Origin of the sequence: Thermocatellispora tengchongensis (genome assembly GCF_014202315.1) — a bacterium.
GTDB classification, from domain to species: domain Bacteria; phylum Actinomycetota; class Actinomycetes; order Streptosporangiales; family Streptosporangiaceae; genus Thermocatellispora; species Thermocatellispora tengchongensis.
Genome location: NZ_JACHGN010000017.1, coordinates 115,343 through 170,638, shown reverse-complemented (window position 1 = coordinate 170,638; position 55,296 = coordinate 115,343). Strand labels below are relative to the sequence as shown.

57 protein-coding genes and 1 pseudogene (2 of these 58 only partly in view) are annotated in these 55,296 nt (G+C 70.7%); 27 read left to right on the top strand and 31 right to left on the bottom strand.

Annotated elements, in window-relative coordinates:
* The 4 genes in view from mftD to mftF are tightly spaced (at most 1 nt apart) and all read left to right on the top strand, a layout consistent with a single transcriptional unit that may run on beyond the window.
* Positions 1-794 carry the 3' portion of a pre-mycofactocin synthase MftD gene (gene mftD, locus HNP84_RS34610; RefSeq protein ID WP_185054263.1) on the top strand. It extends 382 nt beyond the left edge of the window, so 794 of the gene's 1,176 nt are visible here — the last part of the coding sequence; the start codon falls outside the window, past its left edge; the stop codon is at positions 792-794.
* Position 795: 1 nt separating this feature from the next.
* Positions 796-1,551 carry a mycofactocin biosynthesis peptidyl-dipeptidase MftE gene (gene mftE, locus HNP84_RS34605; RefSeq protein ID WP_185054262.1) on the top strand — a complete coding sequence of 252 codons (756 nt, stop codon included), beginning with the start codon at positions 796-798 and terminating at the stop codon, positions 1,549-1,551.
* Positions 1,539-2,348, top strand: coding sequence for a mycofactocin-coupled SDR family oxidoreductase (locus tag HNP84_RS34600; RefSeq protein WP_221337142.1), 810 nt, complete (start codon positions 1,539-1,541; stop codon positions 2,346-2,348). The genes mftE and HNP84_RS34600 overlap by 13 nt, the downstream gene beginning before the upstream one ends.
* On the top strand, positions 2,345-3,775 hold the full coding sequence (gene mftF / locus HNP84_RS34595; RefSeq protein ID WP_185054260.1) for a mycofactocin biosynthesis glycosyltransferase MftF: 1,431 nt from the start codon (positions 2,345-2,347) through the stop codon (positions 3,773-3,775). The genes HNP84_RS34600 and mftF overlap by 4 nt, the downstream gene beginning before the upstream one ends.
* Before the next feature lie 41 nt (positions 3,776-3,816).
* On the opposite strand, the gene HNP84_RS34590 is transcribed toward mftF, so the two are convergent.
* The 9 genes from HNP84_RS34590 to HNP84_RS34550 form a co-directional block, all read right to left on the bottom strand.
* Entirely contained in the window at positions 3,817-4,485 is a 669-nt protein-coding gene (locus HNP84_RS34590) for a GNAT family N-acetyltransferase (RefSeq protein ID WP_312926439.1), read from the bottom strand.
* Positions 4,486-4,694: 209 nt separating this feature from the next.
* Complete coding sequence (locus tag HNP84_RS34585) at positions 4,695-5,720, bottom strand: LacI family DNA-binding transcriptional regulator (RefSeq protein ID WP_185054258.1); 1,026 nt, start codon at positions 5,718-5,720, stop codon at positions 4,695-4,697.
* 157 nt (positions 5,721-5,877) lie between these two features.
* On the bottom strand, positions 5,878-7,203 hold the full coding sequence (locus HNP84_RS34580; protein ID WP_185054257.1) for a NosD domain-containing protein: 1,326 nt from the start codon (positions 7,201-7,203) through the stop codon (positions 5,878-5,880).
* A 176-nt stretch (positions 7,204-7,379) separates the two neighbouring features.
* The gene (locus tag HNP84_RS34575) at positions 7,380-8,339 is read right to left on the bottom strand and encodes a glycoside hydrolase family protein (protein ID WP_185054256.1); all 960 of its coding nucleotides are present in this window, start codon (positions 8,337-8,339) and stop codon (positions 7,380-7,382) included.
* Positions 8,340-8,373: 34 nt separating this feature from the next.
* The gene (locus tag HNP84_RS34570; protein ID WP_185054255.1) at positions 8,374-9,405 is read right to left on the bottom strand and encodes a LacI family DNA-binding transcriptional regulator; all 1,032 of its coding nucleotides are present in this window, start codon (positions 9,403-9,405) and stop codon (positions 8,374-8,376) included.
* A 60-nt stretch (positions 9,406-9,465) separates the two neighbouring features.
* Positions 9,466-10,587, bottom strand: a complete 1,122-nt coding sequence (locus tag HNP84_RS34565; protein ID WP_185054254.1) for a glycoside hydrolase family 172 protein — start codon at positions 10,585-10,587, stop codon at positions 9,466-9,468.
* A gap of 27 nt (positions 10,588-10,614) precedes the next feature.
* Entirely contained in the window at positions 10,615-11,442 is an 828-nt protein-coding gene (locus tag HNP84_RS34560; RefSeq protein ID WP_185054253.1) for a carbohydrate ABC transporter permease, read from the bottom strand.
* A complete protein-coding gene (locus HNP84_RS34555) occupies positions 11,439-12,434 on the bottom strand; it encodes a carbohydrate ABC transporter permease (protein ID WP_221337141.1) in 996 nt (331 codons plus the stop codon). Before HNP84_RS34555 ends, HNP84_RS34560 begins: the two co-directional genes overlap by 4 nt.
* Positions 12,424-13,728 carry an ABC transporter substrate-binding protein gene (locus HNP84_RS34550; protein ID WP_185054252.1) on the bottom strand — a complete coding sequence of 435 codons (1,305 nt, stop codon included), beginning with the start codon at positions 13,726-13,728 and terminating at the stop codon, positions 12,424-12,426. Before HNP84_RS34550 ends, HNP84_RS34555 begins: the two co-directional genes overlap by 11 nt.
* A 203-nt stretch (positions 13,729-13,931) precedes the next feature.
* Here HNP84_RS34550 and HNP84_RS34545 point away from each other — a divergent pair, with 203 nt between their 5' ends.
* Positions 13,932-14,840, top strand: coding sequence for a carbohydrate kinase family protein (locus HNP84_RS34545; RefSeq protein ID WP_185054251.1), 909 nt, complete (start codon positions 13,932-13,934; stop codon positions 14,838-14,840).
* Positions 14,841-14,962: 122 nt separating this feature from the next.
* Here HNP84_RS34545 and HNP84_RS34540 read toward each other — a convergent pair whose 3' ends face one another.
* Positions 14,963-15,565 carry a TetR/AcrR family transcriptional regulator gene (locus tag HNP84_RS34540; protein ID WP_185054250.1) on the bottom strand — a complete coding sequence of 201 codons (603 nt, stop codon included), beginning with the start codon at positions 15,563-15,565 and terminating at the stop codon, positions 14,963-14,965.
* A gap of 93 nt (positions 15,566-15,658) precedes the next feature.
* On the opposite strand from HNP84_RS34540, the gene HNP84_RS34535 reads away from it, so the two are divergent.
* Positions 15,659-16,618, top strand: a complete 960-nt coding sequence (locus tag HNP84_RS34535) for an NADP-dependent oxidoreductase (protein ID WP_185054366.1) — start codon at positions 15,659-15,661, stop codon at positions 16,616-16,618.
* A 324-nt stretch (positions 16,619-16,942) separates the two neighbouring features.
* Here the strand turns inward: HNP84_RS34535 and HNP84_RS34530 are convergent, their stop codons facing one another.
* Positions 16,943-17,704 (bottom strand): ABC transporter permease, encoded by a 762-nt coding sequence (locus HNP84_RS34530; RefSeq protein WP_185054249.1) that lies wholly within the window; start codon positions 17,702-17,704, stop codon positions 16,943-16,945.
* A gap of 9 nt (positions 17,705-17,713) precedes the next feature.
* A complete protein-coding gene (locus HNP84_RS34525; protein ID WP_312926435.1) occupies positions 17,714-18,466 on the bottom strand; it encodes an ABC transporter ATP-binding protein in 753 nt (250 codons plus the stop codon).
* Between the two features lie 266 nt (positions 18,467-18,732).
* On the opposite strand from HNP84_RS34525, the gene HNP84_RS34520 reads away from it, so the two are divergent.
* The gene (locus tag HNP84_RS34520; protein WP_185054247.1) at positions 18,733-19,053 is read left to right on the top strand and encodes a hypothetical protein; all 321 of its coding nucleotides are present in this window, start codon (positions 18,733-18,735) and stop codon (positions 19,051-19,053) included.
* Positions 19,054-19,059: 6 nt separating this feature from the next.
* Here the strand turns inward: HNP84_RS34520 and HNP84_RS34515 are convergent, their stop codons facing one another.
* From HNP84_RS34515 to HNP84_RS34505, 3 genes are read right to left on the bottom strand one after another with little or no spacing between them, the layout of a single operon-like run.
* Entirely contained in the window at positions 19,060-19,386 is a 327-nt protein-coding gene (locus HNP84_RS34515) for a DUF1048 domain-containing protein (RefSeq protein ID WP_185054246.1), read from the bottom strand.
* A gap of 1 nt (position 19,387) precedes the next feature.
* Positions 19,388-19,744 carry a DUF1048 domain-containing protein gene (locus tag HNP84_RS34510; RefSeq protein WP_185054245.1) on the bottom strand — a complete coding sequence of 119 codons (357 nt, stop codon included), beginning with the start codon at positions 19,742-19,744 and terminating at the stop codon, positions 19,388-19,390.
* Positions 19,741-20,067 carry a PadR family transcriptional regulator gene (locus HNP84_RS34505; protein WP_185054244.1) on the bottom strand — a complete coding sequence of 109 codons (327 nt, stop codon included), beginning with the start codon at positions 20,065-20,067 and terminating at the stop codon, positions 19,741-19,743. The genes HNP84_RS34510 and HNP84_RS34505 overlap by 4 nt, the downstream gene beginning before the upstream one ends.
* A gap of 611 nt (positions 20,068-20,678) precedes the next feature.
* Here HNP84_RS34505 and HNP84_RS34500 point away from each other — a divergent pair.
* Entirely contained in the window at positions 20,679-22,049 is a 1,371-nt protein-coding gene (locus HNP84_RS34500) for an NAD(P)/FAD-dependent oxidoreductase (protein ID WP_221337139.1), read from the top strand.
* Between the two features lie 406 nt (positions 22,050-22,455).
* On the opposite strand, the gene HNP84_RS34495 is transcribed toward HNP84_RS34500, so the two are convergent.
* From HNP84_RS34495 to HNP84_RS34480, 4 genes are all read right to left on the bottom strand, one after another.
* Complete coding sequence (locus HNP84_RS34495; protein WP_185054243.1) at positions 22,456-22,881, bottom strand: hypothetical protein; 426 nt, start codon at positions 22,879-22,881, stop codon at positions 22,456-22,458.
* Positions 22,882-22,937: 56 nt separating this feature from the next.
* Positions 22,938-24,131: a cytochrome P450 gene (locus HNP84_RS34490; protein WP_185054242.1), complete on the bottom strand. Its 1,194-nt coding sequence runs from the start codon at positions 24,129-24,131 to the stop codon at positions 22,938-22,940.
* Between the two features lie 155 nt (positions 24,132-24,286).
* Entirely contained in the window at positions 24,287-25,039 is a 753-nt protein-coding gene (locus HNP84_RS34485; RefSeq protein WP_185054241.1) for an SDR family oxidoreductase, read from the bottom strand.
* A 14-nt stretch (positions 25,040-25,053) separates the two neighbouring features.
* Positions 25,054-25,551, bottom strand: coding sequence for a carboxymuconolactone decarboxylase family protein (locus tag HNP84_RS34480; RefSeq protein WP_185054240.1), 498 nt, complete (start codon positions 25,549-25,551; stop codon positions 25,054-25,056).
* A 198-nt stretch (positions 25,552-25,749) separates the two neighbouring features.
* Between HNP84_RS34480 and HNP84_RS34475 the strand changes: the two genes are divergently transcribed.
* Positions 25,750-26,742, top strand: coding sequence for an RNA polymerase sigma-70 factor (locus HNP84_RS34475; RefSeq protein ID WP_185054239.1), 993 nt, complete (start codon positions 25,750-25,752; stop codon positions 26,740-26,742).
* Between the two features lie 77 nt (positions 26,743-26,819).
* Here HNP84_RS34475 and HNP84_RS34470 read toward each other — a convergent pair whose 3' ends face one another.
* Both HNP84_RS34470 and HNP84_RS34465 read right to left on the bottom strand, forming a co-directional pair.
* A complete protein-coding gene (locus HNP84_RS34470; RefSeq protein ID WP_185054238.1) occupies positions 26,820-28,478 on the bottom strand; it encodes an ABC transporter ATP-binding protein in 1,659 nt (552 codons plus the stop codon).
* Positions 28,475-30,103: an ABC transporter ATP-binding protein/permease gene (locus HNP84_RS34465; protein ID WP_185054237.1), complete on the bottom strand. Its 1,629-nt coding sequence runs from the start codon at positions 30,101-30,103 to the stop codon at positions 28,475-28,477. Before HNP84_RS34465 ends, HNP84_RS34470 begins: the two co-directional genes overlap by 4 nt.
* Before the next feature lie 115 nt (positions 30,104-30,218).
* On the opposite strand from HNP84_RS34465, the gene HNP84_RS34460 reads away from it, so the two are divergent.
* The 4 genes from HNP84_RS34460 to HNP84_RS34445 are packed head-to-tail and all read left to right on the top strand — an operon-like array spanning position 30,219 to position 34,016.
* Complete coding sequence (locus tag HNP84_RS34460) at positions 30,219-31,238, top strand: ABC transporter substrate-binding protein (protein ID WP_185054236.1); 1,020 nt, start codon at positions 30,219-30,221, stop codon at positions 31,236-31,238.
* Positions 31,235-32,248 carry a FecCD family ABC transporter permease gene (locus HNP84_RS34455; RefSeq protein WP_185054235.1) on the top strand — a complete coding sequence of 338 codons (1,014 nt, stop codon included), beginning with the start codon at positions 31,235-31,237 and terminating at the stop codon, positions 32,246-32,248. The genes HNP84_RS34460 and HNP84_RS34455 overlap by 4 nt, the downstream gene beginning before the upstream one ends.
* Positions 32,245-33,246: a FecCD family ABC transporter permease gene (locus tag HNP84_RS34450; RefSeq protein ID WP_185054234.1), complete on the top strand. Its 1,002-nt coding sequence runs from the start codon at positions 32,245-32,247 to the stop codon at positions 33,244-33,246. Before HNP84_RS34455 ends, HNP84_RS34450 begins: the two co-directional genes overlap by 4 nt.
* Positions 33,243-34,016, top strand: coding sequence for an ABC transporter ATP-binding protein (locus HNP84_RS34445; RefSeq protein WP_185054233.1), 774 nt, complete (start codon positions 33,243-33,245; stop codon positions 34,014-34,016). The genes HNP84_RS34450 and HNP84_RS34445 overlap by 4 nt, the downstream gene beginning before the upstream one ends.
* 13 nt (positions 34,017-34,029) lie before the next feature.
* Here HNP84_RS34445 and HNP84_RS34440 read toward each other — a convergent pair whose 3' ends face one another.
* Entirely contained in the window at positions 34,030-34,731 is a 702-nt protein-coding gene (locus HNP84_RS34440; protein ID WP_185054232.1) for a TetR/AcrR family transcriptional regulator, read from the bottom strand.
* A gap of 93 nt (positions 34,732-34,824) precedes the next feature.
* Here HNP84_RS34440 and HNP84_RS34435 point away from each other — a divergent pair, with 93 nt between their 5' ends.
* Genes HNP84_RS34435 through HNP84_RS34425 form a run of 3 tightly spaced genes read left to right on the top strand, consistent with a single transcriptional unit; the run spans position 34,825 to position 37,843 of the window.
* Positions 34,825-36,054, top strand: a complete 1,230-nt coding sequence (locus HNP84_RS34435; protein WP_185054231.1) for a HupE/UreJ family protein — start codon at positions 34,825-34,827, stop codon at positions 36,052-36,054.
* Positions 36,051-37,115, top strand: a complete 1,065-nt coding sequence (locus tag HNP84_RS34430; RefSeq protein WP_185054230.1) for a DUF3500 domain-containing protein — start codon at positions 36,051-36,053, stop codon at positions 37,113-37,115. The genes HNP84_RS34435 and HNP84_RS34430 overlap by 4 nt, the downstream gene beginning before the upstream one ends.
* Positions 37,112-37,843 carry an SDR family oxidoreductase gene (locus HNP84_RS34425; protein ID WP_185054229.1) on the top strand — a complete coding sequence of 244 codons (732 nt, stop codon included), beginning with the start codon at positions 37,112-37,114 and terminating at the stop codon, positions 37,841-37,843. The genes HNP84_RS34430 and HNP84_RS34425 overlap by 4 nt, the downstream gene beginning before the upstream one ends.
* A 100-nt stretch (positions 37,844-37,943) precedes the next feature.
* Here HNP84_RS34425 and HNP84_RS34420 read toward each other — a convergent pair whose 3' ends face one another.
* Positions 37,944-38,840 carry a LysR family transcriptional regulator gene (locus HNP84_RS34420; protein WP_185054228.1) on the bottom strand — a complete coding sequence of 299 codons (897 nt, stop codon included), beginning with the start codon at positions 38,838-38,840 and terminating at the stop codon, positions 37,944-37,946.
* 65 nt (positions 38,841-38,905) lie between these two features.
* On the opposite strand from HNP84_RS34420, the gene HNP84_RS34415 reads away from it, so the two are divergent.
* From HNP84_RS34415 to HNP84_RS34405, 3 genes are read left to right on the top strand one after another with little or no spacing between them, the layout of a single operon-like run.
* A complete protein-coding gene (locus HNP84_RS34415; RefSeq protein ID WP_185054227.1) occupies positions 38,906-39,472 on the top strand; it encodes a (2Fe-2S)-binding protein in 567 nt (188 codons plus the stop codon).
* A complete protein-coding gene (locus tag HNP84_RS34410) occupies positions 39,469-40,416 on the top strand; it encodes an FAD binding domain-containing protein (RefSeq protein WP_185054226.1) in 948 nt (315 codons plus the stop codon). Before HNP84_RS34415 ends, HNP84_RS34410 begins: the two co-directional genes overlap by 4 nt.
* Positions 40,413-42,584 (top strand): xanthine dehydrogenase family protein molybdopterin-binding subunit, encoded by a 2,172-nt coding sequence (locus HNP84_RS34405; RefSeq protein WP_221337138.1) that lies wholly within the window; start codon positions 40,413-40,415, stop codon positions 42,582-42,584. The genes HNP84_RS34410 and HNP84_RS34405 overlap by 4 nt, the downstream gene beginning before the upstream one ends.
* A gap of 553 nt (positions 42,585-43,137) precedes the next feature.
* Here the strand turns inward: HNP84_RS34405 and HNP84_RS55450 are convergent.
* The 4 genes and pseudogenes from HNP84_RS55450 to HNP84_RS34395 form a co-directional block, all read right to left on the bottom strand.
* Positions 43,138-43,260, bottom strand: a complete 123-nt coding sequence (locus tag HNP84_RS55450) for a hypothetical protein (RefSeq protein ID WP_281396386.1) — start codon at positions 43,258-43,260, stop codon at positions 43,138-43,140.
* Positions 43,261-43,304: 44 nt separating this feature from the next.
* Positions 43,305-43,523 (bottom strand): annotated as a pseudogene (locus tag HNP84_RS53880) (ISL3 family transposase); the annotation flags it as partial.
* A 55-nt stretch (positions 43,524-43,578) separates the two neighbouring features.
* Positions 43,579-44,070 (bottom strand): nuclear transport factor 2 family protein, encoded by a 492-nt coding sequence (locus HNP84_RS34400; RefSeq protein WP_185054225.1) that lies wholly within the window; start codon positions 44,068-44,070, stop codon positions 43,579-43,581.
* Between the two features lie 74 nt (positions 44,071-44,144).
* The gene (locus HNP84_RS34395; RefSeq protein WP_185054224.1) at positions 44,145-45,665 is read right to left on the bottom strand and encodes an FAD-dependent monooxygenase; all 1,521 of its coding nucleotides are present in this window, start codon (positions 45,663-45,665) and stop codon (positions 44,145-44,147) included.
* A gap of 156 nt (positions 45,666-45,821) precedes the next feature.
* On the opposite strand from HNP84_RS34395, the gene HNP84_RS34390 reads away from it, so the two are divergent.
* Positions 45,822-46,580, top strand: coding sequence for a TetR/AcrR family transcriptional regulator (locus tag HNP84_RS34390; protein WP_185054223.1), 759 nt, complete (start codon positions 45,822-45,824; stop codon positions 46,578-46,580).
* Between the two features lie 279 nt (positions 46,581-46,859).
* Here HNP84_RS34390 and HNP84_RS34385 read toward each other — a convergent pair whose 3' ends face one another.
* On the bottom strand, positions 46,860-47,504 hold the full coding sequence (locus HNP84_RS34385; protein WP_185054222.1) for an IclR family transcriptional regulator: 645 nt from the start codon (positions 47,502-47,504) through the stop codon (positions 46,860-46,862).
* Positions 47,505-47,507: 3 nt separating this feature from the next.
* Here HNP84_RS34385 and HNP84_RS34380 point away from each other — a divergent pair, with 3 nt between their 5' ends.
* The 6 genes from HNP84_RS34380 to HNP84_RS55445 all read left to right on the top strand — a co-directional run bounded on the left by HNP84_RS34380 (position 47,508) and on the right by HNP84_RS55445 (position 50,948).
* Positions 47,508-48,470, top strand: coding sequence for a VOC family protein (locus tag HNP84_RS34380; RefSeq protein ID WP_185054221.1), 963 nt, complete (start codon positions 47,508-47,510; stop codon positions 48,468-48,470).
* A complete protein-coding gene (locus tag HNP84_RS57140; protein WP_512700965.1) occupies positions 48,365-48,583 on the top strand; it encodes a hypothetical protein in 219 nt (72 codons plus the stop codon). Before HNP84_RS34380 ends, HNP84_RS57140 begins: the two co-directional genes overlap by 106 nt.
* Before the next feature lie 16 nt (positions 48,584-48,599).
* Complete coding sequence (locus tag HNP84_RS34375) at positions 48,600-48,782, top strand: hypothetical protein (RefSeq protein ID WP_185054220.1); 183 nt, start codon at positions 48,600-48,602, stop codon at positions 48,780-48,782.
* Positions 48,783-48,870: 88 nt separating this feature from the next.
* Positions 48,871-50,142 (top strand): MFS transporter, encoded by a 1,272-nt coding sequence (locus tag HNP84_RS34370; protein WP_185054219.1) that lies wholly within the window; start codon positions 48,871-48,873, stop codon positions 50,140-50,142.
* Between the two features lie 104 nt (positions 50,143-50,246).
* Positions 50,247-50,657: a hypothetical protein gene (locus tag HNP84_RS34365; protein WP_185054218.1), complete on the top strand. Its 411-nt coding sequence runs from the start codon at positions 50,247-50,249 to the stop codon at positions 50,655-50,657.
* 156 nt (positions 50,658-50,813) lie between these two features.
* Entirely contained in the window at positions 50,814-50,948 is a 135-nt protein-coding gene (locus tag HNP84_RS55445) for a hypothetical protein (protein WP_281396371.1), read from the top strand.
* Between the two features lie 36 nt (positions 50,949-50,984).
* Here HNP84_RS55445 and HNP84_RS34360 read toward each other — a convergent pair whose 3' ends face one another.
* Entirely contained in the window at positions 50,985-52,109 is a 1,125-nt protein-coding gene (locus HNP84_RS34360) for a serine hydrolase domain-containing protein (protein ID WP_185054217.1), read from the bottom strand.
* Between the two features lie 172 nt (positions 52,110-52,281).
* On the opposite strand from HNP84_RS34360, the gene HNP84_RS34355 reads away from it, so the two are divergent.
* On the top strand, positions 52,282-53,466 hold the full coding sequence (locus HNP84_RS34355) for an ArsR/SmtB family transcription factor (protein WP_185054216.1): 1,185 nt from the start codon (positions 52,282-52,284) through the stop codon (positions 53,464-53,466).
* Positions 53,467-53,913: 447 nt separating this feature from the next.
* Here the strand turns inward: HNP84_RS34355 and HNP84_RS34350 are convergent, their stop codons facing one another.
* Together HNP84_RS34350 and HNP84_RS34345 are read right to left on the bottom strand one after the other, a co-directional pair.
* Positions 53,914-54,282: a hypothetical protein gene (locus HNP84_RS34350; protein ID WP_185054215.1), complete on the bottom strand. Its 369-nt coding sequence runs from the start codon at positions 54,280-54,282 to the stop codon at positions 53,914-53,916.
* 623 nt (positions 54,283-54,905) lie between these two features.
* Positions 54,906-55,296 carry the 3' portion of a hypothetical protein gene (locus HNP84_RS34345; protein WP_185054214.1) on the bottom strand. It continues 41 nt past the right edge of the window, so only the last 391 of its 432 coding nucleotides appear in the window; its start codon lies beyond the right edge, outside the window; the stop codon is at positions 54,906-54,908.

Here is a 55,296-nt window from a genome sequence, read left to right as displayed (position 1 = left end):
TCCAGATGTACTGGATGGGCACCAAGGACCAGATGGCCGCGCAGATGGAGCGCGCCCGCGCGGCCGGGGCCAAGGGCCTGATCGTCACGCTGGACTGGACGTTCTCCCACGGCCGCGACTGGGGCTCCCCGTGGATTCCCGAACGGCTCGACCTGAAGGCGATCGCCCGGTTCGCACCGCAGGGCCTGGCCAGGCCGCAGTGGCTGCTCACGTACGCCAGAACCGGCCGCCTGCCCGACCTGACCGTGCCGAACGTGGTCCCGGCCGGACAGCGGCCGCCCACGTTCTTCGGCGCGTACGGCGAGTGGATGCAGACCCCGCCCCCCACCTGGGAGGACGTGCGGTGGATGCGGGAGCGATGGGACGGCCCGTTCATGCTCAAGGGCATCTCGCGCATCGACGACGCCCGCCGCGCGGTGGACGCCGGCGCCACGGCGATATCGGTGTCCAATCACGGCGGCAACAACCTGGACGGCACACCGGCCACGATCCGGCTGCTGCCGGGCATCGCCGCCGCGGTCGGCGACCAGGTGGAGGTGCTGCTCGACGGCGGCGTACGGCGCGGCGGCGACGTCGTCAAGGCGCTCGCGCTCGGCGCGCGGGCGGTGATGATCGGGCGCGCCTACCTGTGGGGCCTGGCGGCCAACGGCCAGGCCGGGGTGGAGAACGTGCTGGACATCATGCGCAACGGCATCGACTCGGCACTGCTGGGCCTGGGCCGCGCCTCCGTCCACGACCTGGGGCCCGGGGACGTGGTGATCCCGCCGGGGTTCACCCGCGAGATCGGCGCGTAGCATGGCGTCCCGGCCCGGCCTCGCGGACCACTCCTGGACGGCGCTGCCGCCCTCGCCGTGCGTGCTGGTGCCGCTCGGCTCCACCGAGCAGCACGGGCCGCACCTGCCGCTGCACACCGACACCACGATCGCCACGGCGGTGGCCGAGGCCGCGGCGGCACGCCTGCGCCGGGCGCGGCCGGATCTGAACGTCCTGGTGGCGCCGGCCGTCGCCTACGGCGCCAGCGGCGAGCACCAGGGCTTCCCCGGCACCGCGTCGATCGGCGCCGAGGCGCTGCGGTTCCTGCTGGTGGAGCTGGTCCGCTCGCTGTCGGGGTGGGCGGGCCGCACGGTGATCGTGAACGGGCACGGCGGCAACCTGCGCCCCCTCGCCGCCGCGGTCGCGCATCTGCGGCAGGAGGGGCACGACGTGGCGTGGACGCCGTGCGAGACCGGTGACGCCGCGGGCACCGACTCCCACGCCGGGCACGCCGAGACCTCGCTCATGCTGCACCTCGCCCCGGAGCTGGTGAACATGTCCCGCGCCGAGCCGGGCGTTTCGGCCCCGCTCGCCGAGCTGATGCCCGGCCTGGTGGCCCGGGGCGTCGCGGGCGTGTCGCCGTCCGGCGTGCTGGGCGACCCGACCGCGGCTTCCGCCGAGTACGGGCGGCACCTGCTGGACCGCATGGCCGCGGACGTGGCCGGGCGGGCCGGGCACGGGCGGGCGGACGGCAGCGGATGCCTGCTGCGCGCGGAGGAGGCGGCGTGGCGGACGTGAGCGGGCGGGTCGCGCTGGTGACCGGGGCGGCCCGCGGGATCGGGGCCGCCACCGTGCGCGCCCTGTGCGCCCAGGGCTACCGGGTGGTCGCCGTGGACTCCTGCGCCGGCGACGGTCCGGACCGGCCGCCGGGCGTCGCCTACCCGCTCGCGACCGTCGCCGACCTGAAGTCGCTGGCCGCGGAGCACCCGGACACGATCGTGCCGTACGTCGCCGACGTGCGCGACCGCGAGGCCCTGGCCGAGGCCGCCGCCGCCGCGGTGGACCGGTTCGGCCGGCTCGACGCGGCCGTGGCCGCCGCGGCGGTCATCGCCGGCGGGCTGCCGCTGTGGGAGACCCCGCCCGAGCACCTGGACACCCTGTGGCAGGTGGACGTCGCCGGGGTGTGGCACACGGCGGCGGTGTGCGTGCCGCACATGCTGGCCGGGCCCGAGCCGGGCGGGTGCCGGTTCGTCGCGGTCGCCTCGGCCGCCGCGACGCACGGGCTGTTCCGGCTGGCGGCGTACAACGCGGCCAAGCACGCCGTGGCCGGGCTGGTGCGCGGGCTCGCGGCCGACCTGGTGGGCACCGGCGTCACCGCCGCCGCGGTCTCCCCCGGCTCGACCCGCACCGACATGCTCACCGCCACCGCCGGGGTCTACGGCCTGGACGACACCGAGGAGTTCGCCGGCTCGCAGTTGCTGCGCCGCCTGATCGAGCCCGCCGAGATCGCCGAGGTGATCGCCTTTTGCTGCTCCCCGGCCGGGGCCGTGGTCAACGGCTCGGTGGTCTCGGCCGACGGGGGGTTCACCCCGTGACCGGCCCGCTGCCCGAGGGGTTCGCGGTGCGGCTGAACCGGCGCGTACGCGTGCGCGACGGCGGCCGGACCCTGGTCGGCGGCGCGCCCACCCGTGTGGTCCACCTGAGCAGGACGGCCAGGAAACTGCTCACCGGCCGCACGATCCGGGTCCGCGACCGCGCCTCGGCCCTGCTGGCCGACCGGCTGCTGGAGATCGGCATGGCCGACCCGATCGTGGCCGAGTTGCCCGACGGCGACCCGTCGCAGGTGACGGTGGTGATCCCGGTCCGCGACCGCCCGCACGCGCTGGACCGGCTGCTGGCCAACCTGGGCGGCCGGCACCGGGTGATCGTGGTGGACGACGCCTCGGCCCGCCCGGAGGCCGTCGCGCGGGTGGCGGCGGCGCACGGGGCCGGCCTCGTCCCGCTGGCCGAGAACCTGGGGCCGGCCGGAGCCCGCAACGCGGGGCTGCGCCGGGTGACCACCCCGTACGTGCTGTTCGCCGACTCCGACGTGGTGCTGGAACCCGGCGCGCTGGAGGCCCTGCTGCGGCACTTCGCCGACCCGCGCGTGGCGGTGGCCGCGCCGCGGGTGCTGGGCCTGCGCCTGCCGGGCGGGGATCGGTGGATCCGCCGCTACGAGGACGCGCGCTCCTCGCTGGACCTGGGGATCGAGCCCGGGATCGTCCGCCCCCGCGCGCCCGTCTCCTGGGTGCCCAGCGCCTGCCTCCTGGCCCGAGTGGACGCGCTCGGGGCGGGGTTCAGCGCGGAGATGCGGGTGGGCGAGGACGTGGACCTGGTGTGGCGGCTCGCGGGCGCGGGATGGCGGGTGCGCTACGAGCCGGCCGCGACCGTGCGGCACGAGCACCGTACGGACGTCGCCGACTGGCTGGGCCGCAAGGCGTTCTACGGCACCGGCGCCGACCTGCTGGCCCGGCGGCACGGCCGGGACGTGGCCCCCGCCGTGCTCACCCCGTGGAGCGCGGCCTTCGCCCTGGCGCTGCTGGCCCAGCGGCGCTGGTCCGCCCCGGTCGCCGCGCTGATCTTCGCCGTGGCGGCGGCGCGGATGTCGGCCAAGCTCGCCCGCAGCGACCACCCGGTACGGCTGGCGCTGGTCCTGACCGCCGACGGCGCCGTGGCCTCGGCCTGGCAGGTCACCGCGCTCCTGCTGCGCCACTGGTGGCCCCTGGCCGCGCTCGGCTGCCTGTTCTCCCGCCGGACGCGCCGGGCCGTGGCCGCGGCGGCGCTGCTCGACACGGTGTCCGACCTGCGCCGGACCGGGGCCCACCTCGACCCGTTCCGGTTCGCCCTCGCCCGCCGCCTCGACGACGCCGCGTACGGGGCCGGCCTGTGGTACGGCGCGATCAAGGGCCGCTCCCTCAGAGCGCTGCTGCCGGACATCCGGTGGTCGTTGACGCCGCCATCGCCACCGGTGCCGCCGTCCTGAGCCGCACGCTTCCCCGCTGACCAGCGTTTCCCGCACAGCCGTCACGGAGTGCGGAAGCCCCGGAAGGTCACGGGCTTGCGGGTCTCGAAGCCGAGCCCTTCGTAAAGGGCGATCGCGCCGGTGTTCGCCTCGGCCACGTGCAGAAAGGGACGTTCGCCGCGCGCCACGATCCGCGCGACGAGCGCGCTCACCAGACGGGCGGCGTAGCCGCGCCCGCGTGCCTCCGGGGCGGTGCAGACGGCGCTGATCTCGGTCCACCCCGGCGGCCGGAGCCGCTCGCCCGCCATCGCCACCAACGTGCCGTTGTCGCGCACGCCGAGATAGGTGCCGAGCTCGCGCGTGCGCGGCCAGAACGGCCCCGGCTGCGCCCGCGCGACGAGGTCGAGCATCTCGGGCACGCTGTCCGCGCCCAGTTCGACCACCCCGGTGCCGGTCCCGCCAGGCAGGTGATCGGGGCGGCTGCCGCCGGGCCAGATCATCTGACGGCCTTCGAGGACGAAGACCGGCTCCCAGTCCGGCGGCGGCGTCGCCGGGCAACCGAACATGTCGGCGAGCTCGCCCCGGCCGAGCAGCCGGGCGAGGTCGGCCCACTCCTGCGGACCCGGATCGGCGGTCACCGCGGAGAAGGTCGCGACTCCCGGCTGGTAGGTGACGGCCTCGCCGAACCGGCGGGCAAGGTGCGCATGGTGACCGCGCAGTGATGCGCCCACCGGGTCATCGAGTGCGGTGGCGTCGCGGATGACCATTCGTGCTGTGCCTCTCGTGTCGTACGGGATCGGCGGTGGCCCTGCTGGACGAGCGATCAGATCCAGCCGGCCATCCTACGGGCACAAGCCTCGTCAATGAGGTGCCGGCCGCCGCCGATGACGGGAGATGCGAAGCGGACGCGCCATAGGAGCCCCCTGTCCGCCGCCGCGTCTCACCGCGGCGGCGGCCCCACCGAGTCCCGCCTGACCAGCGGGCACGGCATGAGATGTCCCTGCGCACTCTGCTCGGGGTCGTCCCGGATGAGCTCCAGCAGCCGGCGGACCGCCCACGTCCCCATCTCGTAGTGAGGCAGGGCGACGGTCGTGAGTGCCGGGGACAGTTCGGGTGCGATCAGGTCCTGATCGTCGTACCCGACGACGGACAGGTCGTAGGGGATGCGCAGGCCGCGTTCGGCCGCGGCGCGGTAGCACCCCATCGCCATCCGGTCGTTGTAGCAGAAGATCGCGGTCGGCCGTTCGCCGAGATCGAAAAGGCGCGTCGCCGCCCGGTAACCTCCGGTCGTGTCGCCGTGCTCGGCCACGACGAGCTCCGGGTCGGCGGGGATCCTGGCCGCGGCCAGCGTTTCGTGGTAGCCGGCCAGGCGTCCGGATGCCGCCGGAACCTCCAGCGACTCGGTGGCGAACCCGATCCGCCGGTGACCCGCGCGGAGAAGTTCGCCCACCGCCGCAGCCGCGCCGCCGCGTTCGTCGGGCACGACGTACGGCACAGAGCCGTTGGTGGGGCAGGCGTCCAGTACGACGGTGCTCACGTCGCCCAGCATCTCGGGGATCTCGACGTGCCGGTGGTACATGGTGGCGTAGATGACACCGTCGACCCGCCGGTCGAGCAGCGCCCGGACGGCGTGGCGCTCAAGCGCGTGCTCGCCTCCGGTGTTCACCAGGAACAGCAGGTAGCCGGCCTGCCAGGCCGCGTCCTGAGCTCCCTGGATCATCCGCCCGGCGAACGGGGTGGTCGCTATGTCATCGCCGACGAAGCCGATCGTTTGGGTCCTGCGTGTGCGAAGGCTGCGGGCGATCGGGTTGGAGGTGTAGCCGAGGGCGCGGGCGGCGGACAGGATGCGCTCCCGGGTCTCGGGGCTGACGCGCGCGCCCTCGACGTTGTTCAGGACCACGGACACTGTGGAGACGCCCACGCCCGCTCGTGCTGCGACGTCCTTGATCCGTGGCTTTTGCATCATTCTCCTTGAAGAAACGATTCAGCAAATCGATTCTTCATCCCGGCGCGGACATGTGGCAAGGGTCCGTTTCCGACGTGTCACATGTCGCGGGCACCGGCCCGGGACCTCGGGGCATGCTCTGCCGCGGCCGGCGGAGGCGCCCCTGCCCTGCTGCGGCTCAGGGGGTGGCGCGGAAGGTGTAGTCCGCGGCGTAGGTGACGAACTGTGAGGCGGTGGCGCTGTCGATCACCTTGGTGCCGTGCGTGCTCTCATCGAGCACCACGGCGTTCACCGCGACGTTGCTGACCACGCTGTTGTTGGACACATGGTTGCCGGATCCGGTGGCGACCAGGATCATGGTAGGTTCCGCGCCGGAAGGTTTGATCTTGGCGGGGGCGACGTCGTAGGCGAAGAGGTTGCCGGTGACCATGTTGCCGTCACCGCGCAGGTGGATCAGCCCGTACAGGTCGTCCTTGCCGTTGTCGTACGGCTGCATCGGCCCCCAGGGTTCCGGTTCCCTCCGGAAGTGGTTGCCGCTGATGAGGTTCTCCTTGTTGATCCCATCCGAATCGAGCATTCCGGGGTAGAAGCCGTGCAGCCGGTTGCCTGTGATGGACGATCGGTTGGTGTTGCGGAGGTGAACCAGGCTCTTGCCGCGGGGGAAGATGTTGTTCCCGGCGATCAGCAGCCCCTGGTGCTGTTCGGCGAAGATCGAGTAGCCGATGTAGCCCGCGCCGATATGGTTGTCGGTGACCTTCGACGCCTGCCCGGAGCCGATCAGCTCCACGCAGCTCCCGCATTCGGCGATGAAGTTGCCGCGCACGCTCAGCGCGTCCGCGTCCCGCACGATCAGCGCGCGCTCAAGGTAGACGAACCCCATCCGTTCGATGCGGAAGGCGTCGTTGGCCGTGTCGACCCGGATCCCCACCTTGCCGTTGGCGTAGGAGTTCTGGTTCGGCGTGAAGGAGATCCCGTCGAGGCAGAAGTTGTCGAAGACGACCGAGCTCAGCCGTGGATCCCCGCTGCGGGAGACGAGGAATGCCTCGCTTTCGCCGTCGGTGTTCTCGACCCGGATCCGGCTGCCGCCCGGCCAGATCTCGTGCCAGGCCGAGGTGTCTCCGGCGTTGTATCGGATGCTGGAGGAGGCGAAGCCGTGGCCGTCGCCCCTGATGGTGAGGTAGCTGACGTCGACGGTGACCCTGGTCTTGAGCGGGTAGTCGCCCGGCGGGATGTAGATCACCGCGCCGGGCTTCGAGGATTGGCTGGGCTGGCGGGTCTTGATGTCGGCGATGATGTCGTTGATCAGCGCGCCGATGTCGGTGTAGCAGGTGATGGCCGGGTTGGTGGAGTGGCGCCAGGTCGTGACGTCGTACCCCCTGGACGGCCCGGCCTCGGCGGATGCGGCGGACGGGGCCGATAACACGGCCATGCCGGCCGCCGCCGCGCCGACGGTAGACGCTCTGAGCAGCACGCGCCGGTTGAGGTCGGAATCCTTCTGGGTCATGCGGTTCCTCCTGGGGGTGAGAAGCGAAACCCGGTGGAAGGGGACAGGTGGAGTTCGCCGGGCTGAGGTCCGGCCCTGGAGCATGCCGGTACCTGCCGGCCGGCGGTACCGGCATGCGCAGGTCGCGCCTCGCCGGCTTTGCCGAAGGCCGTCAGACGGTCTGCTGAGTGTGACCGTCACATCGGGAGCGGTTGGGTGCCGCGCAGGCCGTGAGCCGGATCGCGGCACACGAAGATCGGGTCGGTGATCTCGCCGATGAAGCCGCCGTCGTCGGTGTGGCGGAAGGCGAGCAGGACCCAGGCGCCCGCGCGATCCCGGACGATGCGGCCGCTGTAGAGGGACTCCTCGGTGAGGCGCCGCGCCTTGCTCGGGTCGTACGGCCCGAGCAGGTCGCCCGGTTCGACGACCCAGACGCCGCCGCGTTCCCCGGCCAGGCGCCGTTCCCGCGCCAGCTCGGTGCGCAGACACGAGAACAGCAGCACGGGGCTGCCGTCGACGATCTCCACCTGGGGGACCTCCAGGTGGCCGAAGCCGGTGCCGGGTGCGCTGAGCGGGGGTTGTGCCTCCCAATCGAGCAGGTCGTGGGAGCGGGCGTGGCCGATCACACCGCGCTGGTCGGGGTCGCCGACCGGGGAGCGGGCGGTGATGAGCATGTGCCAGCCGTCGCCGCCCGGGTCGCGGAAGACCCAGGGGTCGCGCCATGCCTCGTCGGGCCACTCCCCCGTGTGGAGTCGCTCGTACCAGCGCTGATCGCTTTCCAGGATCGCTGCCGTGCCATGCTTGCGCCAGGTGTGCAGGTCATCCGAGGTGGCCAGGCCGATGCGTTGCTTCAGGCCGCGTTCTGCGTGGCTGGTGCCGGTGTAGAACATGTGCCAGGTGCCGTCGTCGGCCCGGACGACCGAGCCGGTCCAGGTGGTGTAGTCGTCGAAGGCGGGACGAACGCTGGGGGCCAGGGCGTCCGGGAGTACGGTCCAGTCGGTGAGGTCGGCGGATACGGCGTGGCCGATCGAGACGTTCCAGTGGCGCTGGTCGGGGTCGCCGATCGCCTTGGGCGCCTTGAGGAAGTACAGATGGTAGGTCTCGCCGTCGTCGGCGAGCCAGAAGTCCCAGACCCAGTGGTCGTCGAGACGCAGCACGAAATGACCTTTCCGGTGGTGACGCCGGCGGGCCTCAGGCGGGCGGTGCCGCGACCGAGGACCGGCGGATGAGGGGGCAGGGCAGTGTCCGTGCAGGGACGTCGCCCGCGTTCCGGGCGGGGTCGTCGATCAGCTCCATGAGGCGGTTGACGGCCCAGGCGCCCATTTCGTAGTGGGGCAGTTGCAGTGTGGTGAGGCCGGGATACAGACCGTCGGCGATGTACTCCTGGTTGTCGAAGCCGACGACGGAGACATCGGCGGGGATGCGCAGACCGATTTCGGCGGCCGCGCGGTAGGCCCCCATGGCCATGCGGTCGTTGTAGCAGAAGATCGCGGTGGGCCGGGGCGTGCGCTCCAGCAGCCTGCGGCAGGCGAGATAGCCGCCGGTGGACTCGGACTCCTCCTGCACGACGAGTTCCGGATCGTAGGCGATGCCCGCCTCCTCCAGCGCCTGGCGGTAACCGCGCAGGCGGCCGTGGGTGGCGGGAACGTCGTCGCTGTTGAGGGCGAGTCCCACGTGCCGGTGGCCGTGCTCCAGCAGTTCCCGGGTGGCGTCGTACCCTCCCTGGACCTCGTCCGGGACCACGGCGGGCGGCCCGTCGCCTTCGGTCCGGGCGTCGGCCAGGACCAGCGGGAGAGCGCGCAGCGCGGACGGGACCTCGACGATGCGGTGGTACATCGTGGCGTACAGCACCCCGTCGACCTGTTGCTGGTGCAGCGCCTGGATGCCGCGGGCCTCCGCGGCCGGGTCTCCTCCGGTGTTGATGAGCATCAACGCCCACCCTCGGGTCATCGCGACCTCCTGGGCGCCGAGGATCAGCCGGCCGGCGTGCGGGGTGGTCGCGATGTGATCGCTGATCATCCCGAGCATGTGGCTGCGCTGGGTGCGCAGGCCACGCGCCATTTTGTTGGGGGCGTACCCCAGCCGTTCGGCCGTCTCGCGCACCCGGCGACGGGTGTCATCGGGGAGTCGGGAGCCCTCGACGTCGTTGAGGGCGCGAGAGACGGTCGTGATGGACACGCCTGCCTCGCGCGCGACGTCACGGATGCTCGGCCGCCTGGTCACCGCGTCTCTCCTATCCTTCGCTGTCCTCTGGGGGATCCCTCGATGGCGTGATCGGTCGCATCACTCGTCCCAGAGGCCGTGCTCGGGCCACCGGCGCGGCAGCCGCTCTTCGACCGGCGGGAGGTCGGCGTGAGGGGCGTGCGGGTGGAGCTGGTACCAGTACGCGACGCTGGAGTAGTCGTTGCCCTGGTCGTTGGCGTGACCATGCTCAATGGTGACGCGGATGGACTTGGTGAAGCGAACCGGATCCTCGATGTGGAAGCGGTACATACTCCACAGGCCGAAGTGCTCCTGCGGGCTGCCGGCCAGCGAGATCCCGTGGTACGGCCCGGCGTACGCCCCGCTGGGAAATCCCCACGCGGCGTTGAAGTAGTCCTCGGTGCCGGTGCCGTGCAGGGACGGCGGCCACTGCTCGCCATCGATGAAGATCATGTCGTCGCCCTCGCCCGGCCAGGTGAACCGCTGGTTGGAGGCGTCGAAGTTGTCGATGCTCAGCACGCAGCCGACGTAGTGCCCGGTGCCGGTGGCGTCCAGGATGACGTAGTTGTCGTCCCCGGTGAGGTTGACGCCCGGCAGCTCCCACGGCGGCGGGTTCTCCGCGCCGGCGGGGTGCACGACCTTCTGACAGGGCTTCTCCTGCCGGTAGTAGGCGTGGAATCGGCCCATGTCGTCGGGGATCGGCTCCTTGGTGAGCTCGTAGTCGACGTAGTAGAAAAAGTTCTCCACCGGCATGTCGCTCTCGTTGCGCAGCACGATCCTGGCGTGCGAGCCGAACGGCATGGGGAAGTAGCAGTTCATCGCCGCGGCGAACGGGCCCTTGGGGCCGCGGCGCGGGCCGAAGACCATGCTCAGCGGCAGCGACACGTAGTGCGTGCAGGTGGCGTGGCCGACGCCGAAGAAGTCGCCGAGCGGACTGCGTACGCTCGGGTTGTCCTCGCCGTCCCAGTACATCTCGATGACCAGCTTGCGCAGGTACTTCTCCGAGTAGCACCGTGTGGTCAGCCAGATGTGCTCGATGATCCCGCTGCCCTCGATGTCGGCCAGCACGTGGGTCTCGCCAGGGGGGACGACGGCGAAGTCGCGGTTGCCGCCGGTACGGTCCCAGCTTGAGGACCGCAGCGACCTGCCGGCCTTGACCCGGGGAAGCCCCGCCAGCGGGCTAGTCGGCTGCCAGAACTGCATGGACGTGCACCTTTCGTGATATGACTGTCAGCCCTTGACGGCGCCGAGGGTCATGCCCGCGACGATCCGCCGCTGGAGCAGCAGGGTGAACAGGACGACGGGGACCGAGTACAGGGTGGCCAGTGCGGTCATGGGCCCCCATTGCAGGCCGTACTGGGTCTGGAAGTTGGCGATGACGATCGGCGTCGTCTGTGCCCGCACCGCCGTGAGCAGCAGCGCGAACAGGAACTCGTTCCAGGACGCGAGGAACGCGAAGATCGCCGTCACCGCGATGCCGCCGCCGACGACCGGCACCACGACCCGCACCATCGCCTGCAGCCGGGAGCAGCCGTCGACCTGCGCCGCCTCCTCCAGACTGGACGGCACGGCCTCGAAGAAGCTCGCCATCAGCCAGATCGACAGCGGCAGCGAGATCGTCGTGTGGGCCAGGGCGAGCGCGGTCGGCGTGTCGGTGATGCCCGCTCTGCTCATCAGGTTGACCAGCGGGACCCCGACGGCGACCGGCGGCACCATCCGGGTGACCAGGGCGAGCATGACGAAGATCCGCCCGCTCGCCGTCCCGTAGCGGGTGATCCCGTACGCGGCCGGGACCGCGAGCAGGACCGACAGCACCGTGCTGATCACAGCGGTGGACGTGCTGTTGATGAACGAGGGGATCACGCCGGGCGTGGCCAGGGCGGTGCCGTAGTTCTCCAGGCTCCATGCCTTGGGCAGCACCGTCGGTGGCACGGCGATGGCGTCGGTGGGCGGTTTCAGCGAGGTCAGGACGAGGTAGCCGAACGGGAACGCGTACAGCACGACGATGCTGGCCAGCAGCGCCCACAGCAGCGTCCGGGTGCTCGTGCGCGAGGTCATCGCACCACCTTCCCCGGCCGCCAGATGGTGGCGACCGCGATCAGCGCCACGCCCAGCATCGCGATCAGGTAGAGGGTGCCCATGGCGCTGGCGAGCCCGGGCTCGCCGAAGCGCACCATCGTGCGGTAGATGAGCAGGCTGAGCGTCTCGGAGGCCGACTGCGGGCCGCCGTTGGTCTGGATGAGGATCACGTCGAAGGCCCGCGCCGCGTCGATGCCGCGTACGACGAGCGCTACGGCGATGACCGGCCGCAGCAGCGGCAGCGTCACCCGGGTGAGCGTGTGCCAGGGCCCGCTGCCGTCGAGGCGGGCGGCCTCCAGCACGTCGCCCGGGATGTTCTGCAGCCCGGCGAACAGCACCAGAGCCATGAACGACGTGGTCAGCCAGATGTCCGGCAGCGCCACCGAGAACAGCACGATGTCCGGGTCGCTCAGCCAGCCGATCGCGTCGGGCCCGCCGATGATCCCCAGCCGGGTGAGCAGCTCGTTGACGATGCCGAAGTTGTCGATCAGCAGGAACCGCCACAGCAGGCCGGCGACAACGGGGGCGATCATCAGCGGGTACAGGAACAAGGTCCGGATCCACCTCGCCCGCCTGCCCAACGCGTTGAACAGCAGGGCCACCGCCAGGCCGAGGGTGAACTCCAGCGTGACCACGAGCATCGTGTACAGGGCCGTACGACCGGCGGCGCCGAGGAACCCGGGCGAGGTCAGCGCCTCGCCGTAGTTGCCCAGACCGGCGAACTCGCGCGTCCCGGCCAGCGGGGCGATGTCGTACAGGCTGTCCACGATCAGCTTGACCAGAGGCCAGCCGACGAACACCGCCAGGAACACCGCCGCCGGAGCCATCAGCGCCAGCGCGAACCGGTCGTCGGTGAGCCCGCGACCGGGCCGGCGCCGCCGGTGCCGGAGGTGATCATCACCGGCCCGGACGTCGCCGCCGGGGAGCCGGGGATCGGCCCGGCCCACGGTCGGATGCGTACTACTGGGCAAGGCTCTGGACCTTGCCCTTGGCGGCGGCCAGCAGGGCCGCGTAGTCGGCGTCCGGGGTGAGCGACTGCTGCAGTGTCGGGATCAGCACGGTGTCCACGATCTGCTGCCATTTGGCCGTCGCGGGGCGCGGCTTGGTGGCCGTCGCGTTGAGGGTCTCCAGCAGCGGCTCGAAGTGCTCGTAGCCGGGCTTGTCGGCGTACTGCTCGAATGCCGACTTCCGCGCGGCCAGCCCGAGCGAGGACTCGATCGCCATCGCGTTGTTGTCGTAGGCGAACTTGACGAACTCGGTGGCCAGGTCGGCCTGCTTGGTGGCCTTGGGCACCGACAGGTACCAGGGGCCGGGGATGCCCGCCACGCCCGCCGCTCCGCCGATCATGGGGGCGACGCCGACCTTGCCGTGCACCGGGGAGTCCTTCGGGATGAGCGGGAACGCGTGCGCCCAGAACCGCATCATCGCCGTCTTGCCCTGGTTGAACAGGTTCTGCGCACCCGCCCAGTCGAGCTGCTCGGCACCGGGCGGGCTCACCTTGAGCTTGTTGTCGAGGTCGCTGTAGAACGTCAGCGCCTTCAGGTGCTGCTCGTTGTCGATGATGACCTGGCCGGTGGCGTCCAGGACCACGCCCGGTGACCCGGCCTGCAGCACGTGCGCGAGGAATTCGGTCTCGACCGCGCCTTTGACGTCGGTGCCGTACAGCTTGCCGTCGCGGGTGAAGAACGCCGCCGCGTCGTTGAACTGCTCCCAGGTCGTGGGCGGGGCGAGCTCGTAGCCGTGTTTCTTCTTGAAGGCGGCCTGCTCGCCGGCGTCCTCGAACAGGTCCTTGCGGTAGAAGAGGATTTCGGCGTTCGTCCACACCGGCATGCCGACGAACTGCCCGCCGACCTGTGCCTCGGTCACCAGGGCGGGGAACAGGTCGGCCTTCACGTCCGCGGTGAACAGCTCGGTCAGGGGGCGTACGGCCCCGGCGAACGCGGTCAGCCAGATCGCGTCCAGCGCCGCCACGTCGAAGCTGAGGGTGCCGGAGGAAAGCTCGCTGGACAGCCGGTTGAACAGGCCGTCGTACGGCAGCTCGATGAACGTCACCTTCGCGCCGGTCTTCTCGGTGAACGCCTCGGCGATCTTCGTCAGCTCCGCCTTGCCACCCGCCTCGACCAGAACGCTGAGTGCCTTGGCGCCGCCCGCGCCCGATCCGCTCGTCGTACCGCCGGCGCCGCATGCGGTGGCCATTACCGCCAGACCCGACACGCCCGTCCACTTCAACAGGTCGCGTCGGGACAGGCCTGAGTTGTGAGACATGGTGCTCTCTCCCGTCAGCCCGGGGCTCATGCGGTGCACCCCAACCGCCGCTGAGCAAAAACGTTTGCGCAAACGTAAGCCTCCGTGTCGGGCCCGGTCAAGAGGGCGTCGGAAACCTTGTCGTAATTTCCCTGGAACCCGCCCGCGGTCTTGCAGAATCGATTCAGCACGTGTCACCATGTCGCCGGCACGAGGGAGGGCACATGACGTTCCTGGTGATCGGCGAGAGCATCGTCGACCTGATCGGCTCGCCCGGCGCATGGCGGTTCAGCGCCGTCCCGGGAGGCAGCCCGCTCAACGTCGCGGTGGCACTGGCCACGCTCGGGCAACCGGTCAGATTCGCCAGCGAGATCGGCGGCGACTTCTTCGGTGAACTGCTCCGTGACCATCTCGGCCGGCACGGCGTCGGGCACGGCGATCTCGTCCCCGGCGGCGCGACCAGCCTGGCCTTCGCCAGGATCGGCGCCGACGGCTCTGCGTCCTACGACTTCCGGTTCGACTGGCGCTTTTCCGGCCCGGTCTCGCTCGACGGCGTCACCTGCCTGCACACCGGATCGCTGGCCACGCTCGCCGGGCCCGGGGCCGCGCATGTCCGGGAGGTGATGCAGGCGGCGGCCCAGTCGGGGGTCGTCGTCTCCTACGACCCCAATATCCGCCCCTCGCTCATCGGCGACCGGGAGCCCGCGCTGAAGCTGGTCGAGGAGTGCGTACGGCTCTCGCGGCTGGTCAAGGTCAGCGCGGAGGATCTGGCCTGGCTGTATCCCGGCGAGCCGGACCTGGACGCGGCGACACGCTGGGCGGCGTGGCCTGGAGAGCGCCTGGTCGTGGTGACCCAGGGCGGCGACGGCGCGACGGCGATCCTCGGTGACACGGTGATCACCTGCCCCGCTCCCGTCGTCGATCTCGTCGACACGGTCGGCGCGGGCGACACCTTCACCGCGGCCTATCTCGCGGTTCTCGGCGACGGCGAGTTCACCGTGGATCGGGTCCGCGACGCGTTGCGCCGCGGATGCGCGGCGGCGGCCGTGGTGTGCACCCGGGAGGGCGCGGCGCCGCCAAGCCCGCAGGAAATCGACGGGCTGCTCTCCTCGGTGTCGTCGATCCCGGTTTGACAGACCTCATCGCGCCGGGGATATCTCCGCCGGCTTCACGTACAGCGCGGTTGCGAAGGTGTCCGGCTCGGTCGTCACAACCCGAGCATGGACACCCTCGCTCTATCTCCGCGGCTGCCTCTTCACTCTCGCTCAGCCGCCCTCGGTTGCCCGCATGGGGAGGACCGGAGTCCGTCCATCAGGAGGTTCAGCAGGCGAGCCGCCATCGCTTCGTGCTCGGGCGAGCCGGCCACGGTGAAGATGCCGATGAGAGCGGCAGCGATGTCTTCGGCGGGGACGTCGGCGCGGAGTTCCCCGCTCGTGCGGCCGGCCTCAAGGATGTCCTCGATGGCCGCCAGCAGCTCGGTCCGGGTGTGGGCATGGGCGATCTCACCCGATTCGACCATCGCGAGCAGCGTGTCGAGCATCCCGTTCTTGGTCGCGATCCACTCCCCGAACAGGTCCATCCAGCGTCGCAGCGCCGCGGGCGGGTCGAGCTGGGCGAGTAGCTCACGGGCGCCGGCGGTGAGCCGCGAGACCTGGTCCCGGTAGACCGCGTCGACCAGCGACTCGCGGGTGGGGAAGTGCCGGTAGAGAGTGGCGATGCCGACCCCGGCTTCGTTGGCGATCGCGCGCATCGACGGCTCGGTCTCGGCCGAAGCGAACATGCGGGTCGCCACGTCCAGCAGCTGTTGGCGGTTGCGGGTCGCGTCCGCCCGCGGTCTACGGGTCTCTGCGGCGGCCAAAACGGATCACGCTCCACTTGTGCTAGGTTGAGGTCATACAAACGGAGCATAGTCCGTTTACGTCTCACGAGCTGCTCCAGGAGACAGGTGAGCATGAAAGAACCAAGCCCCAACACGCCGGCGACCACGAGCCGGGCGGTCCAGTTCGAGTCGTTCGGCGGACCGGAGGCCCTGAGCATCCGCGAGGTACCCGTGCCGCAGGCCGGCTCGGGACAGATCCGCGTGCGGGTCACCGCGGCCGGCCTGAACCCGATGGACTGGTTCATGACCTCTGACGCACAGACCGCCGCGCGATTCGGCTTGAGCCTGCCGTGCGGGTTCGGCACCGACTATGCCGGGGTCGTGGATCAGGTCGGTGACGGCGTGCGCCAGTTCGTGGCCGGTGACCGGGTGTTCGGCGGCGCCCTGTCCCGCGCGGTCGCCGACTACGTCGTCGTGGACGAGGCGGGGACCATCGTGGCGGGCGGCGAGGCGCACCGTACCCCTGACGGCGTCGACGACCGCACCGCTGCCACCCTCACCATCGCGGGCCGCACGGCGGCCGCAGCTCTGGCCGTGGTCAACCCGGGCGCGGGCGACACGGTGCTCATCGGCGGCGCGGGAGGCGGGGTAGGCGTGTTCGCCGTCCAGCTCGCGCGCCTCGCGGGCGCGCGAGTGATCGGGACGGGGTCGGCAACCTCGGCCGATGCCCTGCGCGCCCTGGGGGCCGAGCCGGTCGCCTATGGCGATGGCCTGGCCGACCGGGTCCGTGCGCTGGCTCCCGCCGGCGTCACTGCGGCCATGGACCTGCACGGGACGGACACGGCGCAGGCGGCACGCGACCTTGGCGTACCCGACGAGCGCATCACCACCATTGCCGCCCAGATCGACGGGATCACGCCGGCGAACGGCGCCAACGCACCCCAGAGCGCCCTGGCGGAGATCGCCGGCCTGGTTGCGGCGGGCCGCCTCCGGGTGCCGATCGCGGCAACCTTTCCGGTCGAGCAGATCCGCGCCGCGGTCGAGCTTCAGGCGGGGCGCCACGTGCACGGAAAGGTCGTCATCGACCTCTAGGAAAGGCCGGGGCCACGACGCTCTTGTTCTCTCGTGTATTCGTCCCGCGTTCTGCGACCACATGACCTCGGACCCGAGGGACCCGAGGCGTGAAAAGGATCAGCCGACCGCCCCACCGGGTGTCCGGATCCGCCGCATCGACAATCAAGAAGGGTCTGAGAAGGACGAGGGCCGCAGATCTGCATTCCTCGTTGAGCACGATCCAGTGGGTCAGCACGGGCTAGGCCGGGCTCGGGCCGTCCGGTTGCCGGGTCGATGTCAGAGAGCGCGAGGTGAGAGCGGCCGGTCCAGTTCGGAGAGCCGGTGAGGAAACCGTGCAGGTAGCTAGGAGATCTTGCGGCGGTAGGCGGTCATGGCGAAGACGTAGGCGACGATGAGGATTCCCACACACCAGGCCAGGGCGATCCAGAGGTCGGTGCCGACCGGCTGCTCGGTGAACAGGGCGCGGATGGCGTTGACGATGGAGGTCACCGGCTGGTGCTCGGCGAAGGCGCGCAGCGGGCCGGGCATGGTGGCGGTGGGCACGAAGGCCGAGCTGAGGAAGGGCAGGAAGATGAGCGGGTAGGAGAACGCGCTCGCGCCTTCCATGGTCTTGGCGGTCAGGCCGGGGATGACGGCGATCCACGTCAATGCCAGGGTGAACAGGATCAGGATGCCGGCGACGGAAAGCCAGGCCGCCAGTTCGGCCCCCGAGCGAAAGCCCATCAGCAGGGCGACGAGCACGACGACCACGAGCGAGACGAGGTTGGCGACCAGCGAGGTCAGCACGTGCGCCCACAGCACCGACGACCGTGCGATCGGCATGGACTGGAAGCGCTCGAAGATGCCGGTCTTCATGTCCATGAAGAGCCGGAACGCGGTGTAGGCGATGCCCGAGGCGATCGTGATGAGCAGGATGCCGGGCAGCATGTAATTCACATACGAAGCTCCCCCTACGTTGATCGCGCCGCCGAACACGTAGACGAACATCAGCATCATGGCGATCGGCATGACCGCGGTCGTGATGATGGTGTCCGGGCTGCGGGTGATGTGGCGCAGGGAGCGTCCCAGCAAGGCGGTGGTGTCGCCGAAGAAGTGCTTGGTCATCGTGGTTCCTTACGCGTTCTTGCCGTTGTCGCCGACGAGGGTGAGGAAGACGTCCTCCAGGGTCGGCTGCTTCTCGACGTATTCGACCTTGGCGGGAGGGAGCAGCTGCTTGAGTTCGGCGAGGGTTCCGTTGACGAGGATTCGGCCCTCGTGGAGGATCGCGATCCGGTCGGCGAGCTGTTCGGCCTCGTCCAGGTACTGCGTCGTGAGCAGCACCGTCGTGCCCTGGGCGGCGAGTTCCTTGACGGCCTGCCACACCTCGATGCGCGCCTGGGGGTCAAGCCCGGTCGTCGGCTCGTCGAGGAAGATGACCGGCGGGTTGCCGATGAGGCTCATCGCGATGTCGAGGCGGCGGCGCATGCCTCCCGAGTACGTGGACACCTTCCGGGCGCCGGCGTCGGTCAGGGAGAACCGGGCGAGCAGGTCGTCGGCGATCTTGCCCGGGTTCTTGAGGTGCCGTAACCGGGCGATCAGCGCAAGGTTCTCGCGCCCGCTGAGGATCTCGTCGACGGCGGCGAACTGTCCGGTGAGGCTGATGGACTCGCGTACGGCCGCGGCCTGCGTGGCGACGTCGAAGCCGTTGACGCCGGCCGTGCCCGCGTCGGCCTTGAGCAGCGTGGACAGGATCTTCACGACCGTGGTCTTGCCCGCCCCGTTCGAGCCGAGCAGGGCGAAAATACTGCCCCGCGCCACGTCGAAGTCCACACCGCGCAGCACACGCAGCTCCTTGTACGACTTCTCCAGGCCCTGCACATGGATCACAGGCCCTCGGGCCTTAGTGGCTGTCATTCAGATATCCGTTCTCTGTTTCGTCATGGCTTGTCGCTCGTGACGCGATTGATGGCGTTGGTCGGCCGTTTTCGCTCCCGGCGGATTCACTGACCCTGCGGGTAGTTCGCAAGAAACGCCTCGGCGAACTCCACCGGGTCCTCCCCCGACGCGCTCTGCTGTCGCGGGCGCGGCCTCGGCGGGTGTTCCAGCACCCTCCCGGGGGCCCGTTCAAGCGCCTGATCGCAGAAGACACGCAGGTGGCCGTCGGGCTGCTCGAGGTCTACGAGCGCTTCGAGATGTTGGAGTTTGACCTGCGTCAGGTCGATTGGCGGGCACGACTTGCTCAGCTCGGCGTTGGCCCGATCCAGTGCCTGCGGCCGATCAGGGCCGCCAGATGCACGCCGGCCCGCAACAGTCGCGGGCAGTACCTACACGTTGAGCCGCCCGGCTCGCTGTCCTCGAGGAACTCCGTTTTCACCCGCAGGCGCGCCTACAAGCTGCTCAGCTCGCCAGGGGCGTCCGGGCGGCACGACAACGACGTCCCGATGGTCAAGGCGCCCCCCGGTGCCTTGGGTTGACGGGTGTTACTTCTCGGCGGTGCCGGGTTTCCCGCTGATGGACTCCTGGTAGATGGCCGCGAAGGTGGGCGAGTCCTTGATCAGGCCGTCGCAGAAGGCGGCGACGTCGTTGCCGATGAGTTCCAGGACTCCCTTGCCGGTCGCGACACCCTCCTCGAAGAAATCGACGATGCCTGGCAGCAGTGACCCGTCAAGCAGGTCGATCGGTCCAACCTTGAAGAGGTACTTCTGCATCTCCTTGTAGACGATCTGATAGTCCGGCGGGAGCGCCTTCACCCGCGCCATGTGCGCCCGCCACTGCTTCTTGCCCTCGATGATGTCCCGGATGCCCACGTCAGCCTCCCAGCCGGCCCAGTTTCCTCGCGACGTTCCTGTTCAACTGCTCGCGCCACCGGTCGCGAAAGTTCCGAGCCCCTGCTCCGCCGGCCAGCGCCGTACAGAAGCCCCCGATGTCGTCACCCAGCACCTCGTGAATGCTCTGCCCTTCGGCCGCCGTCTCTTCGAGCAGCCCCAGAGCATTGTCGAGAATCGGCATCAGGTTGCGGCCGGTGAAGTCCGCGTAGGGAAAAAGATGACCCTTGATCTCTTCCCACGCCGCCCGGTAGTCGGCCGGCAGTGCCGCGGCCCGGACTTCGAACGCCTTCCATTCCCTGGTGAGATCGCTGCCTGTGATGGTCTCCCAGAAGCTCATCGGCCGCCCTCCTTGAGCTTGTCGATCCGTGATGAGACGTACTCCCATTTCGCCCAGAACATCGCGAGTTCTTCGCGTCCCGCGTCGTTGAGCGCATAGAACTTGCGCGGCGGGCCCTGCGCGGACGGTCGTTTCGTCACCTGGACGAGCCCTTTCTTCTCCAGCCGCAGCAGGATGGTGTAAACCGTCCCCTCGACGACGTCGGCGAAGCCGAGTTCGTTCAGCCGGCGCGTGATGGCGTACCCGTACGTCTCCTCGCCGCCGATGATCTCCAGCACGCAGCCCTCTAGCGTGCCCTTGAGCATCTCCGTCAGGTCGTCCATCGTGGCCCTCATCGATCCTGCTACTTTGTAGTACTGAGTACCACTATACGGTACCACTGAGTAGTGGAGCAATGGCACCGGCAGTACGCCGGAAACCACCGCCTGGCGTAGGTTCGTCCGTTGAGAGGGCCGCTTCCGACAACCATGGAAACGGCGCGGCACCAGGTCGACCAGGACACCACGCAATATTCCTTTGACCTGCGCTGATGTCGGTTTGCGACACGGAGCGTCGCGGGCACCATCCCGATTGAGGGACTTGTCCCGTCCCATCCGGGTCTGGGTACCGGTGCTCCCGGTGGGTGCTCGTACCCGCCGGCTACACCTCAGGCCCGTTGTTCCGGGCCGGCATCAACGGCGCCGGCGGGGCCGCTGTCGTACGACGCCGCCCACCACCGCTGGCAGGGCTACTGTGCCGCCGCCGGTGTCGAGACCGGCATCCGCCACCTGCGTCATGCCGAGGAACTGCAGGCTGTCTGGCCGCAGGCACGCTCATCGCCTCGTCCGTCCTCATCACCGCCCCGCCGGCCCAGGCCGACGACCAGTCGATCACTGTGAACTTCTCCCCCGCCGGCGGCTCCCCCACCTACAGGGCCTCGGGCTGGGTTTACGGCATGACCGAGAACGCGTCGGGACCCGCCGACCATTTCTACCGCGATGTGAAGTTCCGCTACATGCGTGCCGGCGGAGACTGGTCAATCCCAAGAAGCTGGAGCGCGTCGGTCACATCTGAACCCGCCGTCTTGTCTCCCTGTCGCCCCCACCGATCCCCGGTGGGGGCGCGGCTGAGAGAGGACGACACGATGGCACGCGTTGTGATCATCGGAGGCGGTTTCGCGGGTGTGTGGAGCGCGGCGGGAGCGGCGCTGGCACGTACCCGCACCATGCACGCGGACACGGGCACCGGCGCGGACCTGCGCATCACGCTCATCACGCCGAACGAGCATCTGGTGCTGCGGCCGCGACTGTACGAGCCGGAGCCGGAGCTGGCTAAGGTCGCGCTGAGTAGGATCCTCGGCCCGATCGGGGTCCAGCACCTGCGGGCCTGGGTGAGCACGATCGACACCGACCGGCGAGTGGTGGTGGCAGGCGGTGAGGAGATCGTCTATGACCGCCTGGTCCTGGCGGCGGGCAGCGCGCTCGTCCGGCCGCGGGACCTGCCCGGCAACGAACGGCTCTTCGACATCGACACTCTGGAGGCGGCCCGTCGTCTCGCCGACCATTTGCGTGGCCGGAAGACCTACTCGGTCGTGGTGGTCGGTGCCGGGTTCACCGGCCTGGAGGCCGCGACCGAACTCGCCGCCCGCGGCCGGGTGCTGCTGGTGGATCGGGCGCAGGCGGTCGGAGAGCAACTCGGCCCGGGCCCGCGCGCGGCCATCGAAGCGGCCTTGGACGAACTGGGGGTCGAACGGCGCCTTGGAACGACGCTGGAGGAGGTGGGCGACGGATACGCCGTCCTGTCCGACGGCACCAAGGTTCCGGCGGACGCGGTGGTCTGGTCGGTGGGCATGCGGGCCAGCGAGCTCACCCGGCAGATCTCCGGCGAACTCGACCATCTCGGCCGGGTGCCGGTCGACCGTCACTTGCGCGCTCTTCCCGAGGTCTTCGTCGCCGGCGACACCGCCGCGGCGGCCTTCGACGCCGAGCACACCGTCATGCAGGCCTGCCAGCACACCACCCCGCTCGGCAAGGTCGCCGGCTACAACGCCGCGGCCGACCTGCTCGGCATCCCGCCGCGCGACTTCACCCCCGGTCCCTACGTCACCTGCCTGGACCTGGGCGGCGCGGGAGGGATCTTCACCCGCGGCTGGGACCGCAGAGTCATGGCCGTCGGCGCCGACGGCAAGTACATCAAGCAGCGGATCAACCAGGCGATCCAGCCGCCGGTAGATGACGCCTCAATGATCCTCGCCGCCGCCGACCGCGTCCACATCGAACTTCCCTTCTTCCCCCGCGCCCAGGAAACCCCCACCCCGGCGGCATAGTCCCCGCCCTGCAGAACACGGGCGGCCCACCAGGCCGCCCGTGTTGCAAGCATCCCTTGACGGACCTGGGGGGGCGAAGCACGTGCCCGCGCAGCCGGGGGCTCTCCTTGCGGCGTTCGGCCTCGGCCGGGACCGACGGGCGGCCCAGTGCTTCTTGGTCTGGCACCAGGTCAGCCAGGAGGCGAGGGCGGCGCGGTTGCGGTTCCGGGTCGCCGGCGCGCATCGGACCCACAGCTCGGTGAGCGCGGCACCGATCTCGGTGTCGGTGACGTCGGCGAGCGGCCGGTCGCGGCCGAGCAGTGCGGTGACGCGGTCGATGGCCGAGGCGTGGGCGCGGGGGGTGTCGGGGTTGGCCGTGCGCGGGGTGGCCAGGAAGGCGGCGGCGGCGAGGCTGACGCCTCTGAGTTCAGCCGGCGGTGTGGGCCGGGCGGGGCAACCATACCTGTGCCGCCAGGACGGCGCTCGCGCCGAACAGCGCTACGCCGAGAGGGACGTGGACGGCGAGGTCGCCGCTTCCACCGACCACGAACTGGACACTGATCAGCACCATCAGGAGCGCGCTGACGGCCAGGTACCGCGCTGATCCGCGGCCTGCCCGCCACACCAGGAACGCGGCGATGATCTGCAGAACCATCGCGACCGTGACGATGGGGCAGATGGCATGGTGCAACTGGCGGCTGCCCTCGCCGGACAGGAGCTGCCCAGCGGTGATCCCCTGCACCAGCAGCGTGGCGGCCAGGAACGCCGTGCTCGCCTTCATCAGGCCGAAGAACCGGGGACGCACGGGCCGCTTCGCATGAACAGAGGAGGGGAGCTCGGCCGACGTTGACATGGGATCACTCTCCTTGGTGGTCGGGGTGCCGGACGGGTGAGGTGCCGGCTGCCTGCTCACCAGGTCACCCGCAGCGTGTTCACGCCGTACACGAGGCTGAAGACGCGGTAGTCCACCTGCTCGTACGGATCGGCCAGGGCGAGGCCGGGGAAGCGCCGCAACAGTGCCGGGAAGGCGATGCGCATCTCCATCCGCGCCAGCGGCGCCCCGAGGCAGTGGTGCACACCATGGCCGAAGGCGACGTGGCCGGCGGCTCCCCGGGTGATGTCGAGTGTCTCGGGATCGCCGACGAAGACAGGATCGCGGTTGGCGGCAGGGAACGAGCAGATCACGAGCGAGCCGGCGGGGATGGCATGCCCGGCGATCTCCACATCCGTCGTGGTCGTGCGCGGCGGCAGCGACTGCACGACGGACAGCCAGCGCAACAGCTCCTCGACGGCCGGCTCGACCCGCGCCGGATCGTCGCGGATCATCGCCAGCTGGTCCGGGTGCCGGAGCAGGGCCAGGGTGCCCAGGCCGAGCATGTTCGAGGTCGTCTCATGCCCGGCCAGCAGCAGAAGTCCCGCGATGCCGATCAGCTCGTCGGTACTGAGACCGTGGCCGTGCTCGCGCACCAGCATGCCCAGCATGTCCTCGCCCGGGTCCGCCTGGGCACGGGCCACCAGGCCGGCCATGTAGGCGCGGTCCTCCCGCTGCGCCACGACGCGCCGCTCCATCGGCAAGGAGGTGTCCAGCAGGCGCACGGCGCGCTCGTGGAACTCGGCGCGGTCGGCATGCGGCACGCCCAGCAGCTCGCAGATCACCAGCGACGGCACCGGCAGCGCGAAGTGCTCCACCAGATCGGCCGGCTTGCCGGCCCGCTCCAGATCGTCCAGAGCCGTCTGGACGATCTCGGTGATCCGCGGCTCCAGCCTGCGCATCCGCCGTACCGTGAACTCCGGGGTGAGCATCCGGCGCAACCGCGTGTGCTCGGGCGGGTCGAATCCGATCAGCTGCCCGGCCCGCATCTTGGCCGGTTCGTCGGCGTTCATCTGCCCGGACCCCGGGAGCGGTGTCAGGGCGCTGCTGAACCGGGCCGGATCCGCCAGCACCTGGCGAACGTCCTCATGGCGGCAGATCACGTACGCGGGCACGCCGAACGGCGTAGTCACCCGCACCACACCCTCGCTGTCGCGAGCCCGGGCCAGGTCCTCGACTGGGTTGAGCCCGTTCCTCCGCATGTGCAGCGGCAATTCCGGGGCTTGCGTCATCGTCTGTCCTTTCGTCCGGTGATCGTGTGGGACCGTCAGGCGCGGGTCTTGGCCGGCAGGCCGACGATCTCGGCGGTGGAGCCTCTCTCGCGCTCGGGGAGCCCTTGTTCTCGGGCTCCGGATGGCGGAGTTCCGAGAACAAGGGCAAGGCCGGCTCAGGGCTGGGTGTCGAGCCACTCCTGGAAGGTGGGTCCGGCGAGCTTGGCGTGCGGGCCGGGCAGGAAGGCGCCGTTGGCGGCCAGCTCGGCATCGGGCATGCCGGACCCGTCGACGCCGACGACCTTGATGCCCCGGCGGGCGCCGAGAAGCTGGGCCGCCTCCGCCATGATCTCCTTGCGGGGGCCGGCGATCTCGGGGATCGGCGTACCGGGGGCGGCGGGGGCGGTGGCCAGGTCGACCAGTTCCTCGGCCACGGTGCGGCAGGCCACGAGCTGGGTGGGCAGGGCCGGGAGGTAGGCGACCTCGCCCTGCTGCCAGTCCAGAAGCCGGCCGACGAACTCGTGGAACTGCGCGGCCCGCAGGATGCGGACGGGGAGCGGACCGGACAGGAGACGTTCCTCGTGCACTTTCTTGGCGGCGAGGAAACCGGCGGTGGCCTTGTCCGCGCCGATGATGGACGCCATGGTGATCTGGGCGACCCCCGCCTGGTGGCCGTACTCGTGCAGGTTGCGGGCCGACGTACGGAAGAACTCCGTCGCGGCGTCCTGGTCGGAGGAGTGCCAGGAGGCGACGTCGATGATGACCTCGACCCCGGTGAGGGCCTCGGCGAGGCCCTCACCGGTGATGATGTCCACGCCGGTGGCGCGGGACATCGGCACGACCTGGTGTCCCCGCTCGGTCAGGACGTCCACGACGTGGCGGCCCAGCCGCCCGGTCGCTCCCGCCACCGCGAACGTGGTGATGCTCATGCTGGGTGCCTTCCTTACTCGGTGTAGTTCTGGCCGGGGGGCATGCCGGGGATCGGCTTGGCGATGAGCGCGGCGGGGGTGAAGAAACCGATGTGGGAGATCGCCATGATGAGCGTCCACATCGCCTTGTCGTCGTAGTGCGCCGACGCCCTGGCGTACAGCTCGTCGGGGACGCGTTCCCCGGACGGGTTCGGGGTGAGGACCGCCTCCACGAGTTCCAGCGCGATCCGTTCGGCGTCGGTGAAGCAGGTGGCGTCCCGCCAGGTGGCCACGGCGGTGATGCGCTCCTCCGATTCCCCGATCCTGCGCAGGTTGCCGGTTTCCCTGATGGTGAAGTACGTGCTGCCGAGGAGCTGCCCGGCGCGAAGGTGCAGCAGGTGGATGGTGGTCTGCGGAATCGCGCCGTTCTGGAGGGCTTTGTGCAGACCTTCGGCGACTTCCGCCAGCTCGGGGAGGAAGGGGAGGGGGTTGGGCATGCGCGACCGCTGGCCGGTCGTCGTGGGCGTGGACATGGGGAAGACGTCCCTTCTCGTCGTATTGCCGTACGGATCGTTCGCGCGGCGTCCTGACGACCACGAGACGACGGCGCCCCGATCCCCGTAACAGCGCGGCCGTGTGACATAGGCCACCCGCCGTGGGTGTTACAACGCGGTGGGGACACACGTCTTGTGCGTGTGGCAATGCTGAGAACGAACAGGCAGGAGCGGGGCATGACCGAGCGGAGCGAACGACGTGCGGACCCGGCCGAGCCGCTCGATCGTGCCGACCACGTCGACTCCGTGGACTCCGTGGACTCTGTGGACTCTGTGGACTCTGTGGACTCTGTGGACTCCGCCACCCAGGCGTTCGTCGCCCACCGCAACCTGCTGTTCACCGTCGCCTACGAGATGCTCGGCTCGGCCGCCGACGCCGAGGACGTCCTACAGGAGACCTGGCTGCGATGGGTGGACGTCGATCTCGACACCGTGCGGGAGAAGCGCGCCTATCTGGTGCGGATCGTCACCCGGCAGGCGCTGGACCGGCTACGCGTGCTCGGCCGGCGCAAGGAGTCCTACGTCGGGCCGTGGCTGCCCGAGCCGTTGCTGACCGCGCCCGACGTGGCCGAGGACGTCGAGCTCGCCGAGAGCGTCTCCATGGCGATGCTGCTGGTGCTGGAGACGCTGCAGCCGACCGAGCGGGCGGTGTTCGTGCTGCGCGAGGTGTTCGATCTGGACTACGACGAGATCGCCGAAGCCGTCGACAAGAGCCCGTCCGCGGTACGCCAGATCGCCTACCGGGCGCGGGCGCACGTCGCCGCGCGCCGGCCACGCGGCATCGCCTCCCCGGCCGAGACCCGGGCCGTGCTCCAGGCCTTCAAGCGAGCGGTCGAAACCGGCGAGTTGCAGAGCCTGCTCGACGTCCTCGCGCCGGACGTCGTCGCCCTGAGCGACGGCGGCGGGGTCAGGCACGCCCTGCTGCGGCCCGTCGTGGGGATCGACAACGTGGCTCGCCTGCTGGCCGTCGGCTGGTGGAAGCGCGACGCGGAACGGTCGGTCGAGCTGGTTCAGATCAATGGCGGCCCCGGGCTGCTCGTACGGGTCGATGGGGAGATCGACGGAGTGGTGGCGGTGCGCGTGGAGAACGGCTACGTCACCGGCGCCTACCACGTGCGTAATCCCGAGAAGTTGTCGCATGTGGAGCGGGAGACCGTGGTGACCCGCTGAGCTCAGCGAGACCGGCAGCGACAGCGGCCACTGGGCGGTCCGGTGCATCCGCTGGGACAGCTCCCGTCCCCGTCGGCTCACGGGCGGGGTGCGAACAGGTGGGACAACCGCTCGCCGAGCTCGTCGTAGGAGCCTTCGGCGGCGACCCGTCCCTCTTCCAGCAGCACGATGTGATCGGCTTGGCGGATGGTGGACAGGCGATGGGCGATGACGAGCGTGGCCCGTCCCGCGGCGGCTTGCCGGAGCGCCTCGGTGAGGCGGGCCTCGTTGTCGGTGTCGAGGTTGGCCACCGCCTCGTCCAGCACGAGCACCGGCGCGCCCGTGGCGAGCGCCCGGGCGATGGCCACCCGGGCACGCTGGCCGCCGGAGAGGGTCGCGCCTCGCTCGCCGACCGGCAGCTCCGGGTCGATGGTGAGCTGGGCGGTGCGCAGGGCGACCGCCGCGTCGGCACCGGGGGCGCCGAGCCGGACGTTCTCTTCGATCGTGCCGGCGAACAGGCGCACGTCCTGCGGCACCACCGTGACGTGCCGGTGCGGTTCGGCGATCCGCGGCAGCGGCACGCCGCCCACCAGGATGCGCCCGCCGTCCGGGTCCCAATAGCGCAGCAGGAGCGACACGCAGGTCGACTTGCCCGCCCCCGAGGCGCCGACCAGGGCGACCGTCTTGCCATACGGAATGCGGAAGGAAACCCCGCGCAGCACTTCGGGCCCGTCCGGGGTGTACCGGAAGCGCACGTCCTCGAAGACCACGTCCGGCTCGGCGGACACCGGGAGGACCTCGCGCGGCGGGGACACGTTGGCGGGCGCGGTGACCAGCGTGTGCACGCGATCGGCCGCCGCACGCAGCGTGCCGTACTCCTTGAGCAGCAGCGCCACCTGGGCCGCGGGGCCCAGGGCGCCGGCGGCCAGCACCATGGCGACCGGGGCGTCGGCCGGGGTGCGAATCGCCGTGGCGACCAGGAGCAGCGTCCCGGCCGCCGCGACGGCGAGGAGCAGGTCGGTGAGGGCCGCCTCCAATCCGCCGCGGGCCGCGTTGGCCGCCTGGGCGCGGGCCAGCCGGCGGGTCTTGCGCGCCAGCAGGTCCCTGCGGCGTTCCAGCGCGCGGAAGGCCGCGAGCTCGGGCATGCCCTGGACGGTGTCGATGACGTCGGAGGTCAGCTCGGCGGTGGCGGCCCGCAGCTCGTCGCCTTGCCGGCGCGAAGCCTTGCGGAACCACAGCGGCACGGCCACCACGCACACGGCCAGCGGCAGCGATACCGTCAGCAGCAGCGGATCGATCATCGCCGCGGCCACGCTGCCGGCCATCAGCACCGTGCCGGCCGTGATGAGCTGCGCCAGAGTGTGCGCGAACAACCACTCCAGGGTCTCGATGTCCGACAGCACGGCCGCGGACAGGTCGCCGCTGCGGCGGCCGAGCAGGCGGGCCGGAGCGATCCTGGCGATCGCGTCGTACACCTGGCCTCTCAGCCTCGCCAGCACCAGGTACGCCAGGTCGTGCGCGACGTAGGTCTCCCACCAGGCGGCCAGCGTGGCCACGGCGACCAGCCCGCCGAGTACCGCGCCGACCAGGTCGAGCGGCGCGCTCTGCCCGCTGATCACCCGGCCGACGAGCCAGGCGCCGGTCACGGTCGCGCCGAGTGCCGCAAGCTGTCCCAGCAGGTTCGAGACGAGGGTGGAGACGAAGGCCCGTCGGTGCGCGCCGACGGCGCCGGCCAGCCAGCGGATGGACGGGTTCATGCCACGGTCTCCAGTAGGGTGCCGTTCTCCAGGGTCACCACATGGTCTGCCTGCCGGATGGTGTCGGGCCGGTGGGCGATCACCAGGCAGGTACGGCCGCGCCGTACCTCGGACAGGGCCTGCTCGGTGCGCGCGTCGACGTGCGAGGTGGCCTCGTCGAGCACCAGGACGGGGGCGTCGGCCAGCAGCGCCCGCGCGATGGCCAGGCGCTGCCGCTGCCCGCCCGACAGCGTCGCCCCGCGCTCCCCCAGCGGCGTGTCGTAGCCGTCGGGCAGCTCGGTGATGAAGTCGTGGGCGGCGGCCAGCCCGGCGGCGGCGACCAGGTCCTCGTCCCCGGCGTCGGGCCTGGCCAGACGCAGGTTCTCGGCCACGGTGCCGTGGAAGAGGTAGGTGTCCTGCGCCACGACGGCGACGCCGCCGCGCAGGGTGTCGAGCGTGAGGTCGCGTACGTCGACTCCGCCGATGGTGATCCTCCCCTGGTCGGGGTCGTGGTGGCGTTGCAGGAGGGCGGCGAGCGTGCTCTTGCCGGCGCCGGACGGTCCGACCAGGGCGACCGTGCTGCCCGGCTCGACGGTGAAGGACACGTCGCGGACGGCGGGCCGGTCGGAGCCCGGATAGGTGAAGGTGACCTGCTCGAACGTGATGGCGGGCGCCGCCGGGAAGTCGCGCCGCGTTCCCCGGTCCTCCACGGCCGGGGACGCCGACAGCAGGGCCTCGATGCCATCGACCGCCGTGATCCCGAGATATCCGGCGTGCCAGGCTTCGGAGAGGTTCTTCACCGGGCGGAAGCACTCCATGGCGATCATCAGGACCGCGAACACCTCCCACGCGCTGCCCGCGGTCGTGGCGGCGAGGACGGCCGCGGCCGTGCCCGCCTGGACGAAGAACGCGCTGATCCCGGTCTCCACCAGCGAGATCCTGAGCTGACGCATGGTGGTCAGGTAGAGGTCGTGGGCGCGTCCGGCAAGCCGCGTGCCGAGTGTGCCGACGGCGCCGAACGCCCGCAGCGTCGCCATGCCCTGCATCGCCTCCAGGTAGTCGGAGGCGAGCGCGGCGAACGCGGCCCATCGGCCGCGTCCCCGCCGCAGCAGCGTCGCGTCCCAGAACCGGGGAATGATCAGGACCCCTGCCACCGCCACGGCGAGCACCGCCGCAGCCGGCGCGTTGACCGTGAACAGCCAGCCGACCAGCGCCACCGGCACGCAGAAGGTGACGACGACCTGCGGCAGGTACCGGCTGAAGTACGGGTCGAGCCCCTCCACGCCCTCGACCAGTGTGGTCTGCACGTTCCCGGTGCGGGCGCCGGTCAGGTGAGCGGGCCCCAGCCGGCCCAGGTGGACGATCAGCCGGTCGCGCAGCCTGGCCTTGACCAGCCCGCCCGCCCACACCGTCACGGCCTCCCTGGCCCACAGGAGCGCCGCCCGTGACGCGATCACCGCCAGGGCCCAGGCCAGCAGGCGCACCGCGGCCATGGCGTCCCCGCGCACCAGGGCCGCCAGGGCCGCGGCGAGCAGGACGGCCTGGGCGACGTACGCGGCGCTGACGGCCAGGCCCAGCCCCACGCAGGCCGCGATGGGCCCGCGCACGCTGCCGGCCAGTTGCAGCAGCCGGCGATGAACGATCACTCGCTGTCCTTTCCGATCCCATGGAGGCATGATTCGCCCTTGATGCGAAGTGAGCGTAAATGATAACTATTTTCACCGTCTAGTGTTGATAATGGTTTTCACACCTGGAGGTCCCATGCGCCGCGGCGCTCTCTCCCTCGGCGGGCAGCGCTTCTGGGCGGCGATGAGGCGGTCCCTCATCGCCGTCGTCCCGCTCGCCCTGGTGGCGTCCTGTGGTCAGAGCGACCCCCGTACCGGCACCGCCGTTCCGGCGACCCCGCAAGCCGCCGCGGTGACCCCCGCTCCGGTCACCGCGGTCAGCGCCGCCCTGACCGTCACCGACCCGCACGGCAAGACGTTCACGCTGAAGAAGAAGCCCGAGCGCGTGGTGTGCCTGACCGGCCTGTGCGACGACGCCCTCGTCGAGCTGGGCCTGGCACCGGTGGCCACCACGACCCCCAAGCTGCTGTCCCGCCCCGATTACCTGGGGGCGAAGGGCGCCGACGTCCCCGTCATCCCCGGCAGTTTCGGCGGCGAGGACGTCGCGAAGATCGCCGAGGCGAAGCCGGACCTGGTGATCGGCCTGGCCGGGGTGCACGACCAGCTCAGGACCGCCGTGGAGAAGTTCGCGCCGCTGTGGGTGGTCCAGGTGAAGTCGTACGACGACTCGATCGGCTACCTGCGCGCGCTCGCCCAGCTCACCGACCGGGGGCAGCAGCAGGCGGCGGCCGAGACGCGCTTCCGCGCCAAGCTCGCCGACGGGCTCACCCGGGCCAAGGCCGCAGGGCTGGACAAAAAGCCGGTCCTGGCCATGTACGGCGGCACCGCGATCGGCGTGAACACCACCGAGGACGTGCTGGGCCACTTCATGTCGCAGTTCTTCGCCTACCCCTGGCCCAGCAAGGGCGGCGGCTTCGAGACCGCGCAGGCGTACAGCATCGAGGAGATCCTGGCCAAGGCGCCCCAGGTCATCTTCATCCAGTCCTTCGGCACCTCGGTCAGCGAGCACTACAAGGACAACCCGGTGTGGAAGCGCGTGCCCGCAGTGGCGGCGGGCAAGGTGTACGAGGTGCCGACCGAGCTGTGGGCGTCGGGCCGCGGCACCAGGGCGTTCGGCATCATCCTGGACGAGGCGCTGGCCAAGGCCGCCGGATGAGCACTGCGCTCGACGGGCGCCCGGCGGACACCGCCGGGCGCCCCTTCACGCTCGCGCCATGGGTGGCCGGACTCGGCCTCGCCGCAGTGGCGCTGGCCGGATTGTGCCTGGGCACGCCCTTCGTGTCCCCCCAGAACCTCCTGTCCATCGCGCCGGACTCGATCGCGCACGTCGTGGTCTGGGAGCTGCGCGTCCCACGCGTGCTGATCGGCCTGCTCGGCGGCGCGGCCATCGGCACGGCCGGGCTCCTCCTACAGGAGTCGCTTCGGAACCCGCTCGCCGTCCCGGAGATGCTCGGCGTCTCGACCGGGGCCGCGCTGGCCGTGAGCGTGTGCGTGGTGTGGGCGCTGCCCGTGCCGCCCCCGCTGTACCCGCTGGCGGGCCTGCTGGGCGCCGCGCTCGGCGGGCTGGCCACGCTGGCCGCGGCCCGATCCGGGCGGAGCGCCGGAGGCGTCCTGCTGATCGGCGCCGCCGTCTCGACCGCGATCCAGGCGTTGCTGCTGGCCGTGATGGCCACCGCCGACCGCCTCCAGTACGACATGCTCTTCCGCTATCTCGTCGGCAGCCTGTCCGGCCTGATGTGGGAGCAGACCGCCAGGACGCTGCCGTGGTTCGCCGTCGCGATCCCGCTCATCGTGCTCTGCGTCCCCGCGCTCGGCCTGCTGCGGCTGGGCGACGACGCGGCTGCCTCCCTCGGCAGCCGGGTGAACCGGGCCCGGCTGGGGGTCCTGGCGGTGGCGACCCTGCTGATCGGCGCCGTGACGGGACCCTGCGGTCCCATCGCATGGGTGGGGTTCCTGGCGCCGGTGGTCGCCCGGCGGCTGCGCCCGCACGCGGGGGTCCGGAGCTGGCTGCCGTGGTCGGCCGCGCTGGGCGCACTGGTCACCATGACCGCCGACGTGGCGGCGCGGCTGGCGTTCGCCCCGGTGGAGACCCCTCTTGGCGCGTGGACGGCCCTGGCCGGCGTCCTGACGGGGGCCGTCCTGCTGCGAAAGCGGGGTTCAGCATGACGCTCACGACCAGGCCGGCGCCCGGCGCGCGTACGGCCAGGTTCGGCCGGGTGGCCACGGCGGCGGTGCTGCTCGCGGTGGTCGCGGCCACGCACCTGCTCGTCTCCGGGCAGCCGATCGGCGCCATCGCGGGTCTGCTCGACAGCGCCGCCGACGGCCAGGCCGAGAAGATCGTGTGGGAGCTCGGTGTGCCCCGGCTGCTCACCGCGCTGCTCACCGGGGCGGCCCTGGGCGTCTCCGGGTACGTGCTGCAGGCGACGCTGCGCAATTCACTGGCCGCGCCGGAGTTCTCCGGCGTGAACCCCGGCGCGGTGCTCGGCATCCTGGGCGGGCTCACCCTCGGCCTGTTCCCCGCCGACTCCGCGGCCGGTGCCCTGCTCGCCGCGCTGGCCGGGGGCGCGCTGGGCGGCGGGGTCACCTGGTTGCTCTCGGCCGGCCGCGATCCGGCCCATCTGGTGGTCCACGGCCTGCTGGGCAGCGCGCTGCTGGCCGGGCTGACCACGATGCTGCTGGCCTACCAGCCCAGCAGGTTCGGTAACGCGCTGCGCTGGCTGATCGGCTCGGTGGAGGGGCGGGTGTGGGAACACCTGACCTTCGCCTCCTGGTGGATCGCCGGCGGCATCGCCCTGGCGTGGGCCTGCTCGGGCCTGCTGGCCGTCCTGGCGCCCAGCGACGATCACGCCGCCTCGCTCGGCCTGCACCCCGCCCTCGGCCGGGCCATCGCGCTGACCGTGGCCATCGCGCTGACCGCCGGCGCGGCCAGCCTGGCGGGGGCGATCGCCTTCGTCGGTCTGGTCGCCCCGCACGTCGCCCGCAGGCTGGGCGGCCGCGTCCTGACCGCCGCCGTCGCCGGGGCCGTCGCGCTCGCAGGCGCGGACAGCCTCGCCCAGCTCGCCGGGCATTTTCTCAACGGCACGCACCGGCTCGGCGTCCCGGCCGGTGTGATCACCGCACTGGCCGGCTCCGCCGTCCTGATCAGACTGGGAAGATCTCAATGAGCGTGATGGTCCAGGACCTGCACTTCTCGTACGCCACCCGCCCGGTCCTGGCCGGGATCGACCTGACCGTCGAAGCCGGCGAGTTCGTCGCCCTGGTCGGCGTGAACGGGTGCGGCAAGAGCACGCTGCTGCGCCTGATCGCGGGCCTGCTCAAGCCGTCGTCCGGCCGGATCCTGCTCGGCGGTACGGAGCTGGCGTCCCTGTCGCGCCGGCAGGTGGCCCAGCGGCTGGCGGTCCTGCACCAGACCCTGCCGCCCGTCCCGGCGCTCACCGTCCGCGAGCTCGTGCGGCAGGGACGGTATCCGCACCGGGGACCGCTGGGGCTGCTGTGGGAGTCGGACTCCATGGACGAGGCGCTGGAACTGGCCGGAGTCGCCCATCTCGCCGACCGCGTCCTCGACACGCTGTCGGGGGGCGAGCGCCAGCGCGTACGGCTCGCGCTCGCCGTGGCCCAGAACACCGGCATCCTGCTCCTGGACGAGCCGACCGCCCACCTGGACATCCGCCACCAGTTGGAGGTCCTCGAACTCGTGCGCACCCTGCGCGAGGCGCGCGGCCTCACCGTCGTGACCGTCCTGCACGAACTGGACCACGCGGCCCGCTTCGCCGAACGCATCGTCGCACTCCACGAGGGACGGGTCTGGGCCGACGGCAAGCCGACAGAGGTGATCACACCGCAACTCCTGGCCGACGTGTTCGGCGTGGCCGGGCGGGTGGTCATGGACGAACTGCACGGGACCCCTCGCTGCCTGCTGGATGCGGCCCTCTGACAATGTAACGATGTTACACGGCCAGCTTTCCGAGTAGTTCGGCCAGCAGTGCCCGCTCGCCTCCGGTGAGCGGCACGCCTTCGGACTGGGCCGAGAGCGTGACGAGCAGGGTCAGCGCCTGCCGGGCGAGGCCGTCGCGCCGCTCGGCCGGGTGGCCGTATCCGGAGATGACCGAGGCGAAGACGGCGTCGCGCACACGCTGGGACAGGTGCTCGGCGCCGGGCGCCTCGGGCTCGGTGATGAGGGTGAGGGTCGTGCCGACGGTGGCCGAGTGGACGATGTGCACCACCTCGGGGGTTGGCAGCAGCAGGCGTCCGGCCTCGGCGATGCGCCGGACCAGCTCGGTCAGGATCTCCTCGCCCTCCAGGGCGGCCGGGTGTCGCTTGGCGGGGCGGGGCGTGCCGTACATGAGCGCGTAGAAGGCCGGGTGGGTGACGCCGAACTCGACGTGGCCGTCCCAGCCGCGGCACAGGTCGGCCACAGGGTCACCGGAGGGCGCGCGCTTGCGCTTCTCCTCCAGGTAGCGCTCGAAGCCGGCGGTGACGACGGCTTCGAGCAGGCCGTCCTTGTCGCCGAAGTGGTGGTAGACCGTCGGGGCCTTGACGCCGGCCCGCTCGCACACGTCGCGGACCGAGACGCCCTCGACGCCTTTGGACTCCAGCAGCTCGATGGTGACGTCGAGGATGCGCTGACGTGGAGCCGGCTCCTTGCTCATAACGCGATTATACGCATTTGCCATCGCTCCTAGAACAGCGTTATACATACTCTCGTTATAGAGGTTGTTTAGCGAAGTTACAGGAGCGTGCTCATGGACACCTGCCCCAGCAGACGGGCCTGGCTGAGCGGACTCGGCCGCGCCGGGCCGGCCCCGATGCTCGCGGCCCGCCGGACGGCCGTGCTGCTCTGCGCCGCCGTGGCCGCGCTGCTGATGACCGCGGGCGAGGCCGCGGCGCACCCGCCCGGATCCACCGCACTGGTTTTGGACGTCCGTCCCGACGGCGTCTCCGGAGCCGTCCACCTGCCCGAGGATCAACTGGAGCTGGCCTGGAAGCCCGAGGACGGCCCGCTGGCCGCCTACCTCGCCGATCGCCTGACGGTGCGGGGGCCGAACGGGATCTGGCAGGAGACCTTCGGCGCCCCCACCGCGACGACCGTGAACGCCGAGCCGGCGATCAGCGTGCCGTTCCGCCTCCGGCCGCCGGGGGAGCCCGACACCAGCGACCTGACCGTTGCCGCCGACGTCATCCTGCGCGAGGTGCTCACCCACGACGTGCACCTCTACCTCGGACGGACCGGCGGCACGCTGGACGAACCCCGGCTGCGGCCGGCCGGCACCTTCAACCACCACACCGGCAGCCTCACCGTCTCCGGGCCGGACGGCGGCTTCGCGGCCACCCTCCTCGCCGGCACCGCCCACGTCCTGGAGGGCTTCGACCACCTGCTCTTCCTGGCCATGCTCCTGCTGCCCGCCCCGGCGATCGGACGTTCGCTCGAGGTGGTCACCGCGTTCACCGTGGGGCACTCGCTCACCCTGGCCGGGGTCACGCTGGGCGGCTGGCAGTTCGACACCCGGTGGGTCGAGGTCGTCATCGCCCTGTCGGTCGCCGCCTCCGCCGTGCACGCCTGGCGTCCGCGCGTCCGCGGCGGCGAGGTGCCGCTCGCCGCGGGCTTCGGCCTGGTGCACGGCATGGCCTTCGCCGGTCTGCTGCGCGACCTCGGCGGCGGGCCCGACCCGCTGACCCTGCTGGCCTTCAACCTCGGCGTGGAGCTGGCCCAGCTCCTGGTGGTGGCGCTGGTCCTGCCGTCACTGCTGGTCCTGGCCAAGGGCCGCCACTACGCCCGCGTACGCCAGGCCGCCGCGGCGGCGGGCCTGGCCTTCGCCCTGACCTGGGCCGCAGAACGCGCCATCGGCTGGACCAACCCGCTGCAGCCGGTCGTGGACGTCCTGACCGCCCACCCGGCGATCGTCGCCGTCGCACTGGCGGCGCTCGCGGTCGCCGACCTCTTCCGCAGAACCGCCATCTGGAGAACGTCATGAGAAAAGCCCTGGCAGGAATCGCCCTGCTCGCCACCGCCTGCTCCGCACAGCCGGCCACGGCCCCCGCGCCGAGCCTGCCCCAGAGCCGGCCCAACCCGGTGACCGGCGGCCCCACCGTCGAGGGGGCCACCGAGACGGTGGTCGCCGCCGCCGAGACCTTCCTGGCCACGCTCTCCGCCGAGCAGCGTGAGAACGTGCTCTACGACCGCGACGACCTGGCGACCATGCGTGAATGGTCGAACCTGCCCGTGGGCCGCGACGGCAGCCGCAACGGGCTGCGCATCGGCGATCTCTCGCAGGAGCAGCAGGCCGCCGCGATGGGCGTGGCCGAGGCCATGCTGTCGGAGGACGGCTTCGCCGAGTTGCAGGGCATCATCGCCGCGGGGAACGTGCTCAACCAGCGCGGCGGCGGGAACACCTCCTTCGGCTCCGAACTCAACTTCATCGCCTTCTTCGGCCGGCCCAGCCGGACCGAGCGCTTCACCGTCCAGATCGGCGGCCACCATCTGGGCGTGACGACCACCTACGCCGGTGGCCGCGTCAGCCCCACCCCCGCCTTCACCGGGGTCGATCCGCGCTGGTTCGAGGTCGCGGGCCGGCGAGTGGAACCGCTCCGCGACGAGGCCGACTCGGTCTTCTCCCTGCTGGCCGCCCTTCCCCCCGAGGTGCGGGATCGGGCCCGGCTGGAGGGCGTCTTCTCCGACATCATGGTCGGCGCGGGAGACGACGGCCGCTTCCCCGCCCCCGCTCAGGGCGTGCGGGTCTCGGACCTGCCCGCGGCGCAGCAGGAGCAGGTCACCGCCCTGATCCGCAACTGGGTGGGCGACAGCGACGAGCGGGTCGCCGAGGCGCTGATGCGGGAGTACGTCTCCCAGTACGGCTCCACCCACCTCGCCTGGGGAGGCTCCATCCGGCCGGACGACCAGGGGGCCTACCTGCGGCTCGACGGCCCGCGGTTGTGGATCGAGTTCTCCAACCAGGAGCAGACCGGCAGCGGCGACGAGGTCCACTACCACTCGATCTTCCGCGACAAGCAGAGCGACTACGGGGTCTCATCATGAACGACAGGGTCGCCCTCGTCACGGGCGGCTCCCGTGGCATCGGCCGTGCGGTCGCGACGCGGCTGGCGTCAGACGGCTTCTCCGTGGTCGTCGGCTATGCCGGCAACGCCGACAAGGCCGCGTCGGTGGTGGCGGAGATCTCCTCGGCCGGGCGGAACGCGATCGCGGCGCGCGCGGACGTCGCCGACGAGACCGCCGTGACGGCCATGTTCGACCTGGCCGAGCAGACCTACGGCGGCCTCGACGTCGTCGTGCACGCGGCGGGAATCGTGGGGCTGGCTCCGCTGGCCGATATGGACCTGGCCGTCCTCGACCGTGTCGTCAGGACCAACCTCCGCGGCACCTTCGTGGTGGACCAGCAGGCCGTCCGCCGGGTACGGCGGGGCGGCGCGATCATCAACCTGTCCAGCTCGATCGTGGGCCTGGCCTTCCCCGCCTACGGGGCGTACGCGGCCACCAAGGGCGGCGTGGAGGCGCTGACCCTGATCCTCGCTCGCGAGCTGCGCGGCCGTGACGTCACGGTCAACGCGGTGGCCCCGGGCCCCACCGCCACCGACCTGTTCCTGAAGGGCAAGGACGAGGAGGCCGTCGCCCGCCTGGCCGCCCAGCCGCCGTTGGAGCGCCTGGGCACGCCACACGACGTCGCCGAGGTCGTCGCGTTCCTGGCGGGCCCCGCTGGCCGGTGGGTCAACGGGCAGGTTTTGCGCGTCAACGGAGGAATCGTCTGACCGTTCCGTGACTTCACGGCCGGGGCGCCTGCGAACGCCTCGGCCGTGAGCCATGCCCGCGAGCCGGCGACCAATCCGCCGGACCCAGGGGACCGCCGGCTCAGGCCCGGCTGAGCGCCCGCCCCGCCTGCCTGGCGATCTCTCGCAGCCAGCCGTGCGCCGGATCGCCGTCGACCCGGGGATGCCAGGCCATGCCGTAGAGGAAGGGGGAGAACTCGGCGGGCATCTCCAGAAGGCGCAGGCCGGCATCGGCGTCGTACCGCTCGGCCAGCCGGCGAGGCAGCGTGGCCACCAGCGACGTGCCCGGCAGCGCGGTGACCGCGGCGGAGAAGTACGGCACCCGCAGGCCGGACGGCCGGCGATGACCGAGCTGGGCCAGCCGTTGCTCGACCACGGTCTGCTCCTCGCCGAAGATGACCACCACGACGTGCGGGAAGGAGAGGAAGTCCGCCAGCGACATGCGATAGCCGGTCACCGGGTGGTCGGCCGAGACCACGCAGACCAGGTCCTCCTCGAACAACACCTCCCACCGCAACTGCTTGGGCGGCTGGACGCCGAGGATCGCCAGGTCCAGCCGGCCGCTGTCGAGGTCGGCGAAGGTCTGCTCGTCCAGCGGCTTGGCGGTGAGCGACACACCGGGCGCCTGATGGAACAGCGGCTGGAAGATGCCGGGGCCGAGCAGCGTGGTCGCGTAGTCGGTGAGCGCGATGCGGAAGGAGTCGGTGGCGGCGGCCGGGTCGAAGGAGCCGCCGCGCAGCAGGGCGTCCAATCGGGGCAGGATGTCGGCCAGCTCGTGCTGGATCGACCGGGCCCGGGGAGTGAGCGTGTAGCCCTGCGGAGCTCGTACGAGCAGTTCGTCGCCGAACATGGCGCGCAGCCGCTGCAAGGTGCGGCTCATCGCCGGTTGGCTCAGGTGCATCCGCTCGGCGGCCCGGGAGATGTGCCGCTCCTCCAGCAGCACGGCCAGCGTTTCGAGCAGATTGAGATCATGCGCCATGCGCATATCCTACGTGCATAACATGCATTGGACGCATGCCCCTGTTGTGGGTCAAGCTCCATGGCATGACTCAAGACGGACCCACTCGACGCGATGTGCTCAAGGCGGGCGCGACCGCCGCCGCGATCACCCCGGTGCTGACCCAGCCCGTTCTGGCCGGAGCGGCGGCTCCTTCCGGCGCGATCACCCTGCTCGTGAACGGCGAACGCCATCAGGTCGAGGTGGAGGCGCGGGTGACCCTGCTCGACGCGCTCCGCGAGCGGCTGGCCTTGACCGGCACCAAGAAGGGCTGTGACCGAGGCGAGTGCGGCGCCTGCACGGTCCTGGCCGACGGCAAGCGCATCAAGTCCTGCCTGACGCTGGCCGTCATGCAGGAAGGCCGCGAGATCACCACCATCGAGGGCCTGGCCGAGGGCGATGAGCTCCACCCGATGCAGGCCGCTTTCCTCAAGCACGACGCCTTCCAGTGCGGCATCTGCACGCCGGGGCAGATCATGTCCGCGGTCGCCTGCGTCGCCGAGGGCCACGCGGGCTCCGACCAGGAGGTCCGCGACTGGATGAGCGGCAACCTGTGCCGGTGCAGTTGCTATCCGAACATCGTCGACGCGATCCGCGAGGCGGCCGGCCGATGAAGCTCTTCGACTACGTACGCGCCACCAGCACCGGCGACGCGGTCTCCGCCGGGGGCGACTACATCGCCGGGGGAACCGACCTGCTCAACCTGATGAAGGACGGCGTCGAGGCCCCGGACCGGGTCGTCGACATCAACGCCCTGCCGCTCGGCGGGATCAGCCTGGACGCGGGCGTGCTGCGCATCGGCGCGCTGGCCCGGATGGCCGAGGTCGCCGCCCACCCGGCCGTGCGACACCGGCTCCCCGTCATCTCGCAGGCCCTGCTGGACTCGGCCTCGCCCCAGATCCGCAACATGGCGTCCATCAGCGGCAACCTGCTCCAGCGCACCCGCTGCTGGTACTTCCGCGACACCGCGTTCGCCTGTCACAAGCGGCGGCCGGGCAGCGGCTGCCCCGCCCAGGACGGGCAGAACCGATGGCACGCCATCCTGGGCGGCAGCGACCGCTGCATCGCCGTGCACGCCTCCGACCTGGCGGTCGCGCTGACCGCGCTGGAGGCGACCGTGGTGACGCATCGGCGGCGCATCCCGATCTCCGAGTTCTACCTGCTGCCCGAGGGCACGCCCGAACGGGAGAACGTGCTCGAAAGCGGGGAACTGATCACCGGGATCGAGGTGCCGGTGACCACTTTGGCGAGCCGTTCCCGCTACCTGAAGCTGCGAGACCGGGCCACCTTCGAGTTCGCCGTGGTCTCCGTGGCGGCGGCCGTACGGCTGCGCGGCGGCGAGGTCGACGACGTGCGGCTGGCCTTCGGCGGGGTGGCGCCGCGGCCCTGGCGCTCCCCCGAGGCCGAGGCCGCGCTCAAGGGCGGCCCGCTCACCGACGAGCGCATCAGGGCCGCCGGACAGGCCCTGGTCCGCGACGCGCGACCGCGCGAGCACAACGCGTTCAAGGTCGAGCTGGTGCAGCGTGCGCTCGCCCAGATCCTGGGAGGATTTCGATGATCGTCGGCAGGCCCATGTCCCGTATCGACGGCTTCGCCAAGGTGACTGGCCGCGCCCGGTACGCGGCCGACCAGCAGGTCCGTGGAGTGCTGCACGCCTACCTGGTGATGAGCACGGTCGCCAGAGGCCGGATCACCGCCGTGAACACCGCCGGCGCCGAGGCCGCGCCCGGCGTGATCGCCGTGTTCACCCACCTGAACATGCCCCGGCTCACCGTGCCCGCCCCGACCCACGGGTTCTTCAAGCGCTACCTGCCGATGCAGAGCCCCGACGTGCACCACCAGGGGCAACCCGTCGCGCTGGTCGTGGCGCGCACGCTTGAGGAGGCCCAGCACGCCGCGACCCTCGTCGAGGTCGCCTATGACGCGCGACGCCCCCAGTCCCGGCTGGAAGAGGTGATGAACGAGGCGTTCGTCCCGCCGCCCGGCTCCGACGGTCCCAACGAGCTCACCCGCGGCGACGTCGCCGCCGGGATGGCACAGGCACAGGTGCGGCTGGAGGCCGCCTTCCACACCCCGATCCACCACCACAACCCCATCGAACCCTCGGCGACCCAGGCCATCTGGGACGGCGACCGGCTCACGGTCTTCGAGTCCACCCAGAGCCTGATGAACACCCGCCATTCGCTCTCCCAGGCGTTCGGGATACCGCTGGAGAACGTCCGGGTGCTGTCCCCGTTCCTCGGCGGCGGCTTCGGCGCCAAGGGCCCGGTCTGGCCGCACACGATCCTCACCGCGGCCGTCGCCCGGCGGCTGCGCCGGCCGGTCAAACTGGTGCTGTCCCGGGCCCACACCTACACCTCCAACGGCCACCGCGCCGAGACCGTCCAGTCGCTCCGCCTCGGCGCCCGGCGCGACGGCAGGATCACCGCCCTGGAGCACATCGTCACGCAGCAGGTCTCCAGGACCGAGCAGACGCAGTTCAACAGCAGCGAGCCCACCCGCATGCTGTACGCCATCCCCAACCTGCGCAGCGTGCAGCGGGTGGCCCGCCTGGACCTGCCCGCGCAGAGCTTCATGCGCTCGCCCGAGGCCGTCACCGCCCACGCTCTGGAGTGCACGCTGGACGAGCTCGCCTACGAGCTCGACCTCGACCCGATCGAGGTACGGCTGCGCAACCACGCCGACGTCAACCCCGAGGACGGCCGCCCCTGGGGCAGCAAGTACCTGCGCGAGTGCTACCGGATCGGCGCCGAACGCTTCGGCTGGTCGCGCCGCGACCCACGACCCGGCTCGATGCGCGACGGCGACATGCTGGTCGGCTGGGGCATGGCCACCGCCGCCCACACCGCCGGAGGCCGCCCCGGGTCCGGCGTCACCGTCACCCTCGGCACCGACGGCAAGGCGACCGTCCGCTCCGCCACCCAGGACATCGGCACCGGCACCTACACCGTCATGACCCAGATCGCCGCCGACGTGCTCGGCCTGCCCGTCTACGACGTCTCCTTCCAACTCGGCGACTCCGACTTCCCCGAGGCCTACACCTCCGGCGCCTCGGCGACCGTGCCCACCGTCGGCAGCGGCGTCAACCTGGCCGGCACCCGCGCCCTGGAGCGACTCATGGCGCTCGCCACCGCCGCCGGCCCGCTCCAGGGCCTGCCCGCCGCCCGCGTCGCCGCGGCCGACGGCTACCTCTTCGACCGCGAGCAGCCCCGCCGCCGCGTCAGCCATCGCGCCGTCCTGCGCGCCCACGGCCGGCCGATCGAGGTCACGCTCACCCCTCCGGCCGCCCCCCTCGGCTACTCCACAGGCGCCACCTTCGCCGAGGTCCGCATCGACCCGCGGACCGGCCGCGTCCACGTCAGCCGCATCGTCGGCGTCTTCGACCCCGGACGGGTCCTCAACCGCAAGACCCTGCGCAGCCAGGCCATCGGCGGCGCCATCTGGGCCATCGGATTCACACTCAGCGAGCACACCCTGGTCGACCCCGCGACCGCGCGCATCGTCAACGCCAACCTGTCCGGATACCTCGTGCCCGTCAACGCCGACGTGCCCCACATCGACGTCTCGTTCATCGACAAGCCCGACCCGGCGAGCGCCGCGCTCGGAGCACGCGGATTCGGCGAGACACCGATGACAGGCGTGACCGCCGCCATCGCCAACGCCGTCTTCCACGCCACCGGCCGCCGGATCCGCACCCTGCCCATCACCCAGGACCGGCTGTTGTGAGCAGGCCGCAGGCCACCGCGACGGCGTGCTGATCGCGGACGATACCGGCTTGAGGTGCTTGTCGCCCTGTGGCCGCGCCGGCTGCGCCATGAGCGAGGCCATGCCGGCGCGGGCCGGCGCGGGCCGGCTCGCGCCGGATCATACGGTTCTCGCCTCACGCTTCCGAGATTCGGCGAATCCCCGATCCCAAAGCCTCGCGCCGTCCGCACCGCCAGGCCGTCGATCCCTCCGAACCGCCGACGACTGATTCTGATCGCTCGACCACACCGCGTCCGTGCGGGCGCAGGTCCACCACCCTGATCACACCTCGGCCGCACCGGATGCAGTCCGGCATCCCGTCGCCGGCATGCATGCGGACCTGCAGTTCATCGCCCATTGCCCGGCCGTGAAGCGGGGAATGCACCGGTGGCGTCGCGGCCGGCTCGGCGCCGGATGAGCGCAAGGTCGGCTTGCATCGCCCAGACGTCGTCGGCGCCGCACCCCGCGTGTCAGCCGGGCGTACTCCTGATGCGCGGCCTGCCGCCGAGACGCGCAGCGCGCCGGCGATCAGCGGTCACGGCACCGGCGCCGCCCGGCCGCGGGCCCGGTCCAGGTCGGCCGGGCGCTCGGCGTCGAGCTCGGCCAGGAGGCGCTCACGGCGGGCGGCGGCCACGGCGATGACCGCGACGTCCGCCATCGCGTCGACGCCCGGGTCGAGGCGGGCGGCGTGCAGGCCGCGCTGACCACCACCCGCCTCCCGTCGACCGGGACATCCGTGACCGTCGGGCCGGCGTAGCCGTGCGCCCGGCCGGTCAGCGCCCCGCACACCGGGCACGGCACCGGCTCGCCGCGCGTCCGGGCCATCACCCGAATGAGGTCGCTCTCGTCCCTTACATCCTCGATGGCCAGGGCAGACAGCCCTTCAAACGTCACGCCCACAAGATCGTCGATCTTCAGCATGGTCCAGCCTGGCTGGCGAGCACCCAGCGCTACCACCGATTACGGGACAGAGCCGTCAACCCCTGGACCCACCCGTGCCTTGCGCGAGTGTGGCCTCGCGTTCGAGCGAGATGTCCCGCAGAAGCGCGGTGTCCTGGTAGAACGAACGCTTCTTGGTGATCTTGCCGTTCACCACGTCGACCAGTTCGAGGACGGTCATCGTCCACCGGTTTCCATGGATGTCGGTACCGCTGTTGGTGGCCACCACCACGACGCGGGTCGGGCCGTCGGCGATCAGCTCGTCGATGCTGATCGCTGCGATGTCCAGCCCGGTCAGCCGGTGCATCCGCTGCCGCGCCGGCCCGATGGCGGCTCCCTTGTGGATGCCGCTGTCGGGGTGGCCCCAGTTGAGTTCGACTTCCTGCTCATCGGCCAGCTCCCTGATGGTGGCGAAGTCCGGGCCGCCGGGCACGCGAAGGACGGCCTCGTAAAAGCGGCGGACCACGTCCTTGTTCAGCTCGGCCTGGGTGGGATGTTCATTCGACATGACAAAGTCTCTTTCCTGCAAAGGCGTCCGGGTTTGGCGGGGAGCCGGAATGCCGGGTGTGGAGGCACGCCCGTGCCGTCGTCTGGGAGGTTCCGTCAGGAGGCGGGTTCGCCGAACCAGCGTTGCGCGGCGCACCGAAAGGCATTGGAGTCGGGGTCGTGGTCGCCGGTCCAGGCGACGATGCCGTCGGGCCGAATCAGCAGGGCGCCGAATCCGAGGTCGTCGCTCACCGGGCCGGCCGCGTAGCGCAGCCCCTTCCAGGCCGTGGCCGTGCCGCGCAAGCGCTGGTCGCCGGTGAAGTCGAGTGTGACGCCCTGTCCGTCCCGTAGCAGGTCACCGAGGCGGGTGCCGTCGCAGAAGCGGAAGTCGGGGGCGGTGCGGCCAACGAGCGGCTGGTCGCTGCCCAGGTCGTAGCGGTGGGACAGTCCGGAGGTGTTGCGGAAGACGTGGGTGGTGCCGTCACGGGTGTCGAGGAGGTCGTGGATCAGCCGCCGCAAGGCCGCCGCGTTGGGTCCGGGGTTCATCGTGGCCACCTGCGCGCGTGACCAGTCCAGGATCGCCGCGCCGACGGGGTGACGCTCGGCGGTGTAGGTGTCGAGCAGGTTCTCGGGCGCGGTCTGGTGGACGGTCGCGGCGAGCTTCCAGCCGAGGTTCATGGCGTCGCCGATGCCGAGGTTGAGTCCCTGGCCGCCGAGCGGGGAGTGGATGTGGGCCGCGTCACCGGCGAGCAGGACGCGGCCGTTGCGGTAGGTCGTGGTCTGCATCGCGCGATCGGTGAAGCTGGAGGCGAGATGGACCTCGCTGATTGTTGCGTCGGTGCCGGAGACCCGGCGCAGGACCGTCTGGAGATGTTCGCGTGTCAGCGGCTGCGAGCGGTCGAAGGTGCCCCCGTCGAAGTCCATCATGCCCAGGTGGCCTTCGAAGGGCGTCCGCAGGTACATGCCGGTCGGCGTCAGGTTGAAGCCCAGGTCCAGCTGCTGCGGGTCGTCGAAGGTGACGCGGGCGACGTAGCCGGTGAACAGCGGCTGGGTGCCGACGAAGTCGAAGCCCGCGAGCCGGCGTACCGTGCTGCGTCCGCCGTCGCATCCCACGAGCCAGCGCGCCTGGTAGTCCCGCCCGCCGGCCCGCACGGAAACGGTGTCGTCGTCCTGGGTCACGGCCTCGACGGGAGTCCCCCGCAGGATCTGCGCGCCGAGGGCGATCGCCCGCTCCTCCACTACCGTCCCGACCGCTTCGAGGCTGGTCATGATGCCCTCCATCGCCGGGCCGGGCAGCCGGTACTCCACAGCGGAGGAGTCGATATTGGCCGCGTTGAGCCGCATGCCGGCGAAGTGGCTCACGCCACGGGGTGCGGGAGACTCGTGCCCGTCGGATTCGACGCCGACCTGCTCCTTGTCGACGCCGGATGCCTTCAGCAGTCCTTCCAGCATCCCCCGGCGGTAGAACGCCTCGACCGACCCGGCGTTCAGGCCCCGTAGACCCAGCGGCAGCGCCTTCAACGGCGAGGTCGGCTCCTGGTCCCGCTCCAGTACCAGGACCGAGCAGTCCGCCAGCGCGAGTTCACCGGCCAGGAACAAGCCCACCGGTCCGGCCCCCGCGATCACGACGTCGAACATGTTCGACCTTCCTCCAGTTCCGCGCCCCGGCGTGTTCCGGTGCGCTTCGGATCAGGACCTCCGCACGGGAGGCCCTGACAGGACATTGGTGCGTCGCTCCAACATGGAACGGTACTCCAAGTTGGAGTCTTGCTCCAAACCTGGCAGAATGGGGCCATGGCCACACAGCCACGTCAGTCACAGCGGCGCAGGCAGGTGCTCTCCCGCGAGCGCATCGTCGAGGCAGCCATCGAGCTGCTGGACACGGCAGGGGAGGGCGCGCTGACGGTCCGGACGCTGACCGAACGCCTGTCCACCGGATCCGGCGCGATCTACCACCATGTCGGCACCATGAACGAGCTGCTGGAGGCCGCGATCGACAGCGTCATCGCCGACGCCCTGGCCGCGCTGTCCACCGAGCCGGCCGCGCCCGTAAGGGGCCTGGGGGCCGCGGGCACGCCCGAGGACGAGATCCGCGCCGTTGCGCTCGGCCTGTTCGACGCGGTCACCGAACATCCCTGGCTCGCCGCCCAGGTCGCCGTGCAGATCACCCGCAACCCCTGGGGGTCGGTGACACGACGGGTCTTCGAGAGCATCGGCCGACCGATGCGCGCGCTGGGCGTGCCGCAACGCGACTGGTTCGCCACGACCTCGACCCTGGTCCACTACTTCCTCGGCGCCATCGCCCAGAACGCCCACACACCGCACGGCACCAGCGACGGGAGGACGCCTGAGGGCGAAGCCGAACGCGCCGAGTTCCTCGACACCGCAGCCGGGGCATGGCAGGACCTCGACCCCGATGACTACCCGTTCATCAGGGCCATCGCCGACCAAGTGCGCGAACACGACGACCGCGAGCAGTTCCTCACCGGCATCAACCTGGTCCTGCGGGGCATCATCGCCTCCTACCCCACCCGCCACGAGATCGCCCGGTAGGCGACGAGTTGCCTGAGGCGGCGGCCCATATCCATCTCGCCGTCCACCAACACGACGCGGGGCAGGGTGGGCCGACGCAGTGGGGTTTCACGCTGGTGACCCGCAGGTCCGGCAGGGGGCGCGGCAGGATACAGGTGCGCAGTGGAGCCATCACGTCCACGATCGGCGGCGTCGTAGCACTGGCCGTTGCGGGCCCGATCAGATGTGGCGGCCGGCCTCAGCAGGATGCGTCGCGAGATGCCGAACCGGCTCGGAGCGCCCAGGCGTCGAGGTTCGGGCCTAGGTCGGGAGGTCACCGCCGAGATCTCTGGTGATCGACTCAGCGGTGCTGGTGAGCTCGGCGATGAGGCTTCGCTCGATGCTCGCGGTGAGGATGTGGGTCGGGACTGCGATGCCCAGCGCGAGAGCCACCCCCGGTCCCGAGGCGAAGACGGGTGCGGCGATCGCGGAGAGTCCGGGGATCACGCCGCCCTTGGTGATCGAGAAGCCGCTTTTCCGGACCTCGTAGAGCACCGCCTCAAGGTGCTCGGACGCGAGGGTGCTGGACACGCCGCGTTCCTGCTGTGCGCGCAGTACCGGCATGGTGAGTGCCGAGGGAAGATGCGCCAGGTAGACCCGTCCTACGGACGAGTCGATCAGGGGAAGCGTCGACCCGACGCGCACGGTGATCGGCAGGGGGTACGCGCCGTAGTCCCAGCGGATGATGACGGGCCCGGCGTCGCTCCAGGTGGAGAGATTGGTCGTGTGCTGGGTCCGGTCGCGGAGCGCTATGGCGTGTTTGGTCGCGATGCCCACCTCGTCGCCCTGGCGCAGCGCCTCGATGCCGAGACGGCGGGTCGCCGGGCCGAACTTGTAGAACCCGGAGGGCTGTTCCTGTTCGGCGAGCCCCACGCGGACGAGGCTGACGAGATACTGGGGTGCCATCGCGTGATCAACCTCGTGAGGGAGGTCCCGAACCTGCGGCTGACCAGGGCCTTCTACACCGAGTTCGGTTTGGAGGAGACCTCGCCCGGCAGGTTCTCCACCGTGGTCGGCGGCGAACAGCTCGTCCTGCGCGCCGGAGACGTACCCCGGGTCGTCGAGCTGACCATCGGGGCGGACTCCGACGCCGACCTCGATGCGATCGCCCACCGGATCGAGGGGCTGGGCATCGCGCCGGCCCGCACCGACGCCGGGTTGGCGGCCACGGAACCGGTGAGCGGAGTGCTGGTGCGGGTCGTGGTGGCGGCTCGGCTGCCGAAGGACCCGCCGCCGAGCGCGCCGACGTCGGCCGACCGGACCGAGCTCGTCCACCGGGAGCCGATCCGGCCGCTGCGGCTCGGGCACGTGGCCATCGGCTGCGCCGACGTGGAGGAGGCCAAGCGCTTCTTCCTCGACGGGATCGGCATGCGGCTGAGCGACTACGTCATCGCTGGCCCGTTCATGCGGTTCGAGACCGACCACCACAACATCGTCCTGCTGCCGGCGCCGATGACGCTGCTGCACCACACGGCATGGAAGGTGCGCGATGTGGACGAGATCGGCTACGGCGGTACGCGGATGATCGAGAGCCACCCGGAACGGCACGCCTGGGGGCTGGGACGGCACGCGGCGTCGGCGAACTACTTCTGGTACCTCAAGGATCCCGCGGGGGCCTTCGCGGAGTACTACTACTCGGAGATGGACGACCTGGCGGACACGCCGTACTTCTGGGATCCCGTCCCCGGCGGCGAGGAGCTTCCCGTCGCCGCGTGGGCGTCGCCGGCGACCTCGCGGCCTGGCGCGCGGCGGGCGGCACGGCGGTCGTGCTCGGTGCGCACCCGGACGAGCGGGCCGAGACCTGGACGGCGGTCGAGGATGTCGACGACGCCTACCGGCGGTGGTTCGACGACCACGCCTGCGCGGCGGTAGTCGTCCGGCCGGACCGCTACGTCTACGGATCCGCCCCGTCCGCGACCTCCCTCCGTTATGTCCTGCGCTCATGCCTGTCAGACCTGCGAACCGACCCCATCGCCACCACCTGACAGCGGAGCGATGGACGTGAGGATCGCGAACGTCGCCGGACGCGTCGTCCTGGCGTACGGCGAGGAGCCCATCGATGTCCGGAAGGCCGGCCGGGGCGAGTTCGGTCCGAGCCCGTCGGCGGTCTTCGGCCGATGGGCGAGGTTCGGGGCGTGGGCGGACGCCGAACACGGCCGGAGCGGTTCGGCGTACCGGCGCTGATGGCCTGGCTCTCCCAGATCACCGCGCTCTTTCACCAGGGGGCCAGCCCGATGCCGCTTCCGGCGGCAGGGAGGAACAGAAGTACACCATGACACCGACACCCACGAGCGCCCCGATGAGCCGGGGCCGCCTACTCGCACTGACCGGTCCGTTCGCGGCGATGGAGGGTTACGACCTCGCGTGCTACGGGGCCACGGTCCCGGTACTGCTCAGTGACCGCGCGATCGATGCCGACGTCTCCAGCGCCGGGGTCGTCGGGGCCCTGGTGGCCTTCGGGATGCTCTTCGGGGCGGCGGTCGCGGCGGCGCTGAGCCACCGGGTGGGCAACCTGCGCCTCCTGCTCGGCGGTTCCGGGCTGTTCTCGCTCGGCATGCTCGTGTGCTCGATCGCACCGACGTTCACCCTGTTCGGCATCGCCCGGCTGGGCACCGGCTTGGGCCTCGGGATCGTGCTTCCGGCGGTCACCGCGTACGTGGCCGACCACTCCGAACCGCACCGCCGCAGCGGCAACGTCGGCATCATGACGTCCGGCTACGTTCTCGGGGCGATGCTCGCCCCCCTGCTCAGCGCCGCGCTGCTGCCCGACGCGTCCTGGCGCTGGATCTACGTGATCGGTGCCCTGCCCGCCTTCGTCATCATCCCCCTGGCCGCCCGGTCGCTGGTGGACCGGCCCGCCCACGCGGCGGAGGACACGGTGCGCACGGCGGAGACCTCCGACCGTGACCTGTTCGGGCTCCGCCCGCTCCTGGGCCCGGGATCGCGCGTCGCGACCTTCCTGTTCTGGACGATCTCGTTCTGCGGGCTGATGCTCGTGTTCGGCCTGAGCAACTGGCTGCCGACGATGCTGCGCGATTCCGGATACACCCTGCAGTCCTCCCTGCTGCAAACCGCCGTCATGTGGGTCGGAGCAGGCGTCGGCATGATCGCGGGCGGGCGCATAGGCGACCGGGTCGGCATCAAACCCGTGGTCGCCGCCGCCTTCGCGGTGGGCGCGGCGAGCCTGGTGCTGATGAGCGTGCGACCCGCGACGGGTCTGCTGTTCCTGCTCATGTTCGTGGCCGGGCTCGGCTTCATCGGCTCGCAGGGGCTGACGAACGCTTTCGTCGTCACGCGCTTCACCGGCGCGCTGCGCAGCCGCGCGATCGGGTGGGCACTCGCGGTGGGGCGACTCGGCGCGATCCTCGGTCCGCTCGTCGGCGGGCTGATCCTTTCCACGGAGCTGGGCGTGCGGTTCGGCTTCTTCGCGTTCGCCGTGCCCGGGGTTCTCGGCGCGGTCCTCGCGTTGCTCGTCCCCGGCATGCGCCGCGCGCCTGCACCGCAGGAGCGGGCCCTCCAAAAGTCTCCCGGCGCCGCCGCATGAAAGGCGAGCACGACCGCGACTGACGCCCCACCGGCAGCCGCCCGATCCTCAGGACGGACAGGCATGGGTGGCCAGGCTTGCACCGCTCACCTCACAGCGTTAGGTTGCCTAACACTGCCCCGCTCAACAACGTCACCGCGGCCACCCGCCGCGAGAAGACCATCGAGGTCTCGGTCAACGCGCCCGTCATGACGCTTCCCGCGGTCCTCGTTCTTGTCGCGGCCGCCATGCACGCCCCCGTCCCCGCGTATGCCGCCGCCGGCCTCGAGATCCTCATCCTTCTCGGCGGACTGGCCCTGTGGTGGCTGCCCTACCTGGCCGGCGTCACCGTTCCGTGGGCGACCGCCGGCACCGGCGAGACCTGGGCCCAGTTGCACGCCCGTACGTACGCCAAGACGATCATCGTGCTGCCCCGAATCGGTGATCGCCCCCGGCCCAGTCTTGAACACATGATCCTGCACGCGCTGCTCCTCGCGGCAGCCACGGTCACGTTGGTGTACGCGTTGAGCATCTGAGACGGGACGGCCGTCGCCGTGCGACCCGAACACTTCAGACCGCGATATGTCACTGGAGTGCCAGGCGCCCAGCGGGGCCGAGCGGCCGGGTGCCGTCTGCAACGGCAGGTACAGGTGGGCGCTGTTGCGGTCCCGGCTCATGGCCGGGTAGAGCGCGTGCGGGTCCAGGCCCAGGCCGTACACCAGGGCGTCCTCGACGCGCCGGCGCCCTGGGTGACCGCGACCGTCATGGCGGTGCCGTGGCACAGCTCACCGGCGGAGCCCGACGGCGCTGGGGAGTTCTGCCCCTGAGGAAGGCGGCGTTCCTCGAAGGGGCAGGTCAGAGGGCTATTGAGCGGAGCACAGCACCGTCTGCGCGGCCGCTGCGAGGTTGTTCCCGAAGTGGGGCATCTCCATGGAGAACGTGGCGTTCATGGCGAGCTGCAGCCGCCCGTCCAATGTCGTGGCGGTCACCGAGGTCGAGCCGGGTCCGGCGCCCCTGAACGGCAGGACGCATTTCGACGGATCGCCCGTCGGCGTCAGCTTGCCGGTGATGACCTCCCTCAAATTCGGGGGCAGTAGCCTGCCCTTCATGAAAGCGCTGTAGAAGGCGGCCATATCGGCTGCGGTGGAGATCACGCTGCCGGCCGCCCACGCGGTGGCGGCGTTGATCTTGTCGGTGTCGCGCAGCTTGCCTCTCCTGTCGGGATGGTAGCCGTGTCCGTGGGGTTCCTCGATACGTTGGGTGGGCCTGGTGGGCAGGTAGGTGCGGTCCATGTCCAGGGGCTTGAAGAACCGCCGTTCGAACTCCTCGGCGAGCGTGTTGCGGGTCAGCTTCTCGATGATCAGGCCGAGCAGGGTGTAGTTGGTGCTGGAGTACAAGGGATCGCCGCCCGGTTTTTGCTGGAGCGGCAGGCTTCGGGAGATCTTCAGCACGTCGTACGGCGAGATGTAGGTGCGATCGAAGGGGTCGATCTCGCGGTCGAAGTCGGGGATGCCGGAGGTGTGCTGGATCAACTGGCGTACGGTGATCTGATCGGCATACCGGACCAGGTCCTTTTCCACCACGATCGGCAGCAGGTCGCTGAGCTTGTCGTCCAGGCCGAGCTTGCCCTCTTCGACGAGCTGCAGCACCGCGGTGGCGGTCATGGTCTTGGTCTGAGACCAGGCCCGGTAGCCGGAGCCGGTGGGAATCGTGCCGCCCTTGCCGCCGAGCAGGCGGGATCCGGCCGTGGCCCGGTCGATGCGCTTGCCGTCGTAGTATGCCTCGGCGATGACTCCTACCACGCCGGACTGTTCGGCCAGCTCGTCCACCGCCTTCTGCACATCGCCGATCCGAGGCGTGGCGGGTGCGGCGGCCTTCGCGAGGTTCGCGCCGGCGGGGGCGGCGGCAGTGGCGGCCGGGCCAACGGCACTCAGGAATACAGTCGCGCACGCCGCGAAAAGCGTGGCATTACGCAGCTTGAACGTCATTGAAGTCCTTTCTCTTCAGGAGCGGCGTGTCCGCCCGCAGGCGCCGACCGCCTGACCGGCGATAAGTGCTGTCAGCAAAAGCCCTTCGAATGACAGTCGTTGAGACGTTTCTTTCTTGGGCTACACTTACAGAATGGACTGTATGTCACTCTTGCGGTCCGCCCCCAACTGATTGACGAACGAGTTGATCGGATCACGCTGGAGCGTCACGATGAACGTGTGCGTACGCCTGAGCTCGGCAGACCCGGGCGTGCTGGTCTTCGGCCGCTCCCCCGCCCGCGAGGCATTGCACAGCCTGCACGTGCTGGGCTCGGTCAGACAGCATCCGCTGCACATTTCCTGGGTACTGGAAGCACGCGAACGCATGGGCGCCGATCTCAAGAACGAGGCCGATCAATTCGCTTTCTGGTGCCAGGGGCGCCCATTGGGGTTCCCGCGGATCTGGCGCCCGGGTGAGGTGTCGTCGTGGCCGGACGAGCTGGCCGCGCTACGCGATGCACCGGTCACGTATTACGCCGAGCAAATGCTCACCGCGGCCTTGCATGAAAACGGGCGCGCTTTTCACGTCCGGCTGGACGATTTTCGCGCCGACCCTGCTCTACGCGAGCGGGCGATGAACGCCGTCCGGGCGCGACACCCGGCCTCGCTGCCCGTGCTGCAGGAGCTCATCGCCGATCCCGAACGGTCTCGCAATCGATTCGCCGACTTCCTGTCCGCGTACTGGGATGCCTGTCTGGCCCCAAAGTGGCCATTCATGGAGAGATATCTGCTGGGCGACATCGCCCAGCGCAGCCGCACCGCCTTCCAGCACGGGCTGGCGACCATGCTGGAAGGGCTCGCTCCCGGTCGGCTACGCGTTGTCCAAGACCGGGACGAGGTGCTGATCGCGCTGCTACAGACCCGTGCCGGCGCTCCCCCACTGGAGTTCACCCTCACCGAGCAGGACCGGCTTCTGCTCGTGCCCTCCCACTTCGCCTGGCCCCTTGTCGCTCTCACCGTCCAACGCGAGCCTCAGGCGGACCCCGCCCGGCACACCGTACAGATCAGCTACGCGCTGGACGCGATGCAGCACAAGGCGCGGCCGCCGGTCCCCTCAGAGGACCTGCTCAAGCTACTCCGCGCCGCCGCCCACCCCACCCGGCTACAGATCCTCCAGATCCTGGCCGAGCACGCGCGATCCACCCGCGAACTCGCCAGTCTGATCGGGCTCACGGAAGCGGCCATCTCCAAGCACCTGAAAATCCTGGCCGAGGCGGACTGGGTGGAACCCGAGCGGCACAGCTACTACGTCTACTACAGGCTGGTCCGCGACACGCATGGCAAGCTCGCGGACGCTCTGGAGAGGCTGTTGGGCTGATTCGGTAAGACAAGCGATCAGAGGGATGCCGGCATGAATGAGCGATGCGGTGTCGCGAACCGGTCGGACAGCCAGCCGCCGACCGGCCGCATCAGCGGCCAGGACCACGAACCCTGCCATGAGCGCAACCAGGTGGAGCGGCGGGCGCTGGCGCTTGGCAAGGTCGCCGGGCGAGGGCTTGGCCTACGCCGAGCGCGTGACCGCCCGCCCGCCGCCAGGGCCCGGCGCTGGAGGAGGCGGCCCGGCAGGGAGGGCGAGCAGGCGCCGCCATCCGCTCCGGCCGCTTGCCGCCGCCGTTGTGGCCGCAGCCCGTACCCGGCCGAGCCTTCCATGGCCTCGACGACCTCGGCGACGGTCTCGGCCCACCACCCGCCGCGAGGTGATATCGATCACGGTGGCCGGATACAGCCGGCCCTCCCTGGTGGGGATGTAGGTGAAGTCGCCGCATCAGCGGATGTCCAAGGCGGCCGGATGGGAGTGAAGCCCCGGCCGATCAGGCCCGGCCGGGCGGCGGCACCCGGGATGCCGCCATCCGGCCGCCAGATGCGGGTTGACGTGCTCATTCGCGCGGCCGGGGCCGTACAGGTAGTACAGCAGCCCCATCACCCGGCCGCCCCGCGTCACCTTCCCGATCATCCGAGCCGTCCTCTGATCGCATCCGCCAAGGTCGTCCAGCTTCCGGACGGTACGGATGCACACGGATGCGTACGGAATCAGGTCTCCGCCCATCTGCCCGGCGGCGTTCAGCGCGGCCACCGCCTGGTTGAGATGCACCCCGATCCGGCGTACCTGGCCGGTGGCCCGCATCACCTCCACCAGCGCCTCGGTTCTGGACCCACAGTCCCGTCGGTGCCGATGGACCCAGCGGACCGAGCCGTGCCGAAGCCGGCTCGGCCTCGGGCGTACACCTCGCCGGGCCGCCCGCACAGCGTGAAGGTGACGTTCAGCGTCGAGGAGTTCCAGGGTGGGTCAGCCGGCGCAGCCTGGTGGCGTGGTGGGCGGGCGCCAGTAGTCGCACCAGTTCGCCGTGGGTCCCCAGATGTGGCCGACGGAGGAGAGGGAGGCTCCGGGCTGATCGACTGCTTGATCGGCTCGCCGGCCAGCCGGGCGAACTGCAGGCACCCGTTCCCGCTCTGCAACGACTGCCCCAGGGCGGTCTGCCCGGTCGCGTCGCCCGCCGGGCGGTTCAGCGTGCAGGCCGGATTCGTGGCGGGATCCTTGGTGGTGATCGTGGCGACAGGCCGGGTCCGGTGGCCTCGTAAGAGGCCAGGGCCTGGGCTGACCAGGGCGAAGTGAGCGGTCGGCGGCTCGGCGTATCAGGACGCGAGTGTTCGCCGGGGAATGCACGAGCGAACACTCACGTCGGCCGGCCGGGACGGGGGGTGGGCGCCCATCACCTGGCCGCCCACTTCACCCCCGAGCGCCCCGGCCAGGTGGGCTCAGCCGCAGAAGTACCAGTAGTTGATGCCGGTCGTTTCTCCGCCGTTGTAGTCGATGTAGGCGCCGTACTTCACGCAGGTGTTGCGAGCGTAGAGGTAGACGGGCCCGGCGTAGTAGGCGTAGCTGCCCTCGTCGATCACCTTCCTGAGGTCGGACTGGCGCTGGATCCAGACGTTCGTCTTCGTCCGCACTCCCACGGCCGTGTACTGGTGCATCCCGACCGCGCAGTTGTTGCCGTTGGCGGAGTTGTAGAACAGGTACGCACCGATCGACTTCTCGGTGCCCATGTACTTGAGGAACTGGTAGCCGCTGCCGCAAATCCGCTGAGCCTCGGCCTGGCTCGCCTGGGCGGGCGTGGCCATCACCGTCAGGCCGGTGAACGCGAGGGCG

Bases quoted from the DNA above. Each gene is read 5' to 3' on its own strand.
- mftE (WP_185054262.1), top strand. From the start codon at position 796: ATGGCGTCCCGGCCCGGCCTCGCGGACCACTCCTGGACGGCGCTGCCG.
- HNP84_RS34585 (WP_185054258.1), bottom strand. From the start codon at position 5,720: ATGATGCAAAAGCCACGGATCAAGGACGTCGCAGCACGAGCGGGCGTG.
- HNP84_RS34580 (WP_185054257.1), bottom strand. From the start codon at position 7,203: ATGACCCAGAAGGATTCCGACCTCAACCGGCGCGTGCTGCTCAGAGCG.
- HNP84_RS34565 (WP_185054254.1), bottom strand. From the start codon at position 10,587: ATGCAGTTCTGGCAGCCGACTAGCCCGCTGGCGGGGCTTCCCCGGGTC.
- HNP84_RS34560 (WP_185054253.1), bottom strand. From the start codon at position 11,442: ATGACCTCGCGCACGAGCACCCGGACGCTGCTGTGGGCGCTGCTGGCC.
- HNP84_RS34550 (WP_185054252.1), bottom strand. From the start codon at position 13,728: ATGTCTCACAACTCAGGCCTGTCCCGACGCGACCTGTTGAAGTGGACG.
- HNP84_RS34545 (WP_185054251.1), top strand. From the start codon at position 13,932: ATGACGTTCCTGGTGATCGGCGAGAGCATCGTCGACCTGATCGGCTCG.
- HNP84_RS34535 (WP_185054366.1), top strand. From the start codon at position 15,659: ATGAAAGAACCAAGCCCCAACACGCCGGCGACCACGAGCCGGGCGGTC.
- HNP84_RS34530 (WP_185054249.1), bottom strand. From the start codon at position 17,704: ATGACCAAGCACTTCTTCGGCGACACCACCGCCTTGCTGGGACGCTCC.
- HNP84_RS34510 (WP_185054245.1), bottom strand. From the start codon at position 19,744: ATGAGCTTCTGGGAGACCATCACAGGCAGCGATCTCACCAGGGAATGG.
- HNP84_RS34505 (WP_185054244.1), bottom strand. From the start codon at position 20,067: ATGGACGACCTGACGGAGATGCTCAAGGGCACGCTAGAGGGCTGCGTG.
- HNP84_RS34500 (WP_221337139.1), top strand. From the start codon at position 20,679: ATGACCGAGAACGCGTCGGGACCCGCCGACCATTTCTACCGCGATGTG.
- HNP84_RS34495 (WP_185054243.1), bottom strand. From the start codon at position 22,881: ATGTCAACGTCGGCCGAGCTCCCCTCCTCTGTTCATGCGAAGCGGCCC.
- HNP84_RS34490 (WP_185054242.1), bottom strand. From the start codon at position 24,131: ATGACGCAAGCCCCGGAATTGCCGCTGCACATGCGGAGGAACGGGCTC.
- HNP84_RS34485 (WP_185054241.1), bottom strand. From the start codon at position 25,039: ATGAGCATCACCACGTTCGCGGTGGCGGGAGCGACCGGGCGGCTGGGC.
- HNP84_RS34480 (WP_185054240.1), bottom strand. From the start codon at position 25,551: ATGTCCACGCCCACGACGACCGGCCAGCGGTCGCGCATGCCCAACCCC.
- HNP84_RS34475 (WP_185054239.1), top strand. From the start codon at position 25,750: ATGACCGAGCGGAGCGAACGACGTGCGGACCCGGCCGAGCCGCTCGAT.
- HNP84_RS34470 (WP_185054238.1), bottom strand. From the start codon at position 28,478: ATGAACCCGTCCATCCGCTGGCTGGCCGGCGCCGTCGGCGCGCACCGA.
- HNP84_RS34460 (WP_185054236.1), top strand. From the start codon at position 30,219: ATGCGCCGCGGCGCTCTCTCCCTCGGCGGGCAGCGCTTCTGGGCGGCG.
- HNP84_RS34455 (WP_185054235.1), top strand. From the start codon at position 31,235: ATGAGCACTGCGCTCGACGGGCGCCCGGCGGACACCGCCGGGCGCCCC.
- HNP84_RS34450 (WP_185054234.1), top strand. From the start codon at position 32,245: ATGACGCTCACGACCAGGCCGGCGCCCGGCGCGCGTACGGCCAGGTTC.
- HNP84_RS34445 (WP_185054233.1), top strand. From the start codon at position 33,243: ATGAGCGTGATGGTCCAGGACCTGCACTTCTCGTACGCCACCCGCCCG.
- HNP84_RS34440 (WP_185054232.1), bottom strand. From the start codon at position 34,731: ATGAGCAAGGAGCCGGCTCCACGTCAGCGCATCCTCGACGTCACCATC.
- HNP84_RS34435 (WP_185054231.1), top strand. From the start codon at position 34,825: ATGGACACCTGCCCCAGCAGACGGGCCTGGCTGAGCGGACTCGGCCGC.
- HNP84_RS34430 (WP_185054230.1), top strand. From the start codon at position 36,051: ATGAGAAAAGCCCTGGCAGGAATCGCCCTGCTCGCCACCGCCTGCTCC.
- HNP84_RS34425 (WP_185054229.1), top strand. From the start codon at position 37,112: ATGAACGACAGGGTCGCCCTCGTCACGGGCGGCTCCCGTGGCATCGGC.
- HNP84_RS34420 (WP_185054228.1), bottom strand. From the start codon at position 38,840: ATGGCGCATGATCTCAATCTGCTCGAAACGCTGGCCGTGCTGCTGGAG.
- HNP84_RS34415 (WP_185054227.1), top strand. From the start codon at position 38,906: ATGACTCAAGACGGACCCACTCGACGCGATGTGCTCAAGGCGGGCGCG.
- HNP84_RS34410 (WP_185054226.1), top strand. From the start codon at position 39,469: ATGAAGCTCTTCGACTACGTACGCGCCACCAGCACCGGCGACGCGGTC.
- HNP84_RS34405 (WP_221337138.1), top strand. From the start codon at position 40,413: ATGATCGTCGGCAGGCCCATGTCCCGTATCGACGGCTTCGCCAAGGTG.
- HNP84_RS55450 (WP_281396386.1), bottom strand. From the start codon at position 43,260: ATGGCGGACGTCGCGGTCATCGCCGTGGCCGCCGCCCGCCGTGAGCGC.
- HNP84_RS34395 (WP_185054224.1), bottom strand. From the start codon at position 45,665: ATGTTCGACGTCGTGATCGCGGGGGCCGGACCGGTGGGCTTGTTCCTG.
- HNP84_RS34390 (WP_185054223.1), top strand. From the start codon at position 45,822: ATGGCCACACAGCCACGTCAGTCACAGCGGCGCAGGCAGGTGCTCTCC.
- HNP84_RS34385 (WP_185054222.1), bottom strand. From the start codon at position 47,504: ATGGCACCCCAGTATCTCGTCAGCCTCGTCCGCGTGGGGCTCGCCGAA.
- HNP84_RS34370 (WP_185054219.1), top strand. From the start codon at position 48,871: ATGACACCGACACCCACGAGCGCCCCGATGAGCCGGGGCCGCCTACTC.
- HNP84_RS34360 (WP_185054217.1), bottom strand. From the start codon at position 52,109: ATGACGTTCAAGCTGCGTAATGCCACGCTTTTCGCGGCGTGCGCGACT.